Source organism: Sphingobium sp. AP50 (genome assembly GCF_900109095.1).
Lineage (GTDB): Bacteria > Pseudomonadota > Alphaproteobacteria > Sphingomonadales > Sphingomonadaceae > Sphingobium.
Map to the genome: position 1 here is coordinate 1 of NZ_FNYZ01000028.1, position 50034 is coordinate 50034.

Sequence of the window (50034 nt, forward strand, 5' to 3'; positions counted from 1 at the left end):
CATCGGCAATATCTGCGACCTCTACACCCCAGACGAATGCCGAAACTTCCTCAAAGCCGCTGGATATGCGTCCGATTAAAGGCTCGATGCTCTAGGGCAGGGGAGGGGCGTTAGACGAGATATGGGAATTCGACGAACACGACTTTGCCGGGATTTCAGGAACGGCCAGCTCTGTGTCGAAGCAGAGGAAGAGGGCCTCTCCTTCGCGACGGGCCATTAACTGGCTGGACGTTGCTTTGCGCAGAAGGAAGCAAAGATCGTCGTGATATTTTTCGCGTCGAAGGCGATGTCGCGAGATTTCAGGAACGCTCGAAATTCATCTGCCACAGCCGAATGGTCTCGCTGGGGCTGGGGCAGGTTGGCGCGCGCGATGGCGCCAAAGCCGGTATAGCTGATCTGACCTCGCTCAGGAAAGGAGATTGGCTCTTCCTTGACGGCCGTCGATATCTTGCTCGCCTTGGCGGGTTCTTTTTCAGGTGAGGAGGGGAGGAGGCTCTCCTTTTGGTCGGCATCTCGGCGCACCATGCGGAGCATAGGCTCACCTTCTACGCGCTGGACAAGTTCCAGTGCGTAGCCGGGCAGATCATTCTCGCGCACGATCTTCGACATCTCGAACTTGAACCGGCGATAGTCGCCCTCGGCGCCGGACTTTTCGAAGAGCGTCGGCATCGAGATGGAGAAGCCCTCTGCGCCCGCGCCGCCGGCATGTTTACGCGCGACCCGGTAGAGCCAGCGTTCACGGCCGCCGGTGAGAGAGAAATAGGCCGGGTCGATCGCCAATACGCCGCCCTCCATCAGGACGCCGTCATAGAACCATTTGGCGAGCGTGATCCGCATGCCACGGACCTGACCCTTATGATCCTTGAGCTGACTATAGCTGTCGATCCAGGAGAAGGTCGTCTCCACAGCATCGCCGGACCGTATATTTGTTTTGACGGTCGTTGATTGAAGCCGGTCAAGTGCATTGCCCAACAACTCATATTCACGGCCGCCAGCATCGCGCTTGAGCGTCGTGAGCATGTCGTAGGGGACGATATGGAGCGTTTGCGGGATATCATTCGTGCCACGCCGCTTATGCTCAATGAGAACCGAAGCGCAGTAGATGAGAATGTCGAGATCATAGATGGTCGCCAGCCCATATTCGGAGTTGGCGCTCACATGCACCGTGACCTTCCGATCCGGGCTTACATAATCGATGGGCTTCAGTCGCTTGCGTTTCGACAGCGAGAAGAAGGGACGTTCCATCGTCTCGCGCTGGTCGCGCAGGGGCAGGGTGGTCAACTGCGGAAGGAATAGGTCGACCTGATTATCGTCTTTGGCATCCTTCTTCGAGGGCATTGCTGTTCCTGGACCTGAACCTCGAGTAAAACAGGTTTTACCCACCTATAAGACAATGTTATTAAACGATAAATCGTTCAACGAGACAAAAATTTCGCCGCTTCGATCACAGGACGCAGCGCAGCCAATATCTCATCGATATCGATTGGTTTATGGGGATTGATCGTCAATGTGATCCCCTTGGACTTGCTGTCGGCTACGATCTGGCCAATCTCGTCACCGCTGGCCGTAGCAAGGCTTGGGCGGCTCTTGGGTATTGCCTTTCTTGCAGGCCTGGCATTGGCGGTCGATAGACGTTGCACAATCTGAGGGCCATCAATCACCGGCTCGCCAGCTTCTGACCGACGGTTCTGCTCCTCAGCAACTGCCAATGCCTCCGCGATAATCGCGTCCCGCAACTCAGGCTGCTTGAGAAGGGGGGAGAGCTTCATGCCATGCCGGACCTTGAGATCCGATATGTTTGCAAAAGCCCGCACGACCTCCTCGGGCAGTTCGGCGAGCTGCAGAAGATTATGGAGGTTCTGCTTACCAATGGCGAGCCGCTCGGCCATATGTGCGCGCACGCCATTATAATAGGCGTCGACCGCATGTTGATAATTACGGGCCCGTTCCAGATCGGTCACATCCTCGCGTTCACGGTTCTCGATATCCGCAAGGCGAAAGGCGCCTTCATCGTCCAGCGTCTCGATCCGGGCGATGAGATCGATCTGGGTGTGATGGTTGGCGCGAAGCCAGGCGACCGAGAAATGGCGCCGGGTGCCCACGATCAATTCATAGGGCTTCTCGCCATCTGGAGTCCGGCGAATGACGACCGGCTCGCGATTGCCATTCTCTTCCTTGATCGAATCGATCAGAGATGCACAGCGCTCATGGCTGAGACTGTCATAATCGCGCGCGTTGCCGGGCCAGATGGTGCACTCTTCTGGGCGAATCCTGATCGTGGGACGCTTGACGGTCCGAGCTATCTCGTCAAAGGCCGCACCGCGCCGTTCAAGGAAAGAGGGTGCAGTGGCTTCCGTCTTGCTCGGCGCAGCAGGCGCAGTCGGAGCTTCCGCTGCCGCAGCTTCCTGCTCGGTGCCGGGCTGGATCGCATCCAGTGAATCGATGGCATTGGCCAGAAGGCTGCGACGCCTTGCGCCCGAGTTGCTGCTCATGCGGCCTCCGTCAGCCTGTCGGTGCCCAACTGCGCAAGGCGCGAGGGCCATTGTTTGCAGATATCCTTTTCGAGTTCGCGAAAGACGGCATTCAGATTATCACGGCAGCGCGTGTAGGTCTGATGCGAGCCATAGGGCTTGTTAATTTCATAGATGGACGACATCGCGATGCCGGCATTCTTGATCTCTTCCGATAGGAGGATCGGAGTCGAGAGCATCTGCCCCGCATAGGTCTTTTCCATGACCTGCAGCATCTGCGCCTCATTGGTGCGATTGGGCTGGAACATGGTACAGACGACCTTGATGAAGCCATAGTCGATCGAATTGTCGAACTTGGATACCAGGCTCATCGCTTCCCGGCACGTCTGCATGAAATGGATGGTCGAGAGATAATCCAACTGCCGGGCCGGCACGGGAATGAGGAGTCCGTCCGCAGCGCTCAGCGTGTTGACGCCCAGGAAGCCCATGGCCGGCGGGGGATCGAGAATGATGACATCATAGTCCAGCCGGACTTCCTCAAGACCCACGCGCAACATACGGAAGGCGCCGGCAATTGCGTGCGGACCTTCCTCGATCGTCGCGGTCAGCTCCCATTCGGTGTCCTGCAGCCCGAGATTGGCGGGGCAGATGTCGATGTTGGGCCAGGCGGTGCGTTTGATCGTCTTGCGGAAGGAATCCGCCTCGTCGATACGCGGAGAGAGATAGTTGGAAAGCGTATGAGTCTCTTCGACCAGTTCCTCCAGATTGACGTCGAACATGACGCTCATCGACGCCTGTGGGTCGCAATCCACGACCAGCACTCGATAGCCACGCAAAGCCAGATAATCGGCGAGATGCTTGGAGGTGGTCGACTTGCTGACGCCGCCCTTGAAATTCTGGACCGCAACCACAACAGCGCGTTCCTCCGGCAGCTTTCCGGCCTTGATGCCAAGAGCTTCGCGGATCGCGATCAGATCCTCAACCGTATAGTAGCGCCGGCCATTGTTGGCGGTCTTGGGGAAGGGGAGGCGTCCGCGTGCTTCGGCCTTGGCGAGGGCTTCAGGCGTGCGGCCAAGAAATTCGGCTGCGACAGAAGCGCCCATCGTGATGCTCAGCGTCTTGCGATCGGAAGGATCAATGGCAGCGCGGCGTAAAACGCTCTTTGCGTTTTCGCACGATGTAATCATGGTGTCCAAAATCTGGCCGGACAACATCGGCGAATCCCCTTATCGCATCCATCGAATCAGGGTGGTTCGTCAAAAATAGCCGAATTTCACCCTATATCCCGGACATGTATGTCAAAAAGGGGGAGGTTAGTCAAACTGGCTATCTGATTGATACGATGCACGGACATTAGGCTTCGAACGATAGCTGTCGGCGACAAATTATCGGATATTTTGCCATATGAATCGATAACGACAGTGTACGCTTGGCAGGAAGTGAGAGAATCAAGAAACCCGCTGCTCTCGCTTTAACTATGCGTTGGTGAACGGGCGTGCGAGTGACATGGCAACCCTTTCCGGCCGCTCTGCTCCCGATTTTTTGCTCCCAGGTCTCGCCGGTCCGCTTTTTAGCCTTTCGGATAGCGAGAAACACATACTGGAAAGATTTCCGGATGCATCTCAGATCTAGTCTAATGGCCGATCGACGCGGCGTTATGATGTCACTGCGCCACGATCTTCAGCGCATCCAACACTTCTGGTGTGATCGTTCCAGTCACCTTCAGATTGAAGTCACCCTGGAATTTCTCCAATGCGGTCCGGGTTTCCTTGCCAACAACGCCATCAATCACGCCCTGATAGTAGCCATAGGACTGGAGCCCAAGTTGCACCCTCTTGGTGATCGTCGTGAAGAGTTCCGTGCGGCCGCTTAGAGGAATGGGAGCCTGAGCAGGCGGAGTGGCAGGTGCATCAAAGAGTGACGAGGCCCCATTTGTCGTAGGTCGCGAGCGCGATGGCGCGGGAGTAGGAGTGGGCGTCGAGGTGGGATAGCTTGGCGTATATACAGGCGCGCGGTAAATGCTGCCACCTGAGCCAGATCTATGGCTACTGTGAGACGAATGGCTGCGGTGACTGCTATGCGATCTGTGGCTGGCCAGGATAAATTTATGATCCTGGCGAAATTGCTGGATCAGGGGCTGCTTGCCGGGCTCGTCGACCTTGAGAACCGCCTGCATGAACTGTGCCTGTGCGGCTTCTGCCGCGCCCAGTCCCGCAAAAGTCAGACCCGAAATAAGGAATCGCGATTTCTTCATAGAGGAACCACCTTGAGATCGGCATCCTTTGGATGCCATTCGAAAAATCCACCGCATTGAGCGCGTTCATTGCATGGGGCGCACGCTGGAGCATATCGCCGCTTCCAATCCGAGATCGATGCCATTGCGTGCCGCCGATATTCCTGTGGCACACTGCATCGTGGAACGTTGAAAAGGCGCACGTCGAGGCCGGACATTATCGCATGGTCAAGAGCCTGACCCAGGGGCGCGAAATCCTGCTGATGATCGACGTAGAGAGCATCCCAGCGGTTCTTGGCGAAACCGGCGTTCTCGAGCTGCATTATCGACCAGTGCTCGATGAACGGCAGGCGCGTTCCCACATACCGTGCCAGCCGAGGCAGATCATTATAATTGTCGGATAACAGTACGGTCCGCAGTTCGATGCGGGCACCCGCTGCCAGCAAATGGCAGAAACTCTTTTCGAGACGAGCCAATGCCCCTTCTTTTGCCACGATCTGGTCGTGGGAAGCGTGATCAGCAGAATAAACCGGAATTCCCCATTGCACCCGTTGGTAGCAGGGCTGCCGTAATCGCTCGACATCGCCTTGTTCGAAATGCTGTCCATTGGAAAGGATATGAAATGCCAGATCTGGCTGCTGACCAAGGACTGTTTCCAGCAATCCGAGCAACTCAGCCTTGAACAACGTCGGTTCCCCGCCCGATATACCTATGACCGACGAGCCTGGAGCGAGTAAGCAAGCGTCTGTAAATGCCGCGAAGCGATCTTCATGGGTCTTCTTGGGTGGCTGTGAACACATGACGCAGAGCTGGTCGCATCGCTCGGTCACCAGGAGCGTATTATGGTCGGATCTTGCACGTATCAGGCGTTCGGCCCTGCCAGCGCGAGGATCGACGAGGACTATGTCGCCTTCAAGGCTCATGCCTTGCGGGCGCTCGATGGTAAAAAGACCAAAGTCACCGCTGTAAAGCGCGATGCCACCTGCATCGCTCATCAGCCTCGCATCTCGGCTATCGTCCCATGTTGCGGCGCCGAGACGCGTTACGAATGGCGTGGCGGCATCCGATGTCGAAGGAAGAATGAGAGGGATCATTGCAAGTGCGTGCCAATCGGTCCGAGCGGACCGGGTAAGTCGAGCCAGCGGCGAACGGAATAATTGGTAGCTTCATCGCCCGAGAAGATCAGCGCGAACGCCAGATCGAATATGTGCAGGTGGCGCTGACAAAAAGCGGTCTCATGCCGCGGCATATCGATCCGACCATAACGTGAAAGATCGTCGATGAGATCTCGACCGCAGAAAGGCTGATAGGCGCAACGCTGACAGGCCGGATCAAAGCTATTGGTCGCATGAGCGTTCAGCGCATCACGCGCTCCAAGGTCCATCCCGGTTGAGACATGACCAATGCCCAGATCGATCACCCGCGATCGGGTGAGCATGCGCGCCTCATCGGTCGGATAGAGGCGGCCATCATAATCCACGACGACATAGTCATGACCAGCTGGATTGGGGTTACGAAGATCGACATGACGATCAAGTCCAGGCCTGAAGATGCGCCTCAAGCACAGGCTCAGATAGCTCTCCTCTACGACCTGGCTGCGATCAGACCAGTTTCGTCGAATAAGTTCGCTGACAAATGTCTCATAGAATGTGCGCCATTGCTCGTCGAAGCTGCGCGAGCCTGGATGACGCTTGCGCGCAAAACCCTGGAAATTAACCGGGCGCAGGAAGATGCTGGTAAACCCAAAATCGATATATGCTTGTATCAGATCGGCCGGATCAGGCAGATCATCCCGGTCCAGCGTTGGCAGCGCCGAGACTTTTCCGGGACCATAACGATCGGTGATTTCCTTCAGATTGGCATGGAAGTGGTGGGTAGCCTCTGCACTCCTGGTGCGGTTCTTCCGATGCAGGTCTGACGGGCCGTCCAGGGACGTGCTGATCTGCACGTCAGGCCGGTCAATCAGGGCCTGGGAGGGCGCATCGAGGGTCATCAAATTCGTGCAGATGACAAAGCTGGCTTCGGTGAAGCGCGCACATCGTTCAATGACTGCATGGATGAGATCGGGTCGGAGCAAAGGCTCTCCGCCCTGAAACTCAATCTTGATGCTCTGCGTGTCGAGCCCATCGATCATCGCGAGAACGGCTTCCAGCGTATCTTGCGACCAATCAAAGCCGGCTGCATGCTCAGGTGCGCGAGACACCTGGCAATAGCTGCAATCTAGATTGCAACGTAGGGTCGGAACGAGGATGAGATAATCCAGCGGGCCAATTTTGGCCAAGCGCTGCGCTACCCCATAGGCGTGTGTCATCCACCCCAGATCGCCCCGATCTGAGGTGGCATGGCCTTCCTGAGCCAAAAATCGCATGTCAGCGTCGGTGAGCGCGTCGCTCTGCAAGCGGTCAAGAAATGCCGGCGGCGCCGAAAAGAAATGCCCCCCGTCTCCGACGAACGTCAGACATTGTGACGACCGTGCGCGAGCGCGGAGTGGGAAGCGGATCATTGGAGCAGGAGATCCCATATCGCCTGCCGGTGAGCCGCCATTCTTGCATGCTCGACGCCGTTATAGGAGGCGACGGAGGCCCGGAGAGTATCGAACGCCTCGACGCTCGTCACTTGATCGCATTGTGCCCTATTGTCGCCCGGGATTCCATTGCCGGCGGTGGCTCGTGACCGCTCTTCGGTCCTCCCAGCCGCATCAGATCCCAAACCTTCGGTCACAACGCTGCGCTGTCTGTGAGGGCATGGAAATCATCCAGCGTTGCTTCGAAATAATGCAGCCGAGGTGCATCGAAGGTTGCCATGTAAAGTTGCCCCTTGATCAAGGCAGCCCGTGCCTCTCCCTTCCTTGGAAGATTGTCCGCATCGACATATTCATATGTAAAGCGGATGCCATCCTGTCCCAAAAACTGGTCCGGCTTCGAGTTTGTAACGGAAAACGACCCGATCCCCTTTTCCGTCCGGTAAGTGCCTTCCAGCAGCTCGGGTATCTCAACCAGCAATGTCTCGCTGGTGAATTTGGGCAAGGGCTTATGCTTCTTGCTCATTTCGCGGATCAACGGTTCGCCCGGCGCTATACCGCCGTAAAAGGTGACGTCGTTGAGCTGTTCTCCGTCCAGCGTCCAGGTTTCGGCTTTTTTGCCGGGGCGGATCGATAGACTGTTCCAGTCACGAACAGGCGTGACCTTCATGGCCGATTTCGCGACATCAACCTGAATATTCTTCTCGCGATAGCCGTTGGCGCAGGCCAAAGACACCGACAGCATTGCGGCGACACCAATGATAGCCGTACGCGTCCAAATGGTCTTTTTCATCATTGCCCCCCGGCGGCGGGTGCCAGCATGTTGATCATGGCGGCATCCGATGCATTTGGTTTGAGTTCGAGATAGCGGCGCAAGGCGGCCTGCCCTTCCGTGCGACGACCAGTCTTGAAAAGGGATAAGCCTAGTCCGCGCTGCGCTTCTGGCAATCCGGCATCCATCTCGACCGCTTTGCCGTAAAATTCTGCAGCTTGCGCCAGATCACGCGGGTTGCCGCGCGCCCGGTAAAGGTCGCCGCGAGCCACCAGGAGCTGTGCGGTCCAGCCATTTTGCGCAAGCGACAATATGATGAAGTCGCTGGCGCCAAAATCATTCAGCTTGATCTGATCGTCCAGAAAGGTGGGTAGCCAGGGCGCTAAAGCTGCTGCGTAGCGTGCAACGCCTTCGTCCCGTTCAGCGCCCGCCGGATCGGCGAACGCCGCCAAGGTAGCGGCGCGTTCGCCACTAGGAGGATGAGATGCAAAGAAGGCAACTTTATTGAAGTCACGCTTCCTGACGCCCTTTACCAGCGCCGAGGCTTCCTGTTCTGCCATCAGATTTTGCCAGACCACAGATGCAGACTGAGGGCGCAAAGAGCTGTGATTGAGATAACCCAGCCCCAGAGCATCAGCCTCACGCTCCTGATCGCGGTTGAAATGAGAAAGGCGGCCATAAACCGACAGCTGCAAACTATCGAAACTGGAATATGACTGATATGTGTTGCCCAGCAGCGCCAGGACGGCCGCCCAGCTCAGGAGGTCGGTGCTGGATCTTCGTGCTTTCCAATCGGCCAATGTGTGCCGTTGTTCGAAGTGACCAAACTCATGGCCTAACACAGTGGCGAGTTCGGCCTCGTTGCGGACGCGAAGCAGCAGGCCGCTATACACCCGCATCGTGCCATTGGGCGCCATCGACGCGTTGAACAGCGGAACCCGCAATATATAGAGACGGACGGATCGGCATCGATCGTCCCCAACAGTCGCGCACAGGACGCCTTTGACATAGGCGTTGAGCGCTTCGTCCCGAAGCAGGATCGGAGAATTGGCAAGGATGCGTTCGTTCTCATCGCCTTCGCGCCAGAGCCCTATCTCATCCACACCCTGCGGCTGATAGGCGCCAGCATAAGGGGGAGGGGGTGGCGCAATCTTGCTCTGCCCGATCGCCGCAGATGCCATGAGCGCTGCAGCTATCGCAACCAACCCGGCCGCTCGTTGCATCATTGTTGCGCAGTCGCCAGCTTGGGCTGCGTGCTTCCTGGAAACTCCTCCAGCAACTGACCAACCCGCTTCTCGGCGCCGTCCACTTCCCGGACATCCCCGCCCATCGCGCCGTCGGCATTAAGCCAAAGAAGGTTGCCGGTCTTAAGATCTACAAGGCCTGCATAGCCGGCATGTTCGCCCGATTTAACGCCTACGCCCCCCAGCGCTGCTGCAAATTGCAACATCTTCCGGCCGGTAGAGCCATAGGCATCCTTGTTATAGATGAACAGGGCATAGTCGGCGTCCTTAGCGCCGGGCAGCGCGCCAACCCCACTGCCGAGCGACCATTCAAATATGTCAGCCTTATTGTCGCGCTTTTTCGTGGGAAGGCGATTGCCCACGAAAAATTGATACTGGATCACCGACTGTGAAACCGCCGCAAACAAGGCCGAATATTCCTCGACCAGTTGGGCATCCTCCCCATAGGAAACCGGTGCAGCAATCACCTTGTTGCCCAGGGTCTGCTGACGTTTCGCCAGAGCGTCGTCGATATTCTTACGGGCCTGGTCCGTCCAGTCAGCGTTGGGCTCGAACATGCCGCCTGTGGATTGGGCGCCTACGCGCACCGTTGGACGAAAAACCAGGATGGTCTTGCCGCTCTGTGGCGCAAGACTGAAACCGCCCTTGGTGGCGGTACGTTCCTGGCCTGCTGCCGGCGTAACGATACAGGCTGCGGCCAGCGAAGCCGCGATTGCGCGACTTAAAAGATCCATATTTACCCCCTGCTGATTCCCCGTAGCAGAAGGATAGTGCTAATATTACCAACAACTTCTGACAAGCTGCGGAAGAGGGTGGAAATATGTCGATTGCTGTCATCTTTTTAGGCAATCGATGTCCCAGTTGCCTTATAGGCTAGCCTTTGAGGCTTGCTGAAGGCTTGGTCGACACAGGGCCGGACTACCCCATGTCGACCATGATGGTGTATCGTCAGGCAGGCTTTGCGCCGGGCGATCCGCACTTGGCGAACTTGCCCTTGGCATCTTTGCACCGCTTGGGAGCGGCTTTCTTCTCCAGGCATTTGGTAAATTTGCCCTTGGCGTCCTTGCAGGGTGCTGCACTGGCGACAGCCGGTACGGCAGCAATCGAGGCGGCGGCCAGAAACGACAACAGGATTTTCATTGGTTTTATCCCTTGAGACGGCTCTGAAATGAGTCGCCAGCGCAGGATAAACGCCTGTCTCAATCAGGCTCAATGCGTTTGACGTCCAGCATGTCGAATTCCGATCTCGTGCCGGAAACCCGAACCCGGCACCCCAGCAGATGATGGTGGCGGCCGCTGATATCGAGGCGCCATTGCCCGCCATCCTCCACGCGCAGGACAGGGTAGGGCCCGTTTTCGAGCAGAATGCCGGTCAGTTCGTGCCGCGAGCCTCTGGGCACCTCATTTCGCCTTTGCAACTTTGACGTTGGCGGGTTCGAACACCCAGTTAAAATAGGCGGCGATACGAACGCCGGCATGTTTGAGTCTGTCGTCGACCTCAGCACGATGCTGATAGGCATAGTCCCAAGAGAGGTTGGGATCGGTCGGGTAGATTGTCTTGCGCAAAGCGATGCTTTCGTGAACCCAGACCAAAGGATCCCGGTCATTCCATTCTATTATCTGCGCAGGCGTAATCGAACGCGAGAGCCAGCCTGCAAGTTCGGAATAGGACAGGGATCGCTGCTCGATCATCGCTGAGTCCCACACCGAATGCAGATTGGTCGACCGGCCGAACCAGTTCACCTTCACATCATTGCCACCACGGTCATTGCCTCCCCCTGCATGGAGCGGCTGGTGCAGATCGCCAATGATGTGGACGATGAAGCGAAGGGCGAGACGTTTGTCGTGGGGGGACGACTCCGGATCGCGCAGAGTTGCCGTAAACCGCGTAAGGGCTGTCATCGCATCGCCCTCAGCAGGCGCATCTGAACCCTTATAATCATCCCCTTCTCGGATGGTCACATAATGCCAGGGACTTGCCGTCTTCTGCCAGAAATCGGCCGGATTGGATTTCATGTCATCAGGCCAGGTCGCGGCCTCAGCCAGATCTTCTGTTCCCAGCAGAATCTTCACATTGGCACGGGCTACACCGCTCAGATTTCCATCGGCGATGGCACCAGTGACGCGGTGGCCTATCGGCCCCCATGCCTGCGCCGGTGAGGTGATGGCCCCGAGGGTCAGGGTGATAGCGAGGGAGGTTGCTGTTTTTCGCATAGCTCCACTTGACCCGATTGCATGCGCAAGGAAAGCGGATATCGCGATTTGGGCTTTGGATAGTCGATTCATGCCGGACGCTCAGCCGCCCAATTTTCATTCCCAATTGCCGAACGTCCGCTAGCCTGATGACTATGCTAGTAACAGACGCTTGTCCCCGGCAGCTGTCTGCCATGAATGGGGCCTCATCCGCTCACGGGGCGGGTACTGGGTCACCAAAACGAGCATGGGGCGCCGGTACTCCGCTATGCCAAAAGACGCGGATCAATCTGGAACGGTTCGTCCTTTACTATGGCGACTCCGGCCATCTGGGGATGGAGCACATTGATAAGGGCATTCCACTCCTGAGGGACGACGACGCTCCGAACCTGCATGATGAGATGGGCACCCCCCTTCAGGAACGCGTTGCCAGCTTCCAGACAGGCGTCGTCCTCGGTCGGGCTGGGATCGAGCCTTTGAACCGAGGCGCTGTCAGGAACTTCGATCGTCAGAAGACGCAGATCATCGGGAAGCAATTCGGCAGGCAGATCGAGGTGAACGAGCACCTCCAGAACGGCAAGACTGGGTGTCGCCGCAGTATAGACCATTGGCCGTCCTGCGGAATTCCAGCGCCCGCCCCAAAGACGTGCACCCTCGCCATCGAGAGCAACATGGGCAGCCTTGCATAAACGATAGAGGATCACGCAGCGATACCGTGCCCAATCCGACCGAGCAGCGCCTCAACGGCGCGCGCGCCACGATCAGTGTCGGCCATGGCCAGAGGTGTTTCGCCATCAAGTGCGCGGCTCTGGCGATTGAGCCATTCCTGCGCCTTGTCCGGAGTGCCAAAGGTCTCCTCAGCGGCCGCGACAATGCTCACCATCCGCAGGAGACGATCAGATTCGTCCTGCTCAAGCAGTTGCTCATGCTTCTTGCGGCGCTTGAACGTCCTAAGGCTAAGCACCTTGGACTCTAGCGCATTGAAGTTGAGGCCTGAGGTGACGAGGAAATGATCGACCGCCTGGGTCGGGACGCCTCGACGAATGAGGCGAACAATATCCCGCTCATTGTGGAGTGGACCGGTCAAAGCCTCTCCGCCAAGCAGTTCCTGGATCCTTTCCACCGACATGTACACCTCACAAAATGCCGATCTCATATCGGCAAATTGCAGCATAGTTGAAAGCTACGGCTTCTTCAAGTCACCTCACCTATCCGTAGCCCTCCTCTGGCGACTTGTGGCCCCTGAGAGGTTCAACAGGCAGCCGAAGCGTTCAACCTGATGCAACACAGGATCATCGGTTATCTGGACGAACGCACCCGCTTTTTGGCCGCAGTGACCCATGATCTGCGATCGCCCATCACCCGTTTGCGGCTGCGCACCGAGCTTCTTCCACTGGAAGAACTGAAGATTGGCTTCCGTAAGGATTTGACCGAAATGGAGAGCATGGTGGACGCCACTCTCTCCTTCGTGAAGGACGGTATCGGCGAAGAACTGCAGGACATGATCCTCTCAGTTGGCCCATTCTGAGATACTGTTGGTTCTCGGCTAACTGACGCTCTTTCTTCAGAGACCAAGACTCATGAAACGCGATGTAGAGAGCGACGACCACTGCCGCTAAGCTGCCAATGGCGCCCGCCCAATCGGCTACATTTCCCCAATCTGGTGACAATGGACAGAACACTTCATCCCCCTATATTTCTGCATCCTTGTGCGAGCTGTGATCTAGCGGTGGCAAGGGCGAGTTCAAGGCATTTCTGGGCTCTCTGACCCCGCCCTCCCAAGCCGCACACGATGATCGGATAAGGTCGAGCCCAAAGCTTTCATTGTAAGCCCGAATAAAGGAAAGGTGGCTACCAGCTAGGAAGCTAAGAATGCTCCTTGAAAGTCCGAAGTAGGGAGGCAGCTAATGCTGCTCTCGAGGCTGTTCAATGTCCGCGAATGGCATTCAGCTGCTCCGAAGCCGGCAGTCGCGAATGTCCCAGCTTTTGTCGTAAAGCGGATGCTGCTGTGGTCCCAATCCGTCCCTTCGAGCGGCTCGAGACGGTTCATTTCTCACAATCTATAATTGGCGCCCGCAAAGTTCCAAAATGCTCATTTGCCCGAGGTTAAATTTCTCCGGCCGTCCGCTTCAGGCTGGCGATCTTCTCCTGACAAACAGTGCGGACCACTTGGCCCAGTTCCTCGATCCGAACAGAATAACCTTGAGAATGCGACCAGCCTTCCGCTTTCCCGCCGCATGCACAATGATGTCGCCAAATTCTTCATGAAGGATCTGGACGACGCGATCGAGCTCGCGCTGCTTGGGTGAAGGAAGATGGGAAATATCGGTCTTCATGCCTGGCTTAGTTCGACTCCCGATCCGTGGCGCCTGTCCATGCGCAATATGTTCCGACGCGTGATGCGGCTGGACATCCTGAAGGGCGGCAGCCCGGGATGGTTACCAAGAATCCCTTATTTGACCGCGATTTGCAAGCCTGTCCGGCTGATTGCAGCCGAAATGGCTCCATTCGAAATCGCCTTTTGATGGCAGCGGCAATGTAGCTGAGGCTTTCGATGGGGCGTTTAGATCGACACGGCTTGATATCCGCCTGTCATTCCTCGCTGGCCGGGATCTTGGAAGTTTCCATGTCGGTATCTGGTCGGCCCGCCTGCCGGACGCCGTGTTGGTCCACCGACTTTCGCCGCTTGGCGCAGCCCGTGCCATCCTGCATAGGCTGAACTGCAATGAGCTTGAGCGGGATGGCGACTATATGAGCTGGTATGCGCGGCAGGAAAACTGGAAGGCCCAGAGCGAGGATGCTCGCAACGAGGCTGACGTCGACTATGCCCGTGTCATCCATTCGGCCTCCTTCCGCCGGCTGCAGGGCAAGACCCAGATTCTGAACCTTGGCGACAGCGATTTCTATCGCACACGCCTGACCCATTCGCTCGAAGTGGCGCAGATCGCAGGCGGCATCGTGCGCCAACTGCGGCAGGATTTCCCCGACCATGCGGCGGTGGAACACCTGCCTGACCACAGTCTTATCCAGGTGATTGGCGTCACGCATGATCTGGGTCATCCACCCTTCGGCCATGGCGGAGAGGTGGCGCTCAACTATTGCATGCGCGCCGCTGGCGGGTTCGAGGGCAATGGCCAGACGCTACGCATACTGTCGCGCTTGGAGTCATTCTCGGCTGCCGCCGGCGCTAACCTCATGCGCCGGACCTTGCTTGGCGTCCTCAAATATCCGGTACCCTTCTCCCAGGCCTTCAATCCTGCCTGTGCGCCGAAGCTCAGTGCCAGTCCAACCGCGATCAGCATCATCGACCGGGCCGCTTCAAAGCCGCCCAAATGCTATCTGGACAGCGAGGCATCGGTCGTGCGCTGGATTCTGGCGCCCTTGTCCAGCGCGGACCGCGAGGCGTTCACGGCTATTCGCACGCAGGTCGGCAAGCATCATAAGGCGGTGCACAAATCCTTCGACTGCTCGATCATGGACCTCGCCGATGATATCGCCTTTGGCGTCCATGATCTCGAAGATGCCCTGACCTTGCGGCTCATGCGCGAGGCGGATTTCCGCAGGCTGGTGCCTGAAGCCAGATGCGGCTCCTTCCTCGATCATCTCAAAGCGAGATATCCAGAAGAATCCGGCAACAATGTCTATGAACGCCTCATCGACACGCTGTTTCGCGAAGGCGGGGAGCGCAAGCGGTGCATCGGCCGGATGGTCCATCATCTGATCACCCATATCCGGATCGACACGCTGGAAGAGTTTGAGGAGCCGCTCCTGCGCTTTCGGGCCAGCATGGCAGAGGGGCCAGCCATATTCCTCAGTGCCTTGAAAGAGGCTGTCTATGCGACCGTTATCCAGAGCGCGAGCGTGCAGCAGCTCGAATTCAAGGGCCAGAAGATGGTGATTTCCGTGTTCGAGGCGCTGGCCTCAGAGCCGCGGGCACTGCTTGCGCCTGAGCATCTTGCCCGGGTCGAGAAGGGCGAAGAGGTGGGGCGTGTCATTTGCGACTATATTGCCGGCATGACCGATGGCGCGCTCCTCAAGGCCTATGACCGCCTCTTCAGTCCGCGCATGGGATCGGTGTTCGACCAGCTCTGATCCGCAGACTGGTGCGGGCGCGAAGATCGTGGCTCGCCGTCAGCCCTCTATATCTGAACCGAACGGCCGGTTGATGATGTGAAGTGCTTCGTGCGCGATGAACACCCGGTTGCGACGATATCCGGTGCGCTCGCGCAATATGTCTGCATCCAGCAATTGTTCGATTGCGGCATTGGCTGATGGGAAAGCGACGCCAAGCATGGCGGCAAGCCTGCCTGCGGTAATCATGGGATAGGCCGGCAGAATATCGAGAGCGCGCGTCGATGCAGCGCCGGCGCGGAAGCGGCGGCGGTTCTGCCAGTTTCTGCTCAGCTCTGCGAGCGCCTGACGTGTGATGTGTAGTTCCTGCACAGTGGCGACGATCGCGTCAGACATGAAGCCGATGATCTCTGCCCATTCCAGTCTCTGCTGGGCTGCCTTTAGCGCCTCAATGTAGCGCGTCTTGTTCGCCTCGATATAGGGCGAGAGATAGAGCGGAGCATGGCCATTAGCAGCCATGACGAGCGGCATGAGCAAACGGCCGACGCGACCATTGCCGTCGCGGAACGGGTGGACCGCCTCAAAATGCGCGTGCGCGATCGCCATCCTTTCCACGACGGACTGGGCCATCGCCTGCATCCCTTCATCTCGCAGATAGGAAAGGCAGTCGGCCAGAGCGCGCGGCACATGAGCAGGCGGTGCGGGATTATAAGTGGACTGGCCGATGTTGCGAATGCCACCGATCCACACGACACAGTCACGAAGTTCACCCGGGACATCGCGATAATCGGGGTCATGCCGCATGACTTCGCGATGAATGTCCGCGATCAGCCCGGAATCGAAAATGACGGATCCGCGCTCCCGTGCCATCGGCACGATATGCTCCAGAAGAGCGGCATAGTCGCGTACCTGGAGGGCCTCGGTCCGATCTTCCTCAATCTGCTCTTCGAGGCCAAGCAATTCATCCAGCGTGGAGTAGGTGCCTTCTATCGAGGAACTGCTGACTGCTTCTTGGCGGACCAGAATGCGGCCGATATAATAGGGGTCGTTGAAAGAGTGGGCCAGCTGATCGACCTGCGCGATGGCCGCAATGGCAGCCATATGCCGGTGGGCTATGGCACCCAGAACCGTACCGATTTCAGGCGGTGCAAGGGGTACGACACCATAATGATTGTCATAAGGCTCTGGATATCGCTCCAGCTGCTGCCTCACGGCATGGACAAGATCGTTGCGGTTCATAAGCCTTAATATGGGACAGATGCGGAGATGCTGATAACGCTTATATCAAAAAACCTTAATAAGAAAAGCCGTTCAGAAGCCATATTAAGGGTTTTCGATGATCCAATGGATGCTGGTAGCGGCCAGCTTAATATAAATTGCTGTCTTTAATGCTTGGGCAAAAAGGCAAGCGGCTAGCCCGTGCTTTGCGTCAGGCGGCGCCGGTACAGCCATGGGTCCTCAGCGACACCAGCAAATTATACCATCGCTTCATTAGCGCTTTTTACCCTGCCATCAAGGTTCCGCCCTTTGCGAGGTGGATCAAGCGAGTGGGCGAACATGGGTGAGGTTCTAAAGAGCATATTGCGGATCACATCCGTGACAAATAGCTGTCAGTCCGGATAGCGGGCAATTGCGCGACGAAGTCGATCCGCCAGGATGGCATGGGCCGGTCCAAGCTGATCGTGAATGATGCCTGCTTCATTTCGATAGGCTTCGATCTTGCCTGTCGACCAATGCGAGGGCGCGCCGCGCAAATTGGTTATGCGGTCGGCCAGCTTGACGCACCAGATCGCGGACGGCTGAAGGCCTATTCGTGCGAGGCTGTCTGCCATCGCCTCAGCCTTTGGCAAGGCCAGATTCTTGGACAGGGCCGATACACCATCGGCTACGTCCTGGCCAAACTCACGTGCGAGCTCTTCAGCGCACACCGCCTGATCCTCGATCGCGTCATGCAGGATGGCGCATGTTGCAGCCAGCGCGAGATCCGTGATCGGCAGCAGGGCATGAGCCGTCAATATCTCCATGACCACCGACCCCAGATGTTTGAGATATGGAAGGTCCGAGCCCGGAACCTTTTGCTCATTATGGACGCAGGCGGCAAACGACCAGGCCTTGGCCAGCCGGTCGGATAGATCGTCGGGTTCCGCAACGCCTGTCATGATCACTCCTGCAGCCAGCGGATCATGGCTGGATAAAGACGAGTGCCTGCGCACATGCCCCCGGCAACGAGGCCATTGATGCCGACATAGGTCCCCATCAACAGACCAAGACGTACCGATGCGCTTTCACCGTCATAGTCCCCGTCTTTGATGATCGATTTGTCGTCAAGCCCAATGGCGCGTCCGGCCGCGAACGCCCAGGCCGTGGCCTCGGGATCACCCGATTGCATAACCGCTCGGCAGAGGGGTGAGTCTATCACCGTCGTATCCTCTGCGAACAGCGCCACCATTTCTGCAATCATGAGGCTCTGGACCTTCGATATATCGTCGCTGGCCAGCGGACGGAAACAGACCGGTATGATGGCGAGATGTCCGGCCTCGTGCAGAATATCCGCGACATGAGCCCGGTCCGGATCATAATGGAGACCGCCCTTATGGATTCGGACGGCCTTGAGGAAGCCGCTGGTGCCGGCCACCTCCTCAAGTTGCAGGCCAATGGCTCGTAACCAGGCGACGGTTCGTTCGAGGTCTGATGCCGCACCAGACCGAGCGGGCACGTTTCTCAATGCGCTTGTTTTATCCATGTCGTCCGGCGTCCCATTGAGCGCCAGAAGCCGTTGGTTGCCGTCGGACTGGGAGACGGTTTTGCGCAGTCTTCGCCATGCGCATATAGTTTTGCTCCTGCCTGTATCTTTCCAGCAATGGAGCCGGCACGTCCGGAAAACAACGATAAATTCAGACCTGAGCCCATGTTCGAGGAGGTTTTGTGGGAGCCGCGTCGTGCTCGGCGGCTGAGACAGGAAAGGCGCCTGCATGTTCCCGGGGCCTAGTCGTCAGGCGGAATGAAGTCCGGCCAGAATCCGGATTCCGGATCCTCCATCCTTCGGCCATCCTCATCCTGCTCGGGAAGCAGCGCTGGCTCTGGTGGCCGGGGTGGCAATGATGGTTCGGACCCGTCGAACCGGATCCTGATGATAGCGCCATCCCCCAGATGATGCTGGAAGATCGCGCGAACGTCTAGGCCCAGCCTGATCTTGCCTCCAACCCAGCCGCATCGTTCAGCGCTGAGATAGCCGATCTGATAGCCGCGGTGCGAGTAGACCGCCACCGCGCTGGGGTCGGTTGGATTGGACGGTTCGATCTGCAGCAATATTCGGTCGCCAGGGTTGAGCATCCGGATCTCGAACAGCCGGTTCGATCCGTCGGCGTTGGGATATAAGGCGCCAACGACTGCAAGGCTCAATTCCTGGGGCATGGATCGCCGCCCCTAAATGGGAGGCGGCTCTCCTGTCCAGTGCTCCGCCTGTTGATCATGCGTCTGGCCATGGAAGAACGGCAGGGGACGGGCGCCTCGCCTGCGGCGACCGCTCACTCATGGCATCCACCCAGCCGCGATAACGGGTCTGGGCCCTGCGGGTTTCGATCGCTGGCGCTTGGGTCGTCCATGACGACCTGATGGTCGCCGCTCGCGCGGCGGTGTTGCTGGTGACGGCCTCCCGGTCAAGCGGGGTGGCTGGCGCGCCCTGCTGATCCCGGCGCGGCCTGCGGCAACCCCTCGTCGCTGCGCTCCTCCTGGGGTGCTCCACTTCGTTTCGCCCGTTCCGGTGCCCCTGTCCGCTGTGCCGGGCTCCTCTGGTCGCCTCGCCGCCCACCCCCGCTTTCCGGGGGGCCTGATGGGAAGGGTAGAAGGAGGAGATCATGGCGCAGGCCAGCAATCGGAGCGCCCGCCGTAGCGGTGGGGCCAAGGCGAAGGCATCCACGGCAGGGGCTTCCAGATCGGAAGGGCAGGGGACCAGCCGGACCAATCTCTATGACGAAATCACGGCCCGGATCATCCACCAGCTTGAAGCGGGGCGCGTCCCATGGGTGCAGCCTTGGGGCAATGTCGAGGCGCTGGCCCCCGGGCTTCCCCGCAATGCGCTGTCGCGCCGCTATTATTCGGGGATCAATATCCTCATTCTCTGGGGCGCGGTTATCGAGCGCGGCTTTCCATGCCAAGGTTGGATCACCTTCAAACAGGCACTGGAAGCAGGGGGCAATGTCCGCAAGGGCGAAACCGGCACCACTGTCGTCTATGCCGACCGCTTTGTGCCGGAAAGCGAAAAGGCCCGTGCGGAAGCCGACGGCAGCGAAGCCAAGAGCGTGCCGTTTCTCAAACGCTTCACCGTTTTCAATGTGGCCCAGTGCGAAGGGTTGCACCCATCCATGCTGGCCGAACCGCAAGCGCTCCCCGAACGGGAAATCCAGCCCGTCGCCGAAAATCTGATCGAAGCGAGCGGCGTGGACTTTCGTGTCGGAGGCGATCGTGCCTTTTATGCGCCCGTACCTGACTTCGTACAGGTGCCGCCGCAACCGGCCTTTTTCGATCAGATCAACTATTATCGCACCTGTCTCCATGAACTGACCCATGCGACCGGTCATGCCACGCGGCTGGGGCGGCAACTGCTCAATCCTTTCGGCAGCAAGGATTATGCCCGCGAGGAACTGGTCGCCGAAATGGGATCGGCCTTCCTGTGCGCCGCACTCGGCATCGAGCCGACCGTGCGCCATGCCGACTATATCGGCACATGGCTCGACGTGCTGCGCGAAGATAATCGCGCGATCTTCCGCGCGGCGAGCCATGCGACCAAGGCCGCCGACTGGCTGCTTGCCCGCCATATGGAAGCGATGGACAGGAGGGCCGCAGCATGACCCTCCTCGAACTAGAGCATATCGAAACCCTGCGCGCCAATGCGCTGGCGCATCAGGCTGCACAGGCAGAAGGCACAGACGAGCCGGATCATAGACCGGTCGTCAAACTCTTCAATCCGGTAGGCGCAGCAACATGGCTCGTCACCGAAATGGACGAGGATGGCGACACGCTGTTCGGCCTTGCCGACCTTGGTTTCGGTTGCCCGGAACTGGGCAGCTTCAGCCTTGCCGAATTTCAGAGCGTCCGGCTGCCGTTCGGAATGACCATCGAACGCGACATCGGTTTCGCCCCCATGGCGCCGATTTCCTTCTGGTCCCGCTATGCGCGGCTCACCGGCTCGATCATCAATGCCGAGGCAACGTTGCGCGAGATCATCCGCAAATCCCCGAATGCACAGTTTCCGTTCTTCTGAACGGTAAGCGTGCGGCGCGCTTCCGCCGCATTTCCAAGCCGGTCCGCCCACCCGATTCAAAAGCGACGGACCGGCCCATCCTGATGGAGTGTGAAGTCATGAAACTCGATTTTCTGCCTGCCGACAAGCTCGTTGCCTCCAGAATCAACATGCGCCACGCCACGGCGCCGGACGTCTCGGATATCCTGCCCTCAATTCGCAAGCGTGGCGTGATCCAGTCGATTCTCGTGCGCGCCGTGCCAGACACGGATTTGTTCGAGGTCGTCGCGGGTAATCGCCGCCGCCATGCCGCGCAGATCGTCATGGATGAACGACGTGCCGCCCTGGAAGCCGGGGCAGGAGAGGGGGAGCCGTTCATGGTTCCCGCCGCTATTCTCGAGACAAGCGATGACGCCGATGCGCTCGAAGCCTCGATGCTGGAGAATTTCGCCCGGCTTGCACCGGACGAGGTCAGCCAGTGGGAGGCTTTCGTGCGGCTGGTCAAGGAAGGGCAGACGCCGGACGAAATCGGCGCGACCTTCGCCATTCCCGAACTGCGGGTGAAACGCATCCTCGCGCTCGGCAATCTTATGCCGCGTATCCGCAGCCTCTATCGCCGGGAAGAAATCGACGCCTCGACCGTGCGACACCTCACCCTCGCCAGCAAGAGCCAGCAGCGCGAATGGCTGAAACTTCTCGACGACCCTGACAGCCACGCACCGGTCGGCGGCAATCTCAAATCATGGCTTCTTGGCGGCCAGTCTGTCATGGTGAAGAACGCGCTGTTCGACCTTGCCACCTACAAAGGGCAGATCGTCGCGGACCTGTTCGGCGAAGAAGGCTATTTTGCCGATGCCCGCCAGTTCTGGGCCGCGCAGGATGCCGCCATTGCTGCCCGGAAAGAGGCGTATCTCGAAGAAGGCTGGCAGGATGTCATCATCATGGACCGGGGCGCCTATTTCCATAGCTGGGAATATCGGCGGACGCCCAAGCGCAAAGGCGGGCGGGTTTACATCGAGGTCCGCGCCAATGGCGAAACCAATTGCCATGAAGGCTATCTCACCATGCGGGAAGCCGAGAAGGCCGCGAAGGGGGAAGCCGCAGCAGCAGGCATAAAGCCGGTGCGGGCCGAACTGACCTCCACGCTGACAGCCTATATCGACCTTCATCGCCATGCCGCGGCGCGCGCGGCGCTGCTTTCCCAGCCGCAAATGGCGCTGCGCATGATGATCGCCCATGCCATTGCCGGTTCGCCGGTCTGGTCGCTGCGCATGCAGCCGATGAGCACGCGCAACGAGGCGACCGACGAAAGCCTGCGCCTGTCGCCCGGCGAATTTCTGTTCGGGGCAAGGCGACGTGAAATGCTCGACCTGCTTGCCATCGGTGAGGATGAGACTGTGCTGCTGGACAGCTTTTCCGGTATTGCGCCGCTCTTCCATCGGCTCATGGCTTTGCCCGACGAGGACATCATGCGGCTGGTCGCCATCGTCATGGGTGAGACGCTGAGTGCGGGGAGCGGCGCTGTCGAACTGCTGGGGCTTTCCCTCGGCATCGACATGGCCGACTGGTGGGAAGCAGACGAGGCCTTCCTCGAACCCATCCGCGACCGGCAGGTCCTGCTGGAACTTGTTGAGGAGGTAGCCGGAAAGCTGGTCGCCGATGCGAACAGGCAGGAGAAGACCAAAGTCCTGAAGCAGATCATCCGCGATTATCTTGCAGGCACCGACGGGCGCGTCCGCACCGAGCGCTGGGTGCCGCGCTGGATGCGCTTTCCGCCTGCCGCCTATACCGATCGGGGCGGCGTCGCGACCGTCATCGCCCATGCCCATGCAGTGAAGCAGGACAAGATGTGCGAACCCGACGCGCAAGAGCAAGCGGCGGATATGGACGGCCAGATGACAGCCGGGACCGGCGACGAGCCGCATGGCGAGGATTCCGAAGTCTGCGAGCCGGAGGATGCCCAGCGGCTGGCCGCCTGACATGCCGGGCAGGGCGGCGCCGATGCGCCGCCCTGCTTATGCCGGTCTTTGCAACAAGGGGACTTTCAATGGACGTCATGATCGGGCGCAGCCTCGTCATCAATATGCCGAACGCCTTCAAGAATGCGGACTTCAAGGCATGGCTGTGGACCGCCACGCCCAAATTCTTCTGGGGTAGCTGCGAAAGGATCGACGAATGGTCCGATGTCGTCGTGCTGGTCGATCCAAGCCTTAATGGCGAAGGCAGCGATAGCGACATGCCACAGGCGATATGGATGCAGATTGTCGAGACCTGCCGTGCCTGCCTCGGTGCCGACCATAGCGGCACCCAGCCGCACTATATGGTGCGGCTGACCAATCTGGCAGTCTGATCCTGGAGGGCGGCGCGAGCATTCTCACGCCGTCCTCAATGCCGGGCGTTGGTGGATTATCGCCCTGACGCCTTGGCGAAATATATGGTGAGCCGGAAAAAATCGCGCCGCGCGGGGCCATCCTTGCAGGATCGGCCCCGCGCGGCTCTGCCGGTATCCGGGACTGTATTCGTCGTGCCGGCAACGGCGTTGTGAGCCATCTCTGACCGGGGCGCCCCGTGAGCTAAGTCGCGAACGCATGTGCCGACGCTCCGGCACTGACACTCAGATACCGCGCGCTGCAGATGCTGCGCTTCCGCAATCATCAGGCAAGATACGGTCATGACAATCATTCCGGTCGTCGATCAACGCATGCGCGCAGCAGCCAATTTCTGTCAACCGAGCCCTCAAAGCTGATTGAACACTTTACTCCGTCCAATTCTGGTTCGATGAAGACAAGCTGAAGGCACCACAGATCGTGCCCGATGATGGAGCAAGTTATGGCAGAGTCTGACACGTCCGATCTCACACAGCTGACAGTGCAGCTGCTCAGCGCCTATGTCGGCAATAACAGTGTGGCGGCTGAGGATCTCGCTGGCCTTATCGCATCGACCCGCGCGGCCCTGTCAACCGAGCCGGTCGTCGCGGCGGCGGAAAAGCCGGCCCATGTTGCGGCCGTTGGCATCCGCAAGAGCCTGGCATCGCCCGACCATCTGCTGAGCCTGATCGACGGCAAGCCCTACAAGCTTCTCAAGCGCCATCTTGCTGCCAATGGCCTTACCCCTGATGAATATCGCGCCCGCTACAATCTTCCCAAGGATTATCCGATGGTCGCCAAGGCCTATGCGGATGAGCGCCGCGTCGTGGCCGCTCGCACCGGACTTGGCGGCCGGCGATCAAAGGCAGCTCCGAAATCGACGGCGGACACGGCGAACATTGTGACCCCGGCCGCCGAACCGGCAAATGCTCCCCCGGCGGTTGAGGCGCCTGCGCAGGATGCGCCTGCCAAGGTTGAAGGCAAGAAGGCCCCGGTCGCCAAGCCCGCAGCAGCAAAGGCGGTATCGAAAAAGTCGACTGCAACGCGCAAGGCCGTTGCAAAGCCTACCCCTGTTGAGCCTACCTCCGTCGAGCCTGCCTCTGCCAAACCTGTCCGCGCCACACGGAAAGCTGCCAAGCCATCGACGTCCACCGCCGAATCCGCGCCTTCGGTTCCTGTAGCAAGCCCGGCGGCAAGCAAGGCTGCGCCTGCAAAGAAAAAGCCGGTCAGGGCTGCCGCTGCCAAGCCGGTGCCGCAGGATGCAACGGTCGAGGCCATAGCTGAGACACCCATCCCGTCGGAGCCTGTGGCTTCGCCCAAAGCGCCTGCGCCTCGGAAAGCGCCCAAGGTTTCCAAGGCGTCGGCTACGCCCGAAAAGCCGAACGAAGAAAGCACGGTTCAACCTGAAAAGAAGAAGGCTCGCAAAAAGCTGGGTGTTCGTATTCCCGACGCCACAGCCGACTGAATATGCTGCAGCGTCATGGCCGCGCTTCGTTCGGCCATGACGCTGCATGAAATCGAACGTCACCGCTCGATGAAGATTGCCGCAAGTCCATTTTCCGCGAGGGACGCGAGAAGATGTTTCGTGGCGGCGGCGCGATCGAGCGATGTAGAAAATATCTCCACCGTATAAGCCTGACGCGCGAAGAAATCGCTATCGGCGGGAACCGCTTCAGCGAAGATGCGAGGCCATTGGCACAACAGCAGCCACGGCCATGACGGATGGGTGGGATCATAATGGGAAATGAGGATGTCGTTTCCCTGCAGAGAAGATGGACGTCTGTCCAGAAGGTCGGGCACTACCAGTTGCGGTCGATCGACCCGCAAAAAATGATCGAGTTCGATCCGTTCAAGTTCGGTTTCGACCATGATCGGGTAATAGCGCCCCAGGGGAAGCGTTCTGCTCGCAAATCGCTCCGGGATATCCAGCAAGTGAATGCCGGGCAGGCCCTCAATACCTCGCATATAATGTCGATAGCTTGCGGCCAGACTGTCGAGAAGTCTCATTACAGCCTCCTGACATCCGAAGGAGGGAGGCCGCAAGCGGGAATATCAATTTTGGCCTGGGCCGTATGTCAGCCAGATGACGTTTGCTCCCTCTCCCTTTTCCCGACATCGCATGATGTTTGTAAGTCGGGGCCGGTACAGCGGGCTGATTTCATCGACATAGCTGCGGAACCCTACCGGCCGCTCGACGAAGGAGAGTGGCCTGTCAGCCTCTGCGAGGATATGCGGAACATGTGCGTTCGTTACCCGATGTAAAGCCGCCGGGCCGTCAGCGCCCGATCCGCCGGGTACCGATCTTGCTGGAGCCGCACAATGTGCAGCGAGCGGTCGTACGTTCGTGGCTGCGCGTCCCGGTGAGGGCATGGATCTGCTGTCGAACTTCTTCCAGGCCAAGGTCGAGACGCTCCGCGAGGCAGTCGTCGCACACCGGCTCGGGCGCCAGTCGGCCGATCAACTTCTCTATCCTGTCACCCATATTCTCTGAGATGCCCCTTTCTCCGACCTATTGGCGCTGACAAACCGGACTGACAAGGGGGAGCAATCATCCTGCGCTGCCACGGCTCCAGGCGGCACATCCATGCAATCTTGTGTCTCCGTCGAGCGCGCGCACCGCTTGTCCGGCGTGTTGCGTATGACCTGGAGCGACCGGCATGCCCTGCAATCCGGTTTCGAAACCGATTTCCCCGCGCCTGTACCAGGCGCTCCTCGCGACCGCTTCGCTACAAATCGGCCTCGCCCCCGGATCCTACGCTTCACGCTCCGGCCTGACGGTTCCGGCCCTGCCTCCAGTCGCTCCTTCAGGTCCGCACATCGCCCGGCAAGCGGGTCGGGCGATCAATCAAGGAGACGAACAATGTCAGCAATCGGTTATGTGCAGCGTCAGGCGGATGGCAGCTTCAAGGGTTCGATCCGCACCCTTTCGATCAGTGCCGAAATCCAGATCATCCCCAATCGGGGGAAGGTTGGTCAGCAGCCCGACTATCGGGTGATGGCCGGCGCTGTCGAACTGGGCGGCGGCTGGATTGGGATCGGCGAGGTCAGTCAGCGCGAATATGTGCGGCTGACGCTCTCGGCACCGGAACTGGGCAATCGCCCGCTCTACGCCAATCTCGGGCGCGCGGCCGGTCAGGACGATGACGATACGCTCGCCATCATCTGGAACCCGGTCAACTGACCGGACCAGGCGGGAGCCGGGCTGCGACGCGCAGTCCGGCTCCCGCTTCCAGCATGTTCGGACCATGCCACAGCTGCTCTTCGAAGGAAGTTATCATGAAGCATGCCATCAAGGTGACGCAGGTGCTGCGTGTAGAAAAATGGACCATCATCACCGTCGAGGCGGATACCCTCGCCGCCGCGATCGAAGCGGTTCATACCGGCGAGATCGACCTGCCTTCTGCTGCCGACGATCTCGGCAACGTCTGGTGCATGGAGAGTTGCAGCCTCGAACATGAGGATTATCGCTCCGCATGATGGCACTGCCATGGGGGACACCTGTCGCAGGGGCCGGCTCTTGGCAGTGGCTATATTTGCGCTAGTCTGCATCCTTCCTGACCTCATGGGGGGTGACCATGCAGACTATCGCCATCGATGCGACGCCACGTCTCATGCGCTTGCGCGCCTCGTCGATCTGGCTGGCAGCGATACAGGTCAGGCAGCGCGTGTCGCCCGCTTCCTCATGGCCTGGTGGAATGGCCCGGAGCTTGGTGATTTTCCGATCGCCGATCTTTTCGGCCTCGATCTCGAAGTCGCCACCGACATCGCGACAGTGGTGGGATATCTCAGCCAGCATGATGGCGCACTCTATATCGATGCCTTTGGTTATCGCGAGGCGATGGCGGACATTATTGGCCGCTGGACCCAAATGACGGCAGAAACGCAGGATAGTGTTATGGGCTGAGGGTGCGAAGGTCAGCGCCATCATCCATTGCAGGCAAAGACCGATCATCGTGCGCACGCATGTCATTTGCCGTGCGCTCCCGCTGATCAGAATGATGAGCCGATGCTGCTCCTGTATTGACGATCTGGGCATGACGCCGATTTCCTTGCCGGCGGCAGGCAAGACAAACCGGTTTCAGGACGCGCCGCAGGTCTGCGGCCGCGCTCTACGCGCCACGCTTTTCAAGCGCGTACGCGCCCAGCCCCTTATGAGGGTCTGGGCCTTCCAGGTGACGATCACTCGCGCGCACGCGGCCCACGGGGCCGCACGGGTGGACGCCGCTAACGCGGCGGCGTGTGTATGTCCGGCCTCCCGGGCAAGCGGGGTGGCCGGCGCTCCCTTCTGACCCCGTCGCGGTCCCTGGCAACCCCTTGAACAGGGGTTCTCCACATTCATTTCGCCCGCCACCCCGAACGCTGCGCGCCCGGGACCCCTGAGCGGTGCCCTGGCCCGCCTTGCCGGCGTCTTCTGGTCGCTCTCGCCGCCCACCCCCCTTTCCGGGGGGCCTGATCTTAAAGGGGCAGAAGGAGGACGATATGGTTCAGCAAGGCGAACGCCGCGCCCATGCCCGCAAAGCCAGCCCGTAAAATATCAGCATCATAAGGCGATGCACGGGTTGAAAGCCGCACCCTGACCGATCTGGTGCCGACGCCCCGCTGAGCCTCCCCAAACCACGATCCGATCACCCCGCCTGCGCGGCCCCAAGCGCATGGCGAACGTGGAGTCATGTCCATGGCACAGTTCCAGATACTGCACCCCCTTTCCCAAGATGACTGGCGGCCCGTCACCGCCGAGTTCGTCTTCGCTCCCCATGCCGATCAGCAATATATCTGGCCCAGCTTCGCGGAAGCCGAAGCCGCCCGCCAGTCCATCCTGCGCCGTATGCCGACTATCGCCCTACGGGTCGCGCTGGCAGGCACCGATCCCGGCGACATCGACTGGCAGACCCGCGAGCAGTTGCGCTTCGCCGACGCCACCTACACCCCTACGCCATGGCACGAAGAGCCGTGGTACAGAGCGCGGCATGAAGAACATTTCTGCCATATCTCGACCAAGCAGGCAGGCAAAATCGCATTCACCGAGAACGCCGCCAAGGGCGCGCTGGACCGCCAGCTTATCATGTCGCCGGGGCGCTATCTTCATCGCTATTTTTCCGAGCATCTCGATAATGAGGCAATCGAAGGCTGGTGCGCCCGTCTTTCCGTCCAGTTGCAGGAAAATACTCTCACAATCACGCAGGATGCCGACGAGATCGAAGAAGTCTATGTCGGCGGCCCGACCAGTTGCATGGCGCATCGTGCCGACCATTTTTCCAGCCCCTGCCACCCCGTTCGGGCATATGCGGGGCCGGATACCGCGCTGGCCTATATCGGTCCCCGTGACGATGCGAAGGCGCGTTGCATCATCTGGCCGGAACGGAGCATCTATACCAGCGTCTATGGGGACGTTTCGCGCCTTACCCTGCTTCTTGAGGAGGCAGGCTTTGTATCGGGTAGCCTCAATGGCGCACGCATACAGCGCATCCCGCATGGCGATCATTTTGTCGTGCCCTATATCGATCATGGCGACAACCTTGAGGACGACGGAGAGCATCTGATCATCGGCCACGGCCGCATATCATCGGGTGCGACGACGGGCCTTGCCGACGTCCCATGGTATTGCGAGAATTGCGATAACGAAGCCGAGCCTTGCGAGACGGTCCAATTCCCCGATGGTGACGAGCAGGAATGGTGCAGCGACTGCTTCCATAACCAGACGACCTATTGCGACCATAATCAGCGCCATTACAGCGACAGCGAAGACTTCATCACGGTTCACGCCAATCATGGTTCAAGTACCATTCTTGCGGATGACTCAGATGAATTTGGCGCGGTCTATCTCAGTGATCGCGATGAGTGGTGGGACAGGGATTGCTGCCGTCGCTGCGACGCATCGGATGAATGGTATCATGCGGACGACCTGACCGAATATCATGGAGAATGGCTATGCGACGAGGAGTTGCCCGAACCGTTCGATGACGATGATGCGGCGATGCGCAACGCCCATATTGTGACCCGCCTCTCATTCCATGCGGACATGGCGGCCATCCACTCGCTTGTCGCCAAATGGGAAGCGGCAGGAGAGCAGGCGCGCGCCGTGCGATTGCGCCGCCAACGCGAAGAAGCGGAGCACGCGCGTTTCCGATTGGCGTCATCGGCTTCCGCCCTGTCGCATCAAAGCGCAGCGCTGCCGGGAGACGCGCCGCAGGCGAGCGCAGTGCCTGAGATCATATTGTCTGTCACCGCGATGGCTTTGCCTTCGGTGGCTTCCTCCCATGCAGGAGCCTGATCCCATGCGACATGATGTGCAGGGCCGTGCTGGCCTCCTCGAAATATTGTCATGGGCGCGCCCGCATGACAGCGATATTGAACGGGCTTTCTGCCGGGAATTTCTCGATAAGGTACCGGGCATGACGAAGGACGGATATGGCAATCGCATGCTGAGCATCGGCGTGCGGCCCCGGATCATCTGGAGCTGCCATATCGACACCGTTGCTGCCCGTGGCGGGCGCCAGAATGTAGATGTCGACGCGAAGGGCATAGCGCGCCTGCAGAACGGCAAGGCGGGCATGTGTCTTGGAGCAGATGACGGGGCGGGAATATGGATCATGCTCAATATGATCGCGGCCCGCCGCCCCGGCCTTTACATCTTCCATCGCGGCGAGGAACGTGGCTGTCTTGGCTCGCGCTGGATCATGCGCAATACGCCGCATTTACTTGAGGGCGTGGATGCTGCGATCGCCTTCGACCGGGCCGGTTATGGTGATGTCATCACCCATCAAAGCCATGGGCGTACATGCTCTGACGCCTTTGCGGCCAGCATGGCCACGGCGCTCAATGCTCTTGGCCCGGATTTGCAATATGCCCCCGATAATACAGGCGTCTTCACCGACACCAACGAATATGCAGGCGCGATCCCCGAATGCAGCAATCTTTCGGTCGGCTATCATGGTCAGCATGGACCGCGTGAAACGCTGGATATCGCGCATTGCGAAAGGCTTCTCGCGGCAATGGTCAAACTGGATAGCGATCAACTCGTGATCGAACGTGATCCGCTTGACCCGGCTCATGACCGATGGGGATGGGGCTATCCCAGCGAGCGCGATGACCTTGCCGATGCCGTAGCAGAATATCCCATGACGGCAGCAAGGATATTGGAGGAATGCGGCGTGACACTGGAGGATTTTCAGATCGCGCTCTGGGCCGACGAGGAGGCGGGCTATCGACCCCTGATGGCGTCGTGACGAAGCATGGCTGTCGGTCGGCTCCCGTCGAGCGACAGCCATCAATTCCGAGGCGGCAGACAGGTTCGCTCGCTCGCGTGCCGCGCGGCCCCGCCGGGCCGCGCGGCGCTACGCCTCGGCAGGATTGGTAACGGAGGAATATCTCTCACAGACTTCCTATGGTGGCGGGCGGGCAAGGCCGCCTCAAGGATCGGCGGTACCCCCAATTTTGTCGGCCGCACCGGCCCGCTGCGCGGACCGGCACGGCCGACAAAATCGGCTCCCCCACCGCCCGCTTCGCGGTCGCCGGCTGCGCCGGCGCTCCTTGACCCGACCTCGCCCGCCCGACGCGGGGCCTGCTGTCATTCACGACATCAGGAGCTTGCCATGCAGATGATCTCGACCGCCGCCGCCCAGGATCAGGCCGCCTTCCATTCGGCGCTGCAATCCGCGCAGCGTCGCGCCCGCAGCAGCTATTTCGACCAGCATGTCATCAGCGACGCGGAGGGCGGATATATAACTATCGACGAGGGCGATTATGGCGTGCTGCCGATGCCCCTGATCGAACGGATCGTACACACGGTCCGAGGCGAACGGATTGACGAATATTGATGCGCAAGGGGGAGGGCCAGCACGGCTCTCCCCCTCTCATTTTCGGCGCGGAACATTGGGCAGGCCGGGCATCGAGCCCGGCCTGCCCATCTGCTGGGAGGGAGTAAGGGGCGCGCTAAGCCGCCAGGCGCCTCCGAACCTCCTCGAAGCCCAGCTTGCGGACGCGCGCAAGCAGCGCCTCCAGATCCTCCGGCGAGAGTTTCAGAAGGCCCGCCCTTTCAATAGCCTTGAGCGACAGGTCACGTTCCTTTTCCGCAAGCTGCTTCTTGCGGTCCGCGAGCCTCGCTTCGTCCGCCGCAATGGCAGCCCGTTCCTTGTCCAGATCTTTGGCCATGGATCATCTTTCCTATGTCGGATCGGATTGTGGACCGGTCGACTATAGCCATCCATCCGCTTATCTCAATCACCCTGATTTTACGCCCGGTTTTCCTGCTCGATCGTCTCAACTGGACGTCTCGTCCACTTGCCTCGCTTGGTGTCGATACAGACCATCGGGCCTACGCTTCTACATATCGTCGGCGGTTCATCCGGGGGGAGGGAACTCGCATTGTCTTTCGAGCATGGAGATGCTCGCCGGCCATGGTCAAGGAGGCGCGGTGCCCCCAATTTCGACGCCGCTCTCACTATGCTTCGCTCCGTTCCGGCGACGACGAAATCGGCTCCCCCACGCCCCGCCCGGCGGCGGCTGCGCCGTCCCTGACAATGACCGGCGATCACTCCCCCGATGCTCCATCAATCATGAGATGGAGTAGCAGTTATGAACGTGCAGATTGACATTCGACGCCTTGCTCGGGTCGAAGCGGACTATCTGAAAGCGACGCGCCGCATTGCCCGGTTCGAGGTTTTGACAGACATGATCGACTGGTCTGCGATGACGATCGAAGCTTGCCGCAATAAGCGCATGATGGAGAGCAAGCTGGACGATGACGCGCTTTGGCTTGCGGTGGAGTTGGACTATCTTTGCTCGGTTGCCTCCTGCCATGTCCGGCCTGATCCGTGATTGAGGCGCGGGCAGACCTCCAACAGGTGTCGATTTGGCCTTTCCATGGCCATTTTCGTGGCGCGTTTTCGCCGTGGCGTAGAGGGGGTGAACCCCTCATGCCGCGGCGAGATATGGCGAGGCCATATCCTTCCGCCCGCCGGGCGGAGCCAATCCCTGCAGGATCGGCGACCCGGCCCGATGGACCGGGAAAGCAGAGCCGGCACTGCGGAGCCGGCAAGCCATTTGCTTGGTGCCCTCCTAAGCAGTCGGGCAGCACACCCCATGCACCTGGTGGTTCAATAAAAGCCAATAAAACAGACGTAATTTTTGTGTGTTCGGTGTCAGACATTGTAGGACGGGGTATTTGGTTCGCAAATATTGGACTGTAATACTCGATTTTCTGCGCATACATTGTCTGACGACTTGCGATGCGTTCGGAATTACGCTATCCAAAGCCAACTTTCGTAATCCCCGCCAGCCTCCCTGCTAGGAGGTTGAGTGGATGACAATCAAGCAACGGCGTTTCACGGTTCGCCTCGAACAGGATCAGTGGGAGCGCCTGGAGCAGCAATCCCGGAACCGAGGATTGCCCGCCGCCGATCTAATTCGAGCGGCGGTAGACCTGCTCCTATCCGGCAATTCCATGAAGGATATGAGCCGGCTGCGCCTCGCGCGGATCGGCGAGTTTCAGCACCTTGCTCTGGACGTGATCCTTCGGGAGCAATTCCCCCAATATCGCGAACGGATCGTCGCGGAAACAGACAAGCGCGTGGAGCTCTACCATGGCGCGTAACGACATCCGCAGCAACGGTCAGAACATACCGCTCAGCCACCACTCCGCGCGTGGCAAGGTGCAGCGTAATTCGGGCAATTTCACGCGCGGCAGCCAGCTCCTTTCGCACGAAATGATGATGTGGCTGTCGGGAGCGAAGATGCCCGTCATCTTCTGGTTCTTCATATTCCTGGCCTGCTGGTTCGGCATCATGTCGGTGAAGCTGGATGAGCATGGCTTTCAGCTCATCTGCATGAAAATCTATTCCGGGCTTTGGAACTGGGTCGATCTCGATCCGATGAAGAGGGTCAACGTCACCCTGCCGAGCGGCGATATCATCCGCACCATCATGTCGGCAGTTCCCTATATTCCCGATGTGATCCGCGCCTGGGACGTGGCTATACGCGGACTGATCGGGTCGTTTCTGCTGTCGGTATTCATTACCATTCCTGCTGCCATCTGGTTCGTCGATATTTCCAAGCGCCGGGGCAAGTCGATCCTCCAGGAAAGGCATGAGCGCGGCGCCATGCTGGTCGATGTTGCCTTGCTGCGATCCGAGATCATCGAACATAACCGTATCAAGTTCGAGGAGGATGTCGCACTACTATGCCCTGGCATGACGCCTGCGGAGGTTCTTCGGCTTCCCTTTGCCGCGCAAAAGGGAAGGGGCATCCATCATCCCTATAGCCTGGGGGGCATCCCTTTTCCGCATCGGCTTGAACAATCGCACGCCATGCTGATCGGCACCACCGGCTCAGGCAAGACGACGGAGCTGCGCAGTCTGGTCGCGCAGATGCGAGAGCGGCACGACAGCGCGGTCATATTCGACCTGACCGGCGCCTATGTAGCGTCCTTCTACGATCCCGCGCGCGATACGATCCTCAATCCCATGGACGAGCGCTGCCCGGCCTGGTCGATCTTCAATGACTGCTCCTCCCATAGCGAATTTACCTCTGCCGCAGCTGCTCTCATTCCCTCCGATGGCGGATCGTCCGAACCCTTCTGGGCGCTTGCTGCACGCACGTTGTTCATCGAGATGTGCATGCGCCTGATCGAGCGCGGTCAGGCCACCAATCTCGCACTGTCGGAAAATTTGATGACGGCCGATCTGGCGCACGTTCACCGTTATCTTTCCAACACCATTGCAGACCCGCTGACCGCGCCAGAGGCGGCGCGCATGGCGGAATCCATTCGCGCGGTTTTCAACACGAACGCGCAGGTGCTTCGGTTCCTCCCCGAAGAAGGCGAACCCTTTTCTATTCGGGGCTGGATCACCGGCGACAGGCAGCCTGGTTCCATCCTCTTTGTCACGTCCCACTATCTCGATCTGCCGATGAACAAGGCGCTGCTCACTTTGTGGATGGACCTTGCGATCAACAATCTCATGTCGATGCCCCGAACCCGGTCGTTGCGGACCTGGTTTATGTTCGACGAACTGGGCGCGCTGCACCGCATCCCGGCGATCGAGAATGGTCTCCAGACCGCCCGCGCCTTTGGCGGTGCAATGATCCTGGGGCTGCATAGTTTCGAGAAGCTGGTGGAAGTTTATGGAGAGCATGGTGCGAAGAATCTGGCCTCGCTCGCGCGGTCGAAGCTGATCCTCGCTACCTCCGATCTCGACACCGCCGAACAATGCACGCGCTATATCGGCAACCGCGAGGTCCGCCAGATGGATGAGGCCTATAGCTATGGTTACAACAACACACGCGACGCATCGACGCTGACTCCGCGCAAGCAGACCGAACCGCTGGTGATCGCGGACGACATCACCAACCTTCCCTCGCTCCATGCCTTCGTCAAATTTCCCGATGGATTTCCCGCGGCCCGCCTCGTCCTCCAATATCGTGATTACCCGTCAGTGGCGCAGGGCTTTGTGCGCCGGGAGAATATCCGGCCGCTCCGGTCAAACCGAGGGGAGGGCGCTTTTCAGGAGGAGCAGAACGGAGAAGCCGGAGGTCGTGACGGTGCGGCTCAGGTGATCGAGAATGTGACCGATCCGACCATCGCGAGCGGCGCGCTCGATCAGGACCGGCCCCCATCGACGCATGATGAGCGGCAGGCCGAGGATGGCAGCAGGACGGACCGCGTCAGCGACATGCTGGCCGGCAATGCAACACGGTCGCGGAGTATTGAGAGCGGCGGCAGTTCAGCGGAAAATGAGCAGCGGCGATCGTCGCAGGAGCGCGGTCCATCCGAGCGTGCCGAGGGCAAGGCCGGATCTGCCGATCTGCAAGTGGAGGATCAGACGCTCATAGAGCTGCGACACGATCTCTCAGCCGGTCTCGACACCGACGATTTCGGGATCTGATCGATGCTTTCCATTGCGCCTGTTCGCTCCGCCGCCGGCGCGGCCAATTATTTCGCGAAGGACAATTATTATACCGTCGAGGGTTCATCCGAAGTGAGCATCTGGGCAGGCGAGGGCGCACAGGAACTCGGTCTTACCGGTCAGGTCACAAAGGACGCCTTTGAACGAACGCTCAATGGCATTCTTCCCGACGGCACCGGGGTTGCCCAGGTCGAAAACCGCCAATCGGGCACCGATCTTACTTTCTCGATGCCCAAGTCGGCCTCGATCATGGCCTATGTCGCCGGCGACCGACGCATTCTGGCAGCCAATATGAGCGCGGTGCAGTCCACCATGAAATGGGTAGAGAGGAACCTCGCCGAGGGTCGCCGGGACATCGATGGCAGGAAGGTCCCGATCAGGACCGGCAACCTTGTATATGCCCTGTTCGAGCATGACACCAGCCGCGCGCTGGACCCGCAGGGTCATATCCATGCGGTCGTCGCCAACCTGACCCGGATGCCGAATGGGACATGGCAGGCTCTTCACAATCGAGCCATTTGGAAAGCCAATAGCGTCATTGGTGCCATCTATCATGCCGCCCTGCGCAATGAGTTGGAGAAGCTGGGCTATGTGATCGACATGAAGGGTAAGCATGGCGCATTCGAAGTTGCCGGTGTGCCAAAGAACATCATCGATGCCTTCAGCCAGCGTCGGGAGACGATCCTGGGGAGGGCGGCCGAGTTGGGCATCGTGTCACATTCGGGGCGCGATTCTATTACGATCCGCACGCGCAATCCTAAGCTCAATGTCGAGGATCGTATCGCGCTAGGGAGAGGCTGGAAGGAGAAGGCAGCGGGCCTGGGATTTACCGGCCAGGATCTGCTGTCGATGGCGCAGACGCGCAGCACTCAGGAACGAGCGCAGGGAGTACTTCACCGCGGCTACCATGGCATCAAGGAGGTAATTGTCACCACTCTCGACAAGCTGTCCGGCATCCTTGGCCCGGATGACCCTCTGGTCGATCGTGGTCTGGCCCGAATGATGGTGGCACCATCGGCTGCTCGCGCGCAGTTCGCCGTCGCATCGGCGGTCCGGATTCATGCCGAGCGCGAGGCTGCTTTCAAGATCATCGACCTTGCCAAGACCGCGCTGGACCTTGGGCTGAAAGGAGTCACGATCGATCATGTCGACAGGCGCCTAGCGACGCTGACACAGCGCGGTATGCTCATTCCCGGTGTCGGACGCGAAAGTGATGGGACCATCTCCATGGTCACGACCAAAGAGGCGCTGGCGACCGAGGAGAAGATTCTTGGGTTGGTAGAAGCAGGGAGGGGGGCATCAATCCCGATCGTCGCGGCCGTTGAAGCGTCTGCACGGCTTCAGGGGGCCTCCGATCATGAGCTCAACGCCGGGCAGCTTGGAGCTGCTAGGCTGGTCGTCTCCTCCACGGACAGGACGGTGATCGTCCAAGGCATCGCAGGTGCGGGGAAATCCACCATGCTCTCCGCAGTGGCACGTGTCGCCGAGGCGGAAGGGCGTGACGTTCTAGGCCTCGCCTTCCAAAACAAAATGGTGGCTGACATGGCGGAAGGGGCGGGCATCAGAAGCCAGACCATTGCTTCCTTCGTCCTTGCCCATCAACGGTTCATCACCGAGCAGAGTGGCCCACGCTTTGACGAGGTCCGTGTCGGCCTCGCAAACACGATGATCGTCGTCGATGAAACCTCCATGGTGTCGTCGCGGGATATGCTAAAGCTCCACCAGATCGCTGATGTGCTCGCAATCGAAAAGCTGGTCCTTGTCGGCGACCGCCAGCAATTATCTTCGATCGATGCCGGCAAGGCGTTTGCCATGATCCAGGCCGGTGGCGGGACGATGGCGCGCATGGACCAGAATATCCGCCAACGTACGACCCTGCTTCGAACCGTTGCGTCGCTCGCAAATGTGGGGAAGTCGGGCCTCGCCATTCGTCTTCTGCGAGACAATGTCATTGAATCGGAGAGCCCCGCTCAAGATGCTGCGGACCGCTGGCTTGGCCTGTCACCGCAAGAGCGGGAGCGCACTGCGGTCTTCGCGTCGGGCCGCGAAGCGCGTGCGGCGATCAACGAGCGGATACAGGAGGGCCTTGGCGCAGAGGGCACATTGCGCGGCGCGGCCATCAGCCTCACCGTCTATGAGCGCGTCAACCTTACCCGTGAGGAATTGCGCTATGCGAAAAATTACGCCGCCGGCCAGACGTTAGAGGTCGGTCGGGGCGGCGCCCAGGATGTTGGGCTGAAGGCTGGCCGCTACGATGTCGTTGCCGTGCGTAGCAATGGGAAGGTCGATCTGCGCAACGGCCGCCAGCGCCCCCAACTCAATCCGCGCAAGCTATCCCCCACTGAAATTCGCGATCGGCTTCAGCTCTCCCAAAAGAAGGAGATCCAGATCCGGCAGGGTGAGAGTATCCGCTGGACCGCCAATGATAAGCCACGGGACCTGCACAACGCTGCCCTTGCGACTGTCGTGGCGGTCGACGGGAGCGGAATAACAATCGAGACGGCAGGGCAGCAAAGGCTTACCCTTGGTCTTTCCGACCCTATGCTGTCTCGGCTCGACCTTGCCTATAGCCTCAACATGCACATGGCGCAGGGCATCACGACAGACAAAGCCATCACTGTCATGGCCAGCTACGAAGCGAACCTCTCCAATCAGCGCTTGTTCAACGTCGGCGTAACGCGCGTTCGCGATCAGTTGACCTTGATCGTGGATGATAAAGCGAAGCTGGTAGCGCAACTCGCCCGCAATCCGGGCAACAAGACCTCGGCGCTCGAAACCGTCGGTCGGCTCGACATCGACGGCATGACAGGCGGGATGGAGCGCTCAGTACCGGGAGGAGGTCTGGGACTTAGCGATGTGGCGCCCCTATCGAGGCGAGACCAGCGTTTAAATCCCGGCGGTGCCAACAGCCATGACCCGACCGCCACCGATAGGGAGGGCCGCACGCGCACGGATCGCGCTGAAATCCTGCCGGCGCTGCCGGAGCGGAGCCTCGGCCTGGATCTGTAAGGAGGCACATGGTGAATTACCTGAATGTTCTGTCTATCATCGTTTTCGGTATATCGACAATTGTCCTGCTGAAGGTTGGGTCAGTGCTGCTCGGTCTTGGCGGGCGAAATGCCGCAGACACCCCGATTGCGAAGTCGTTCATGACGGCTCGCGAAGAGGCGATGCTAGAGACGTTGGAACATCTGCTGCCGGCGCACCGGATCCATGCGCAGGTCGCAATGGGCGCCTTGCTCAAACCTTCTGCCCGAGTTGATCGCCGAAGACGTCATGCGGCCCGGAATGTGTTTTCGCAGAAAATTGTCGACTTCGTGGTGCAGGATCGGACCACTGGCAGGGTGATTGCGCTGATCGAGGTCGATGATCGAAGCCACAAGGCTGTCCGCGACGACAGACGGGACGCTATGACAGCTAGGGCAGGTTATCACACTGTCCGCATTCCGGCGTCGGCGAGTGCCAGCCTCGCGGATGTCATGCCTTTTTTGGTGTCGCTGCGGGAATAGGGCGGGGGGCGGTCCGCTCGAATATGCCGACATGAGTGTGGCCGCGAAAATTAGTAAATCGCGATCATATTCCGCCGGGCCGACGGTATCAGCGATCGGTACCAACCGGCGACCATCTTGACCGGGCTATTCTTGCCGTCGGCGACCGCGTGATTACCATGGAGGATTTTCAGGACGAAAGGACGGGCCAGATCCTGCGCAAGGATATCGTCATCGGATCCGTCCACCGGGGAGCAGCGCGAGATGGACTGCCGCCACAAGGCCGGGAGAGTTGAATCGTGCGCGGAGGCATTGCTTAGTCTTATGTCGAACGCGGCATATCGCGCCTGTTTGAATTTTATCTTACTTTATCATATATGAGGCATTAAAAGTTATTAGATGTCATATATGGACAATTGAGATGAGCTCGCTCAAGTCAAAATCCGCACTTGCAAGGCTTGGCCAGGATATCCGTGCGGCACGGCTGCGCCGCAATATGGCGCGTGCCGACCTCGCAGTGCGCACGGGCACCTCTGCCAGTACGATCGGGAGACTGGAAAGCGGTGATCCGGGAGTGGGCATCGGCATGCTTGCCGATGTTCTCGTCGCACTGGGGCTGATCGATCGTCTCGCAGATCTTGTAGATGTTCGTCACGACGAACTCGGTCTCGCGATGGCTGCGGAGAAGCTGCCGCAGCGCGGCCGCACCTTTGCCGCGACTGTGCGCCGTCAACAAAGGAAAAGCGAAAAGCAGTCTGCGTCCAGAGGCCTCGACGTTAATCCTGACGGCGTCGCCTTCTGATGGCCGACTGGTATGCGAGGGTCTAATGTGAAGGATGCCCTTACCTTGGCAGAAGGCACGGGAATTTGAATGACCGGCTTCTCGCCCCGGTGATGAGCCAACTTGACAGCAATGCGCCAATCCAAGCCGTTAGACAGCGATATGGCCGCGCCCAGAACCGGACATTCGGATTTCGACTGGGTCGGGGGACTTTGCAGTCGTTCGCGGTGCATCAGGCGAACGAGGCTCGCCTTTATTGACGTTACCGCAGACATTGCGCTCTGATCGCGAGAGAAGCGCCATCACCATCATGGAGTTTTTTGTGAAGCAGATGACGATATCAATGCTGAAGCCAGAAATCGGTGCGGATCCCGGTTACGAATCTTTCTTCCGCAACTACTCGATGTTGATGTCGACGAACATCGTCAGCCACTATCTAATAGACCAAGCGTCGGAGCTTGAGATAGCGGAACTGCTGATGGAGACTGTGAGCTCAGCAGAAAATGATTATAATAGAACTAAAATCTTGCACGCCGCGATCGGATTCTCCCTAAATTCTGCGCAGATCGGCGAAGAGCGTGGACTCGACCTGGCCGATATCAGTCAGTTGATTGCAGCTGGCAACGTGACGGCGAAGGAGATACTTCTCACCTTCATCAACTGCAACGAGTTTATCCTGATTTTCGCGATGTTCGAAGATACCATTAAGAGAATTTTGGTCGAAGCAGGCAGCATATCGGCCGACGCCGGCCTCCGGGAACCAAAAATTATGATCGAGATCAAGAAGTATCTCGAGAATAGCAGCGCCCTACGCTACTTCATGATACAAATTTCGGCAAGAACTATTTGTATGAATTTCACCGATGTTGAGGCGATGTGGAGATACTTCGTCGCTTTCCGTCACCTCTACGTTCACAGCGGAGGACGGCCGACCCCAAGCTGGCTTCCAAAGTTCGAGAAGGCTCAGGCTGACCTTCTGAAGCGACTACGGAAACCCGACCTAGCGAGTCTAGGGGTCGCCGAGACGCTGATGAGCTTCGTCCCGGAGGAGCGCCGCCTGTTCATGGTGCCGGACACTTTCGCCAACATATTTCGCAACTTCGTGGTCGCAATAATGGAGGCACTCTACCTCAGCAGACGAGAGATCAAGGCCTGAGCCTAGCCTCGACCTGCGGTTTCGAGTGGATTCTTGGGGAGAGATCAATATGGCGTGCTCATGAGCATCTCAACTGCACCCAAGTTCGAAAAGAAGCACCACCATGTCGTACCAAAGCTCTGGCAAAAGCGCTTTGCAGATCCGGAGGAAGATGGCCCCTATTATCTGAACTTGATGACTGGGCAGAAGCTTCCTGCTCAGGGTCCAGGCGACAAGATGTCGGAAGAATACGCTAACATTGTATTTGACGAACATTTTCGACCGAGCGACGAACTGGAGGATAGGTTTTCGAAGATCGAAGGCTTAGTCGCGACTGGACTCGATCGCCTGATCAAGACGGGAGCCATGGATCGGGATGCACGCGTTGATATCGCAATGCTCATGGCCGTTCAGGCTTGTCGGTATCCTGACCACTTTGTCACCCGGCTCGACCTAGCGAAAATTCTCGCAATCGCTCTCAATGATTATCGTTCATGTCCCAACGAACATGCGCTCAACCAAGCTCTGCAAGCGACGGGGGTGCTGCCTGGCGCTCAATTAACCGCTTCGGAGTTCACTTTGTTGACTAGCGTGACAGGAGCGCAGCTGGAAAAGGAAACGGCCGATGTCCTAGAGCTGCACGGTTATGAAGTCCATTTCAATCCAAGCTTGATCCTAGCAGCAGCGCAACCGATCGCATGCCATCTTTTGGGCCTCGAATGGACCTTGCTCCGGTCGCAGACACCGTCCTTCATTCTTTCCGACCGTCCGGTCCCCGACCAGATAGGCTACGACTTCTCAATAGGGCTCAGCGCCCATTATGGCCTCACGCTCAGCTACCCCAAGCAGCCTGTGACTGACGGCACCATCCACGCCAGTCCAGCATCTGCTTTGCAGATAACGGCGATCAACAATGAAGTTCGGTCACGAGCAAAGAAATGGGTCTGCGGCCCCACCTCGGCAGTTCACAAAATGATTTGAGCAACGGTTCAGTAAATGAACGCCCGGATTCCGGCCAGCTCCGACCCAGACATTCCGCTATCGGCCCGGAGCGGCATTAGCTCGGCAATGCCTACCCACGCTCAGGTGCCCGGAAGAATGGGTAGCTGACCGTCTTCTGCGACGTGGCGTAGAGAGTTGACGCTCAAATACCAACCCGGCAGCAGGCCAGGGCGCTACTTCTTCAGCTTGCTCGGACTTGAGTTCGCTATGGAAAAAACGATCATAGCCGCGAAGAGCAAAACCGTACCGAAGATAGAAGCGGCAGTTTGCCGAAGCAGAGCAAATGGCTGCGCTGCTGAGTGAAGACAAGGCGGTAGCCGAATTGCGCAAGGCGCATCAATGTCCAGCTCAAAGAAGACAACAAATTTGCAAAGTATAGACTCGCTTTCACGCGCGTCCCCAAGCATGATCGGGTGACCTGGCAATTGCTGGGCATTGCGGTCGTTTGGGGTACGAGGCGATGGCGTGTCGGGAGGTAACATGAGGCGAGCGCAGCGCGGGAGCGTTCGAGCAAACAACGGCGGTGGTAGTCGCTCCTTATCCTGGAATACCGCCCCTTGGACACCGATGCCAGGCAACGCGGCGGCTGCGATGACAAGGTCTCGTCGGCCCGCACAGATTCGGATCGCGCCGTGAAGGCGCGCGTCGCCCTCGCCATCAAGAGCGCGGCGCTCCCCGCGCTGGCCTGGCTCGCACTCGCCATCGCGGCACCTCCGCAATATCGCCTCGTCATCGAGGATGCGCTGGCGCGCGGCTGGCCAGTCGTCTGGGCCACGGCGGCACTGCTTGTGGGCGCGCTGGCAACCTGCTCCATGTTCTGGCAACGCGGCATCCTTTCGCTCTGGACGGCGTTCGCCGCGGTCAGCCCGCTCGCCATCGCAACCGTGTGCTGCTGGATCCTGGGCGGCTTCGCGATCAGCCTTGTGCCTGCGATCCTGCTTGCGCCGGGAATACCGATAGCCGTGATGCTGTCACGTCGTGGGACCTGGATGCCGACACCCCCATCGCGAGCCTGGCTGGTCGACGCCGTCGCGGTGGGAGCTCTTTTCGCACTGTTTTTGGGCTTCGCAATCGCCTCGGCGGCTGATCCGGTCGTCATTCCGCGGACCGTGGGCGGCCTGGCGATCCTGGCGGTGTTCTTGGCCTGTCTCGGGGTGATCCTTTGCGCTGCAGTCTTCCACCCTCGCATCGGGGCGATCGTGGGGGCATGGTGGCTGTTGGCCGCTTTCATCCTGGCGCCGAACGACCACTCGATCCGAACCCAGCCAGCGGTCGCAGAGACCGTGGGTGTCGAGCAGGCGCTGCGCCAATGGCTTTCCCAACGCCGCGACCTCGACGCCTATCGGCAGGCGCACATGCCCTATCCGGTAATCTTCGTCTCTTCCGAAGGCGGCGGCATCTATGCAGCCGCCCATGCCCACGCGGTGCTGTCGACGCTGGCGGCACGCTGCCCGACCTTTTCGCAGCATGTTCTGGTGGCAGTCGGCGTCTCAGGCGGCGCGGTCGGCAACGCCCTGTTCCATGCCGCAGCTGATCCCGCGCAGAAGCCGGCCGCGCCCTGCGTGCCAGGAAACACCCGGCTCGACCAGACCGCGCTCACCGCCGACCATCTCTCCCCGGTTCTGGCTCGCATGCTGCTGCTCGAAACGCTCGACAGCTTCCTGCCCGGGCGATGGATCTCCCGCGACCGGGGCGGCGTGCTGGTCGATTCCTTTCGTGCGTCGATGGCCAACGGCCGCAGTCTCGACACGCTGGTTGGGCAGAGCTTCGATCCGGCCTCAGCGCGGCCAGCGGTGGCAGCCGTGACGACCAATATGGCGACCGGAGGACGGCTCGTGCTCTCACCGATCGTGGCGGAATCCTCAAGCGCCGAATGGTTTCCGCAGATGCTGCCAGGCGGACGCGATATCGATATCCTTGAAGCGGCTGGCATGTCCGCGCGCTTCCCCTGGGTAACGCCGACCGCCCATCTCCAGGTGGCGGACGACAGCGCCCGCATCCTCGCTGACGGCGGCTATTTCGAGAATAGCGGCGCCGACACCGTGCTCGACCTCATCCACGGGCTGCGCATGGCAGAGGCCTGGGAGCTCAATGATGAAAAGCAGGAAAACGTGCCTGCGGAGCCAGTCTGCCGCATTCATGTCGCCCGGAACATCCATACCTCGGCTGACTGGAAGGGCTGCTCGATTCACATCTTTCCCATCCATCTCGCGATCACTACGACCGGCACCCAGAGCGAGGATGGTCACCCACGCGCGGTCGCCCAATCCTTTCTGCTCGATCCGCTCATGACCTTGATCTCGACGCGATCGGCGCGTGGCCGGCTTGCGCTACTACGCGCGCAGGAAGATCAATGCGGAACCTCTGGCGCGGTCTGCGTGGAGAACCCGGACGCAACCAGCGGCTTCTTCATGAGCCAGATATCACCGGTCGAACTCGACCTGCCGCTCGGATGGTTCATTCGCCAGCGCGAGGCCTCAGCGATCGCCAGCGGAGCCATACCCTCGGAGGTCTTCGGCTACCGAGCGACGAGCGAAGCGGTCGCCTCTGACCTCGGCCATCTCATCCTGCATCTGGACCATGCTTTGTGGATGCCAGGTGCCAATCCAGACATCTACGACTATCGCGGGCAGCCGTGATTGCTTTCTATCCGCGTTGGCATCCGCTCAATAGCGGATGCCCAGTGACACCTTCCACTGGTCGGTTTCCTTGAGCGTCTCATCGTCGCGGCCCCGCTCATAGGAATAGCGCAGGGTGATGTGATCGGTGCTCTCGACCGAATAGTTGAGGCCCGCCTCGAACCAGGTGACTTTGCGCGGTCCCGACAACCGGAACAGGTGCTTGTAGCTCACGTCGGCGCTCAGTGCCGACAGGATCGGCGCATCGACAAGCGACCAGATATTGCCGGTCAGATTGGCGCCCGCGCGCAGATAGTCGCCATTCTCGACAAGCTCGGCGCTGGTGCCAGCCTTGAAGACATGGCCGCCTTGGATGATGGTCTGAAGTCCCAGACCCACGGCGATCGGCCCGACGCGCCGCGAGCGCTCGAACGGTATGGCATCGAGGCTTTGCAAGAAGCCGGGTGTCCAGTTGATGCGGATTGATGCCTGGCGGCTGTCGGCAAAGTCGTCGGCCGTGAATAGCGGCGTGGCTGAGATCACGTCATAGCTGTTGAGCGTCGCGCCGTAGACGAGGCCAAATCCCCATTGCGAGATACTGTTCTTGGCGTCGGCCGAGACGACACCGTCCTTGTCCTTCACCCGGCGCCGCGCGAAATGCACGAACGGGATGATCTGCTGGGTCGACTTGGAGGCAAGATCAATGCCGACGACCGAAACGATATTGAACGTGCGCGTATCAGCGATTTTGTCGTCGACGTAGGAGATTTCTGCCTGCGGCACTTTGGCGAGCTTGTCGGGCGTACCGCGGGCGAGACTGAGCCCATCGACGGTCTGTGTGACGCGCAGCTTACTTTCGAGGTCGAACGGCTTCTCGCCCGGACCACCGGCGATCGCTGGAGTCGGCGTCGGCGTGTCAACCGTGCAGCGCAGCGTCGCAAACCGCTCCTGGCTGTCGAGGAGTTGTGCATGCTGCGCGTAGCTCTCGTCGGCGAGCCACGGCCAGTCACGTACCTCCAGCGCTGAGGGCTTTCGCACAGGAATGGTCGATAGGCCTTCGCTGCCAAGGAAGGCCAGGAGATTGTCGCGAGCGGCATCGAGGGCGTCCTGGTCGCCCTTGCTGCATCTGGCTTTTCCCGACGTGGCGCAGAAGGTGGGGTCGAGAATGGCCTCGACCTTCTCACGCATGGTCTCCGTGCCGTCGCCGTTGATGTCCATCGCACCGGCCTTGGGCGCGCCGCTGGCATTGAGCGCGGCGTTGACGAGCTGGATCGACCTGACCCGCCCTTCGGCGCACAGCTTGGCAAGGTCGATCGCCTCGGCGCGCGCGGTTTCGGCGAGCGTCAGGGCAAACAGGAGCGAGGCGGACCACAACCCGCAGTGCCGGCCCGGCCTCATCGAAACGGCCGCATGATGGTGATGTGGTCGAAGAGAAGGCGCGTACTCTTCGTCAGAACCGCGCTTAGCACGGCCGCGATCTCGGTCGCGTCGATCGGCGAGCAGGTATAGCCCGCGGCCGTCAGGATGTCCTGGGCATCGTCGAGTGTCGCATGCCAGGCCGGCCCGCTGCTCCCGAAGCCATCGGGGCGCCCCGCGCCGGGCTTAATCTTGGTCCAATCAGTTCCGGACACCCGGTCGCCGAACCGTTTGAGAATGGCCGCAGCCAGAGCGGCGCGACATTCTTCCCATGCCGTAGATGCTGCAACCAAGGTCATCCCATGCCCCCACCGGCGTAACCAAGTTTGGAAAGTTTGGCATGAGTAACTTTATTTGAAAACAGATTTTTCGATATTCATCCTCTATATTGGAGGTAAATTGGTACTAAGTCTTTGGTGCATAATGCGCGAGCGCAAGCGCCGACGTAAGCTGGCCCTACTTCTATGATCCAGCCCGAAACTTGGCTGCGAACTCGGATGTCGAAGTTAAGATGCCTTTCGTGCTCACCGCCTCGTTCCAGTATCTCTCGAGCCAAAGCCACTTCGCACGAACCGAAGGCGGATGGTCTACCCTATAGCACTGCGATGCAATCTGCTCCGCCAGGTATATAGCGTTGCGGTCTAGAACGACTTTGCCGATCTCGGGTTCGGGGGTGTAAATCTCGTAACTGTAGAGCGTATGGAGCATTGTGGTCAGGTCATAAGTATCGGTTCGCATCAGTGCTTCGAGACCAAAGTCGTTGTGCCAGCTTGCAACCTCGTCCTTGAGTGTCTGATCGATCGAGATTCGGGGCGGGCCACCGGATGTGTCCTTGCCGTAGGCTCGTAACAGACCAGGACCGAAGAGCACGTCGTCGGTGTGGATGAGATTGCCCACTGCGATCCCGCCACGGAGGAGTACCGTCTGGTTAAGCAAGTTGCCCGCCAAGATCGTCGAGCCATGCATCACCAGGTTAACGCCATAGGGTTCTACAGGTGCAGAGATGACGATGCAGTCGCTAAACTGGGTGAGCCGAAGGCTGTGCGCCTCGTTTGGGGCGAGTGTACTGCGAAGAGTCTCAAGCACGCCTTCGATAGCGGTTCTCAATTTCGGATCGTCTGCCATTTCGACCAGCCTTGAAAACCCCAAGATATCGAGAAATGCGACAACCCGGCGCTGATAGTCCCCCACGTGCGGTTCCCCATCTATCTGAACGGACATTTGCTGCATTCACAATGCCGAAAGTGCAAGAACATCATCGAACCGAGGTGTGGAAGAGCATCGGTGCTGGCCGGTCTGCAAGATGGTAAGAAACCCGATCAATAATGACGGGTTATCCACGCAGCGCCTAAGTGTCTGATTCAAAATTGCGGGCGTGGCGATCAGGGCCTTGCGATGCGGCGAGCATATAGTTGGATGGATGCGATAAAGAGCCAGGCCGTGGCGGACGCGATGGTTTCCTCGAAGTCCTTTGCCAGACGCCGGTTGCGGCTCAGCCATGCGAGCGTTCTTTCGACGACCCATCGTCGCGGCAAGACCTCGAAGCCCTTGGCAGTATCGGACCGTTTGATGATTTCGACGGTCCACTTTCCGATCCGGCGCAGGGCCTCCTTGAGCTTGTTTCCGGCATAGCCGCCGTCTGCAAACACGTGACGCAGCCAGGGGAAGCGCCTGACGATTTCTCCAAGGACCAACGGTGCCCCGTCCCGGTCCTGAATGTCGGCGGCGTGCACAACGGCATGGACAAGATTTCCATCGGTGTCGGTCAGGATGTGCCGTTTGCGTCCTTTGATCTTCTTCCCTGCATCGTAACCGCACAGGCCACCGCTTTCGGTCGTCTTGACCGACTGGCTGTCGATCACGCCAGCGCTGGGAGAAGCCTCTCGGCCATCAGCTTCTCGGGCCATCATCAACAAGGTGTGGTTTATCGTCAGCCACAGCCCGTTGTCTCGCCACAAGTAGAACCAATGCCGCACGCTCGACACCGGCGGAAAGCAAGGCGGCAGCATCCGCCATGGCAGGCCTCCGCGCAGCAGGTACAGAATTGCCTCGACGATGCGTCGTAATGGCCATTTGCGGGGCCGTCCGACACGAGACGCAGGGGGAAGCAATGGCTCCAGCAGCGCCCACTCGGCATCCGTCAAATCGCTTGGCAAAGCTAGCCCTCTTCGCGCATGAAGGGCGCGAGTGGTATCGGTCCACATCGTTGTATCCATGGTAGTTTTTGGCGAAACCCATGAATCAATGACAGGCCAAAGCGTCAAGCTAACCTGCTGATACCAATCAACTTATTTTCTGATCGGGCTCTAAGGTCGGGTAAACGGCAAGTCGCCGAATACCCAGTGAAAACGAGGTTCAGGAGAATGGACGAAGACCCAATTGACATGTTTAAGCGCCCAATCGCCGAAAACGCGGTCGGTCGGGCGGGCGGCACTAAGAATTTAAGGGCTCGGCGCGCGGTAAATATAACCGCCGCAAGCAATCGCTCGCGCATGCGCTGCACCAGATGCAGATCGCCATTGATGATCTGACCGAGCAGAAGGGCAGATTATACAAGCGCGACGAGGTCGAGATGCTCAAGGCCGCGATCGACGAGTTGATCGAGAAGACCGGCTTGATCGCGCCCAACCAAGAACCGCCTTCACAAGAGGAACTCGACGGGTTCATGGACATGCTCACCAATGCGAAACCGTGGGTGCCCCCGTCGAGACAGCAAATGGAGTCGCTGTTCTCCGAACTCGGCCTCACTTACGTTCTCGACGAGGACGAACGCGATGCCGGGGACCAGGATGGCGCTCCAGCCACCTGATCCCCATCCCGGCGAGCAAGGATGATCGGTTTTGGGGGAACACAACAGTTGGCCGCGAACGACCGAACCTAGCCGCGATGCTGATGGACCGCTTCAACCGGCGCGAACGCCAGCTTCAATCAGTACCGGACATTCATCGGGAACGGAGTATCGTCCGGCTTTGGTCGGCAACCGACGCTGCGTGAACGGCAGCTAACCTCGCAGCCTGACTCTGAACCGGACGGTCGCTTACCGGCCAGAGCCGGTCATTCAACCTCCACCATGAATTGATTTTCTCTTCTCTCCTACGCCGGTCGCTTGACGATCTGGTGCGGGCCTTCAGATATCAATGTTGTACCAGTCATCTCCAATCGCATTGAAAGCAAATCTCGAAAATTGTATGGTTGAGTTTCCGGAGGTTAGTGCCATGTTTGACATCGATACCTATCTGACGACGCAAAACACGTCTGGCGGTCCGATCATCCGCGTGATTGATGGCCCTGTTACTCGCGATGACGGTGCAGGGGGCGATGAGAACCGCGAGTTTGCGATTTTCGACGTTATCGCACACGCGCTCGCGTTTCTACTGATTGCCGTCGTTCTCCTATACTTCTACTTCGTAAGGTAGATCAGTCCTCAGGAGGATGGGTCTGGAAGAATTTCCGGCTTGTCTCCCGGTTCACGTCACTTTGCACATCCGCAGCTGCTTCGATGCTTCCAGATCGCTGGATCTGAGCTGAAGCTTTGTCGGCCGCATAGCTTCTCTGCCCTTCTGCGATGATCGCCACCGCAGTTCCCGGATCACCCGACGCCGGCCCTTTCGGCAAGCCGTCGACACCGCCAGGATGATGGTATTTCCGCACGTCATCAAAGCTGCCCATTGCCGGATGCGGGACATCGACCATGTCGGGTTCATGAAGGCGGCCTTGCACTTCAGAACGGATCGAATCCCGCTTCTCGCCCATCCAACGGTTGATCATGCTGTCACGGACCATGCGCTGATGACCCGTCAGCTCGGTTGCCCATAACTCCGGCGCATCCAGACCGGGATTGCTTGACTGCTCCTTACGGTACCACTGCGCAAGATCCTGGCTCAGATTCTTACTCAGCTGCATTCCATGGGTTTCGGCATAGCTGGCGTCGCGGGAAAGTTGCTGGGAGAGCTCGTCCAGCCTGTCTGCCGACTCCTGATAGGAGCGGGCCCGCGAAAGCGAATCTTCCCGTCCTTGCGACGAGGAACTGTTTGTCGATGCTCGGTCAAATGACCCACCTTTTTCATATGTGCCTTCAGACGCCGAAGCGCTGCTTCCCGTCGAATGTTCGTCGCGAACGCCGCTGAAAGAATTATTGGCCTCGTCGCTGGACCGAGATTCCTTGAAGCCTTGGCTCAACTGATCGTTCTGATTGGCGCTCACGCCCGCGCGCACATCGAAGCTGCCGCCAAGCCCCCCTCGACCCTGACCAGCAAGATTACCGCCGACATTGCCTCCGACTTGTTCAATCCAATTTGTGGACCAATCACGACCCCGGCTTTCCGACTGGTTCAGGCTCGTCGAAGACCGCTGGTCGATGCCGCTCGAACTGCTGCCACTTCGGCGGGCGCTATACTCGACCGACGTGCCCGAACTGCGTCCCACGCTGGTATCCCATCCGTTTGTCCGCTCGGACGAGACACTGGACCCGCTGCGGTCGGTATGGCTAGAGCATCGAGCCTTTAATCGGACGCATATCCAGCGGCTTTGAGGAAGTTTCGGCATTCGTCTGGGGTGTAGAGGTCGCAGATATTGCCGATG

52 protein-coding genes are annotated in these 50034 nt (G+C 59.2%); 24 read left to right on the forward strand and 28 right to left on the reverse strand.

Annotated elements, in window-relative coordinates; all coding sequences use genetic code 11:
* Window positions 1-216: 216 nt before the first annotated feature.
* The 14 genes from BMY84_RS26110 to BMY84_RS26180 all read right to left on the reverse strand — a co-directional run bounded on the left by BMY84_RS26110 (window position 217) and on the right by BMY84_RS26180 (window position 12608).
* Complete coding sequence (locus BMY84_RS26110; protein ID WP_093087851.1) at window positions 217-1338, reverse strand: replication initiator protein A; 1122 nt, start codon at window positions 1336-1338, stop codon at window positions 217-219.
* 77 nt (window positions 1339-1415) lie between these two features.
* Complete coding sequence (locus tag BMY84_RS26115; protein WP_093087852.1) at window positions 1416-2492, reverse strand: ParB/RepB/Spo0J family partition protein; 1077 nt, start codon at window positions 2490-2492, stop codon at window positions 1416-1418.
* The gene (locus BMY84_RS26120) at window positions 2489-3685 is read right to left on the reverse strand and encodes an AAA family ATPase (protein ID WP_093087854.1); all 1197 of its coding nucleotides are present in this window, start codon (window positions 3683-3685) and stop codon (window positions 2489-2491) included. The genes BMY84_RS26115 and BMY84_RS26120 overlap by 4 nt, the downstream gene beginning before the upstream one ends.
* 449 nt (window positions 3686-4134) lie before the next feature.
* Window positions 4135-4725: a His-Xaa-Ser repeat protein HxsA gene (hxsA, locus tag BMY84_RS26125; RefSeq protein WP_177204210.1), complete on the reverse strand. Its 591-nt coding sequence runs from the start codon at window positions 4723-4725 to the stop codon at window positions 4135-4137.
* Complete coding sequence (gene hxsC / locus BMY84_RS26130) at window positions 4722-5699, reverse strand: His-Xaa-Ser system radical SAM maturase HxsC (RefSeq protein WP_256215454.1); 978 nt, start codon at window positions 5697-5699, stop codon at window positions 4722-4724. Before hxsC ends, hxsA begins: the two co-directional genes overlap by 4 nt.
* 95 nt (window positions 5700-5794) lie before the next feature.
* The gene (gene hxsB / locus BMY84_RS26135) at window positions 5795-7207 is read right to left on the reverse strand and encodes a His-Xaa-Ser system radical SAM maturase HxsB (protein WP_093087858.1); all 1413 of its coding nucleotides are present in this window, start codon (window positions 7205-7207) and stop codon (window positions 5795-5797) included.
* Window positions 7208-7421: 214 nt separating this feature from the next.
* Entirely contained in the window at window positions 7422-8021 is a 600-nt protein-coding gene (locus BMY84_RS26145; protein WP_256215455.1) for a hypothetical protein, read from the reverse strand.
* Window positions 8018-9178: a M48 family metallopeptidase gene (locus tag BMY84_RS26150; protein WP_093087918.1), complete on the reverse strand. Its 1161-nt coding sequence runs from the start codon at window positions 9176-9178 to the stop codon at window positions 8018-8020. Before BMY84_RS26150 ends, BMY84_RS26145 begins: the two co-directional genes overlap by 4 nt.
* Window positions 9179-9219: 41 nt before the next feature.
* On the reverse strand, window positions 9220-9975 hold the full coding sequence (locus BMY84_RS26155; protein WP_093087861.1) for a hypothetical protein: 756 nt from the start codon (window positions 9973-9975) through the stop codon (window positions 9220-9222).
* A 214-nt stretch (window positions 9976-10189) separates the two neighbouring features.
* Window positions 10190-10444, reverse strand: a complete 255-nt coding sequence (locus tag BMY84_RS26160; protein ID WP_256215456.1) for a hypothetical protein — start codon at window positions 10442-10444, stop codon at window positions 10190-10192.
* Window positions 10441-10641 (reverse strand): DUF5818 domain-containing protein, encoded by a 201-nt coding sequence (locus tag BMY84_RS26165; protein ID WP_093087864.1) that lies wholly within the window; start codon window positions 10639-10641, stop codon window positions 10441-10443. Before BMY84_RS26165 ends, BMY84_RS26160 begins: the two co-directional genes overlap by 4 nt.
* A gap of 1 nt (window position 10642) precedes the next feature.
* Window positions 10643-11455 (reverse strand): S1/P1 nuclease, encoded by an 813-nt coding sequence (locus tag BMY84_RS26170; protein WP_093087865.1) that lies wholly within the window; start codon window positions 11453-11455, stop codon window positions 10643-10645.
* A gap of 245 nt (window positions 11456-11700) precedes the next feature.
* Window positions 11701-12138, reverse strand: coding sequence for an RES family NAD+ phosphorylase (locus tag BMY84_RS26175; RefSeq protein WP_093087867.1), 438 nt, complete (start codon window positions 12136-12138; stop codon window positions 11701-11703).
* Complete coding sequence (locus tag BMY84_RS26180; protein ID WP_256215457.1) at window positions 12135-12608, reverse strand: type II RES/Xre toxin-antitoxin system antitoxin; 474 nt, start codon at window positions 12606-12608, stop codon at window positions 12135-12137. The genes BMY84_RS26175 and BMY84_RS26180 overlap by 4 nt, the downstream gene beginning before the upstream one ends.
* Window positions 12609-12713: 105 nt before the next feature.
* On the opposite strand from BMY84_RS26180, the gene BMY84_RS26185 reads away from it, so the two are divergent.
* On the forward strand, window positions 12714-12962 hold the full coding sequence (locus tag BMY84_RS26185) for a histidine kinase dimerization/phospho-acceptor domain-containing protein (protein WP_143075170.1): 249 nt from the start codon (window positions 12714-12716) through the stop codon (window positions 12960-12962).
* Window positions 12963-13563: 601 nt separating this feature from the next.
* Here BMY84_RS26185 and BMY84_RS26190 read toward each other — a convergent pair.
* Entirely contained in the window at window positions 13564-13770 is a 207-nt protein-coding gene (locus BMY84_RS26190; protein ID WP_093087868.1) for a hypothetical protein, read from the reverse strand.
* A gap of 39 nt (window positions 13771-13809) precedes the next feature.
* On the opposite strand from BMY84_RS26190, the gene BMY84_RS30005 reads away from it, so the two are divergent.
* Together BMY84_RS30005 and BMY84_RS26195 are read left to right on the forward strand one after the other, a co-directional pair.
* On the forward strand, window positions 13810-13959 hold the full coding sequence (locus tag BMY84_RS30005) for a hypothetical protein (protein WP_177204211.1): 150 nt from the start codon (window positions 13810-13812) through the stop codon (window positions 13957-13959).
* A 139-nt stretch (window positions 13960-14098) separates the two neighbouring features.
* A complete protein-coding gene (locus tag BMY84_RS26195) occupies window positions 14099-15526 on the forward strand; it encodes an anti-phage deoxyguanosine triphosphatase (protein WP_371262451.1) in 1428 nt (475 codons plus the stop codon).
* A 39-nt stretch (window positions 15527-15565) separates the two neighbouring features.
* Here the strand turns inward: BMY84_RS26195 and BMY84_RS26200 are convergent, their stop codons facing one another.
* From BMY84_RS26200 to BMY84_RS26215, 4 genes are all read right to left on the reverse strand, one after another.
* Window positions 15566-16744 carry a Fic family protein gene (locus BMY84_RS26200; protein ID WP_093087869.1) on the reverse strand — a complete coding sequence of 393 codons (1179 nt, stop codon included), beginning with the start codon at window positions 16742-16744 and terminating at the stop codon, window positions 15566-15568.
* Window positions 16745-17115: 371 nt separating this feature from the next.
* Complete coding sequence (locus BMY84_RS26205) at window positions 17116-17664, reverse strand: HD domain-containing protein (protein ID WP_093087871.1); 549 nt, start codon at window positions 17662-17664, stop codon at window positions 17116-17118.
* Window positions 17665-17666: 2 nt separating this feature from the next.
* Window positions 17667-18248 carry a hypothetical protein gene (locus BMY84_RS26210; RefSeq protein WP_143075171.1) on the reverse strand — a complete coding sequence of 194 codons (582 nt, stop codon included), beginning with the start codon at window positions 18246-18248 and terminating at the stop codon, window positions 17667-17669.
* 242 nt (window positions 18249-18490) lie between these two features.
* Complete coding sequence (locus tag BMY84_RS26215; RefSeq protein WP_093087873.1) at window positions 18491-18919, reverse strand: HIRAN domain-containing protein; 429 nt, start codon at window positions 18917-18919, stop codon at window positions 18491-18493.
* A 443-nt stretch (window positions 18920-19362) separates the two neighbouring features.
* Between BMY84_RS26215 and BMY84_RS26220 the strand changes: the two genes are divergently transcribed.
* The 5 genes from BMY84_RS26220 to BMY84_RS26240 all read left to right on the forward strand — a co-directional run bounded on the left by BMY84_RS26220 (window position 19363) and on the right by BMY84_RS26240 (window position 24578).
* Window positions 19363-20355 carry an ArdC family protein gene (locus BMY84_RS26220; RefSeq protein ID WP_093087875.1) on the forward strand — a complete coding sequence of 331 codons (993 nt, stop codon included), beginning with the start codon at window positions 19363-19365 and terminating at the stop codon, window positions 20353-20355.
* Complete coding sequence (locus BMY84_RS26225) at window positions 20352-20768, forward strand: DUF2958 domain-containing protein (RefSeq protein ID WP_093087876.1); 417 nt, start codon at window positions 20352-20354, stop codon at window positions 20766-20768. The genes BMY84_RS26220 and BMY84_RS26225 overlap by 4 nt, the downstream gene beginning before the upstream one ends.
* Before the next feature lie 98 nt (window positions 20769-20866).
* Window positions 20867-22726: a ParB/RepB/Spo0J family partition protein gene (locus BMY84_RS26230; RefSeq protein ID WP_093087878.1), complete on the forward strand. Its 1860-nt coding sequence runs from the start codon at window positions 20867-20869 to the stop codon at window positions 22724-22726.
* Between the two features lie 68 nt (window positions 22727-22794).
* On the forward strand, window positions 22795-23097 hold the full coding sequence (locus BMY84_RS26235; RefSeq protein WP_093087879.1) for a hypothetical protein: 303 nt from the start codon (window positions 22795-22797) through the stop codon (window positions 23095-23097).
* A 479-nt stretch (window positions 23098-23576) separates the two neighbouring features.
* Window positions 23577-24578 carry a MucR family transcriptional regulator gene (locus BMY84_RS26240; protein ID WP_093087881.1) on the forward strand — a complete coding sequence of 334 codons (1002 nt, stop codon included), beginning with the start codon at window positions 23577-23579 and terminating at the stop codon, window positions 24576-24578.
* Window positions 24579-24637: 59 nt separating this feature from the next.
* Here BMY84_RS26240 and BMY84_RS26245 read toward each other — a convergent pair whose 3' ends face one another.
* Both BMY84_RS26245 and BMY84_RS29495 read right to left on the reverse strand, forming a co-directional pair.
* Window positions 24638-25120, reverse strand: coding sequence for a hypothetical protein (locus tag BMY84_RS26245; protein WP_093087882.1), 483 nt, complete (start codon window positions 25118-25120; stop codon window positions 24638-24640).
* A gap of 268 nt (window positions 25121-25388) precedes the next feature.
* Complete coding sequence (locus BMY84_RS29495; RefSeq protein ID WP_143075172.1) at window positions 25389-25595, reverse strand: hypothetical protein; 207 nt, start codon at window positions 25593-25595, stop codon at window positions 25389-25391.
* Window positions 25596-25973: 378 nt separating this feature from the next.
* Between BMY84_RS29495 and BMY84_RS26250 the strand changes: the two genes are divergently transcribed.
* Both BMY84_RS26250 and BMY84_RS26255 read left to right on the forward strand, forming a co-directional pair.
* A complete protein-coding gene (locus tag BMY84_RS26250) occupies window positions 25974-26294 on the forward strand; it encodes a DUF736 domain-containing protein (RefSeq protein ID WP_093087883.1) in 321 nt (106 codons plus the stop codon).
* Between the two features lie 95 nt (window positions 26295-26389).
* Entirely contained in the window at window positions 26390-26590 is a 201-nt protein-coding gene (locus BMY84_RS26255; protein ID WP_093087884.1) for a hypothetical protein, read from the forward strand.
* Window positions 26591-26651: 61 nt separating this feature from the next.
* Here BMY84_RS26255 and BMY84_RS30930 read toward each other — a convergent pair whose 3' ends face one another.
* Window positions 26652-27179: a hypothetical protein gene (locus BMY84_RS30930; protein ID WP_177204212.1), complete on the reverse strand. Its 528-nt coding sequence runs from the start codon at window positions 27177-27179 to the stop codon at window positions 26652-26654.
* 609 nt (window positions 27180-27788) lie between these two features.
* Between BMY84_RS30930 and BMY84_RS30015 the strand changes: the two genes are divergently transcribed.
* The 3 genes from BMY84_RS30015 to BMY84_RS26280 all read left to right on the forward strand — a co-directional run bounded on the left by BMY84_RS30015 (window position 27789) and on the right by BMY84_RS26280 (window position 30930).
* Window positions 27789-29384: a hypothetical protein gene (locus tag BMY84_RS30015; protein ID WP_177204213.1), complete on the forward strand. Its 1596-nt coding sequence runs from the start codon at window positions 27789-27791 to the stop codon at window positions 29382-29384.
* A 4-nt stretch (window positions 29385-29388) separates the two neighbouring features.
* The gene (locus BMY84_RS26275) at window positions 29389-30339 is read left to right on the forward strand and encodes a M28 family peptidase (RefSeq protein WP_093087889.1); all 951 of its coding nucleotides are present in this window, start codon (window positions 29389-29391) and stop codon (window positions 30337-30339) included.
* A 366-nt stretch (window positions 30340-30705) separates the two neighbouring features.
* Window positions 30706-30930 carry a hypothetical protein gene (locus BMY84_RS26280; RefSeq protein ID WP_093087890.1) on the forward strand — a complete coding sequence of 75 codons (225 nt, stop codon included), beginning with the start codon at window positions 30706-30708 and terminating at the stop codon, window positions 30928-30930.
* A 115-nt stretch (window positions 30931-31045) separates the two neighbouring features.
* Here BMY84_RS26280 and BMY84_RS26285 read toward each other — a convergent pair whose 3' ends face one another.
* The gene (locus BMY84_RS26285) at window positions 31046-31264 is read right to left on the reverse strand and encodes a hypothetical protein (RefSeq protein WP_093087892.1); all 219 of its coding nucleotides are present in this window, start codon (window positions 31262-31264) and stop codon (window positions 31046-31048) included.
* Between the two features lie 423 nt (window positions 31265-31687).
* On the opposite strand from BMY84_RS26285, the gene BMY84_RS26290 reads away from it, so the two are divergent.
* The 9 genes from BMY84_RS26290 to BMY84_RS26335 all read left to right on the forward strand — a co-directional run bounded on the left by BMY84_RS26290 (window position 31688) and on the right by BMY84_RS26335 (window position 44058).
* On the forward strand, window positions 31688-31930 hold the full coding sequence (locus BMY84_RS26290) for a hypothetical protein (RefSeq protein ID WP_093087893.1): 243 nt from the start codon (window positions 31688-31690) through the stop codon (window positions 31928-31930).
* 484 nt (window positions 31931-32414) lie between these two features.
* Window positions 32415-32705 carry a ribbon-helix-helix domain-containing protein gene (locus BMY84_RS26295; RefSeq protein ID WP_093087895.1) on the forward strand — a complete coding sequence of 97 codons (291 nt, stop codon included), beginning with the start codon at window positions 32415-32417 and terminating at the stop codon, window positions 32703-32705.
* Window positions 32695-34992, forward strand: coding sequence for a type IV secretion system DNA-binding domain-containing protein (locus BMY84_RS26300; RefSeq protein ID WP_093087896.1), 2298 nt, complete (start codon window positions 32695-32697; stop codon window positions 34990-34992). The genes BMY84_RS26295 and BMY84_RS26300 overlap by 11 nt, the downstream gene beginning before the upstream one ends.
* Window positions 34993-34995: 3 nt before the next feature.
* Entirely contained in the window at window positions 34996-38022 is a 3027-nt protein-coding gene (gene mobF / locus BMY84_RS26305) for a MobF family relaxase (protein ID WP_093087897.1), read from the forward strand.
* Between the two features lie 8 nt (window positions 38023-38030).
* The gene (locus BMY84_RS26310; RefSeq protein WP_093087899.1) at window positions 38031-38522 is read left to right on the forward strand and encodes a DUF2726 domain-containing protein; all 492 of its coding nucleotides are present in this window, start codon (window positions 38031-38033) and stop codon (window positions 38520-38522) included.
* Between the two features lie 400 nt (window positions 38523-38922).
* Entirely contained in the window at window positions 38923-39303 is a 381-nt protein-coding gene (locus tag BMY84_RS26320) for a helix-turn-helix domain-containing protein (RefSeq protein ID WP_093087902.1), read from the forward strand.
* A gap of 301 nt (window positions 39304-39604) precedes the next feature.
* Window positions 39605-40438: a hypothetical protein gene (locus BMY84_RS26325; RefSeq protein WP_143075174.1), complete on the forward strand. Its 834-nt coding sequence runs from the start codon at window positions 39605-39607 to the stop codon at window positions 40436-40438.
* Window positions 40439-40498: 60 nt separating this feature from the next.
* Window positions 40499-41398, forward strand: a complete 900-nt coding sequence (locus BMY84_RS26330; protein WP_093087905.1) for a DUF4238 domain-containing protein — start codon at window positions 40499-40501, stop codon at window positions 41396-41398.
* 578 nt (window positions 41399-41976) lie between these two features.
* A complete protein-coding gene (locus BMY84_RS26335) occupies window positions 41977-44058 on the forward strand; it encodes a patatin-like phospholipase family protein (RefSeq protein WP_093087906.1) in 2082 nt (693 codons plus the stop codon).
* Between the two features lie 27 nt (window positions 44059-44085).
* On the opposite strand, the gene BMY84_RS26340 is transcribed toward BMY84_RS26335, so the two are convergent.
* The 4 genes from BMY84_RS26340 to BMY84_RS26355 form a co-directional block, all read right to left on the reverse strand.
* Window positions 44086-45411 carry a hypothetical protein gene (locus tag BMY84_RS26340; RefSeq protein ID WP_093087908.1) on the reverse strand — a complete coding sequence of 442 codons (1326 nt, stop codon included), beginning with the start codon at window positions 45409-45411 and terminating at the stop codon, window positions 44086-44088.
* Between the two features lie 20 nt (window positions 45412-45431).
* On the reverse strand, window positions 45432-45752 hold the full coding sequence (locus BMY84_RS26345) for a hypothetical protein (protein ID WP_093087909.1): 321 nt from the start codon (window positions 45750-45752) through the stop codon (window positions 45432-45434).
* Between the two features lie 163 nt (window positions 45753-45915).
* A complete protein-coding gene (locus tag BMY84_RS26350; protein WP_143075175.1) occupies window positions 45916-46644 on the reverse strand; it encodes a hypothetical protein in 729 nt (242 codons plus the stop codon).
* A gap of 191 nt (window positions 46645-46835) precedes the next feature.
* The gene (locus BMY84_RS26355; protein ID WP_093087912.1) at window positions 46836-47657 is read right to left on the reverse strand and encodes an IS5 family transposase; all 822 of its coding nucleotides are present in this window, start codon (window positions 47655-47657) and stop codon (window positions 46836-46838) included.
* A 302-nt stretch (window positions 47658-47959) separates the two neighbouring features.
* Here BMY84_RS26355 and BMY84_RS26360 point away from each other — a divergent pair, with 302 nt between their 5' ends.
* Together BMY84_RS26360 and BMY84_RS26365 are read left to right on the forward strand one after the other, a co-directional pair.
* Entirely contained in the window at window positions 47960-48262 is a 303-nt protein-coding gene (locus BMY84_RS26360) for a hypothetical protein (RefSeq protein WP_093087913.1), read from the forward strand.
* Between the two features lie 406 nt (window positions 48263-48668).
* Window positions 48669-48869 (forward strand): hypothetical protein, encoded by a 201-nt coding sequence (locus BMY84_RS26365; protein ID WP_143075176.1) that lies wholly within the window; start codon window positions 48669-48671, stop codon window positions 48867-48869.
* Window position 48870: 1 nt separating this feature from the next.
* Here the strand turns inward: BMY84_RS26365 and BMY84_RS26370 are convergent, their stop codons facing one another.
* On the reverse strand, window positions 48871-49878 hold the full coding sequence (locus tag BMY84_RS26370) for a hypothetical protein (protein WP_093087915.1): 1008 nt from the start codon (window positions 49876-49878) through the stop codon (window positions 48871-48873).
* Between the last annotated feature and the right edge of the window lie 156 nt (window positions 49879-50034).

Excerpts from the sequence above, each read along its gene's own strand:
- BMY84_RS26110 (WP_093087851.1), bottom strand. The coding sequence starts at position 1,338 with ATGCCCTCGAAGAAGGATGCCAAAGACGATAATCAGGTCGACCTATTC.
- BMY84_RS26115 (WP_093087852.1), bottom strand. The coding sequence starts at position 2,492 with ATGAGCAGCAACTCGGGCGCAAGGCGTCGCAGCCTTCTGGCCAATGCC.
- BMY84_RS26120 (WP_093087854.1), bottom strand. The coding sequence starts at position 3,685 with ATGTTGTCCGGCCAGATTTTGGACACCATGATTACATCGTGCGAAAAC.
- hxsA (WP_177204210.1), bottom strand. The coding sequence starts at position 4,725 with ATGAAGAAATCGCGATTCCTTATTTCGGGTCTGACTTTTGCGGGACTG.
- hxsC (WP_256215454.1), bottom strand. The coding sequence starts at position 5,699 with ATGAGCGATGCAGGTGGCATCGCGCTTTACAGCGGTGACTTTGGTCTT.
- hxsB (WP_093087858.1), bottom strand. The coding sequence starts at position 7,207 with ATGATCCGCTTCCCACTCCGCGCTCGCGCACGGTCGTCACAATGTCTG.
- BMY84_RS26145 (WP_256215455.1), bottom strand. The coding sequence starts at position 8,021 with ATGATGAAAAAGACCATTTGGACGCGTACGGCTATCATTGGTGTCGCC.
- BMY84_RS26150 (WP_093087918.1), bottom strand. The coding sequence starts at position 9,178 with ATGGCATCTGCGGCGATCGGGCAGAGCAAGATTGCGCCACCCCCTCCC.
- BMY84_RS26155 (WP_093087861.1), bottom strand. The coding sequence starts at position 9,975 with ATGGATCTTTTAAGTCGCGCAATCGCGGCTTCGCTGGCCGCAGCCTGT.
- BMY84_RS26170 (WP_093087865.1), bottom strand. The coding sequence starts at position 11,455 with ATGCGAAAAACAGCAACCTCCCTCGCTATCACCCTGACCCTCGGGGCC.
- BMY84_RS26180 (WP_256215457.1), bottom strand. The coding sequence starts at position 12,608 with ATGCTGCAATTTGCCGATATGAGATCGGCATTTTGTGAGGTGTACATG.
- BMY84_RS26185 (WP_143075170.1), top strand. The coding sequence starts at position 12,714 with ATGCAACACAGGATCATCGGTTATCTGGACGAACGCACCCGCTTTTTG.
- BMY84_RS26190 (WP_093087868.1), bottom strand. The coding sequence starts at position 13,770 with ATGAAGACCGATATTTCCCATCTTCCTTCACCCAAGCAGCGCGAGCTC.
- BMY84_RS30005 (WP_177204211.1), top strand. The coding sequence starts at position 13,810 with ATGCGCAATATGTTCCGACGCGTGATGCGGCTGGACATCCTGAAGGGC.
- BMY84_RS26200 (WP_093087869.1), bottom strand. The coding sequence starts at position 16,744 with ATGAACCGCAACGATCTTGTCCATGCCGTGAGGCAGCAGCTGGAGCGA.
- BMY84_RS26205 (WP_093087871.1), bottom strand. The coding sequence starts at position 17,664 with ATGACAGGCGTTGCGGAACCCGACGATCTATCCGACCGGCTGGCCAAG.
- BMY84_RS26210 (WP_143075171.1), bottom strand. The coding sequence starts at position 18,248 with ATGGATAAAACAAGCGCATTGAGAAACGTGCCCGCTCGGTCTGGTGCG.
- BMY84_RS26215 (WP_093087873.1), bottom strand. The coding sequence starts at position 18,919 with ATGCCCCAGGAATTGAGCCTTGCAGTCGTTGGCGCCTTATATCCCAAC.
- BMY84_RS26220 (WP_093087875.1), top strand. The coding sequence starts at position 19,363 with ATGGCGCAGGCCAGCAATCGGAGCGCCCGCCGTAGCGGTGGGGCCAAG.
- BMY84_RS26225 (WP_093087876.1), top strand. The coding sequence starts at position 20,352 with ATGACCCTCCTCGAACTAGAGCATATCGAAACCCTGCGCGCCAATGCG.
- BMY84_RS26230 (WP_093087878.1), top strand. The coding sequence starts at position 20,867 with ATGAAACTCGATTTTCTGCCTGCCGACAAGCTCGTTGCCTCCAGAATC.
- BMY84_RS26235 (WP_093087879.1), top strand. The coding sequence starts at position 22,795 with ATGGACGTCATGATCGGGCGCAGCCTCGTCATCAATATGCCGAACGCC.
- BMY84_RS26240 (WP_093087881.1), top strand. The coding sequence starts at position 23,577 with ATGGCAGAGTCTGACACGTCCGATCTCACACAGCTGACAGTGCAGCTG.
- BMY84_RS26245 (WP_093087882.1), bottom strand. The coding sequence starts at position 25,120 with ATGAGACTTCTCGACAGTCTGGCCGCAAGCTATCGACATTATATGCGA.
- BMY84_RS29495 (WP_143075172.1), bottom strand. The coding sequence starts at position 25,595 with ATGGGTGACAGGATAGAGAAGTTGATCGGCCGACTGGCGCCCGAGCCG.
- BMY84_RS26250 (WP_093087883.1), top strand. The coding sequence starts at position 25,974 with ATGTCAGCAATCGGTTATGTGCAGCGTCAGGCGGATGGCAGCTTCAAG.
- BMY84_RS26255 (WP_093087884.1), top strand. The coding sequence starts at position 26,390 with ATGAAGCATGCCATCAAGGTGACGCAGGTGCTGCGTGTAGAAAAATGG.
- BMY84_RS30015 (WP_177204213.1), top strand. The coding sequence starts at position 27,789 with ATGGCACAGTTCCAGATACTGCACCCCCTTTCCCAAGATGACTGGCGG.
- BMY84_RS26275 (WP_093087889.1), top strand. The coding sequence starts at position 29,389 with ATGCGACATGATGTGCAGGGCCGTGCTGGCCTCCTCGAAATATTGTCA.
- BMY84_RS26280 (WP_093087890.1), top strand. The coding sequence starts at position 30,706 with ATGCAGATGATCTCGACCGCCGCCGCCCAGGATCAGGCCGCCTTCCAT.
- BMY84_RS26285 (WP_093087892.1), bottom strand. The coding sequence starts at position 31,264 with ATGGCCAAAGATCTGGACAAGGAACGGGCTGCCATTGCGGCGGACGAA.
- BMY84_RS26290 (WP_093087893.1), top strand. The coding sequence starts at position 31,688 with ATGAACGTGCAGATTGACATTCGACGCCTTGCTCGGGTCGAAGCGGAC.
- BMY84_RS26295 (WP_093087895.1), top strand. The coding sequence starts at position 32,415 with ATGACAATCAAGCAACGGCGTTTCACGGTTCGCCTCGAACAGGATCAG.
- BMY84_RS26300 (WP_093087896.1), top strand. The coding sequence starts at position 32,695 with ATGGCGCGTAACGACATCCGCAGCAACGGTCAGAACATACCGCTCAGC.
- mobF (WP_093087897.1), top strand. The coding sequence starts at position 34,996 with ATGCTTTCCATTGCGCCTGTTCGCTCCGCCGCCGGCGCGGCCAATTAT.
- BMY84_RS26310 (WP_093087899.1), top strand. The coding sequence starts at position 38,031 with ATGGTGAATTACCTGAATGTTCTGTCTATCATCGTTTTCGGTATATCG.
- BMY84_RS26320 (WP_093087902.1), top strand. The coding sequence starts at position 38,923 with ATGAGCTCGCTCAAGTCAAAATCCGCACTTGCAAGGCTTGGCCAGGAT.
- BMY84_RS26330 (WP_093087905.1), top strand. The coding sequence starts at position 40,499 with ATGAGCATCTCAACTGCACCCAAGTTCGAAAAGAAGCACCACCATGTC.
- BMY84_RS26345 (WP_093087909.1), bottom strand. The coding sequence starts at position 45,752 with ATGACCTTGGTTGCAGCATCTACGGCATGGGAAGAATGTCGCGCCGCT.
- BMY84_RS26355 (WP_093087912.1), bottom strand. The coding sequence starts at position 47,657 with ATGTGGACCGATACCACTCGCGCCCTTCATGCGCGAAGAGGGCTAGCT.
- BMY84_RS26360 (WP_093087913.1), top strand. The coding sequence starts at position 47,960 with ATGCAGATCGCCATTGATGATCTGACCGAGCAGAAGGGCAGATTATAC.
- BMY84_RS26365 (WP_143075176.1), top strand. The coding sequence starts at position 48,669 with ATGTTTGACATCGATACCTATCTGACGACGCAAAACACGTCTGGCGGT.